The sequence below is a fragment of the Arthrobacter sp. YAF34 genome, assembly GCF_052113245.1.
Classification (GTDB): Bacteria; Actinomycetota; Actinomycetes; order Actinomycetales; family Micrococcaceae; genus Arthrobacter.
The window spans coordinates 113,409-170,271 of the sequence record NZ_JBFRCV010000010.1; the positions used below are offsets into that span (position 1 = coordinate 113,409).

General features: G+C 67.9%; 52 protein-coding genes, 1 tRNA gene and 2 riboswitches (2 of these 55 only partly in view). Of the genes, 27 read left to right on the forward strand and 26 right to left on the reverse strand.

Annotation, left to right across the window (positions count from 1 at the left end; all coding sequences use genetic code 11):
- From AB4Y72_RS13675 to pabB, 8 genes are all read left to right on the forward strand, one after another.
- Positions 1–70: the 3' end of a MarR family winged helix-turn-helix transcriptional regulator gene (locus AB4Y72_RS13675; RefSeq protein ID WP_441426702.1), read on the forward strand. Its footprint begins 461 nt before the window's first position; the window shows 70 of its 531 coding nt (coding positions 462–531); its start codon lies off the left edge, out of view; its stop codon occupies positions 68–70.
- A 37-nt stretch (positions 71–107) separates the two neighbouring features.
- The gene (locus AB4Y72_RS13680; RefSeq protein WP_441426703.1) at positions 108–923 is read left to right on the forward strand and encodes a methyltransferase domain-containing protein; all 816 of its coding nucleotides are present in this window, start codon (positions 108–110) and stop codon (positions 921–923) included.
- Positions 924–1,117: 194 nt separating this feature from the next.
- Positions 1,118–1,603 carry a hypothetical protein gene (locus AB4Y72_RS13685; RefSeq protein ID WP_441426704.1) on the forward strand — a complete coding sequence of 162 codons (486 nt, stop codon included), beginning with the start codon at positions 1,118–1,120 and terminating at the stop codon, positions 1,601–1,603.
- Positions 1,604–1,797: 194 nt separating this feature from the next.
- Complete coding sequence (locus tag AB4Y72_RS13690) at positions 1,798–2,349, forward strand: dihydrofolate reductase family protein (protein WP_441426705.1); 552 nt, start codon at positions 1,798–1,800, stop codon at positions 2,347–2,349.
- An 89-nt stretch (positions 2,350–2,438) separates the two neighbouring features.
- A complete protein-coding gene (locus AB4Y72_RS13695; protein ID WP_441426706.1) occupies positions 2,439–3,062 on the forward strand; it encodes a LysE family transporter in 624 nt (207 codons plus the stop codon).
- A 47-nt stretch (positions 3,063–3,109) separates the two neighbouring features.
- Entirely contained in the window at positions 3,110–3,652 is a 543-nt protein-coding gene (locus AB4Y72_RS13700) for an NUDIX domain-containing protein (protein WP_441426707.1), read from the forward strand.
- A 74-nt stretch (positions 3,653–3,726) separates the two neighbouring features.
- Complete coding sequence (locus tag AB4Y72_RS13705) at positions 3,727–4,299, forward strand: low molecular weight protein-tyrosine-phosphatase (protein ID WP_441426708.1); 573 nt, start codon at positions 3,727–3,729, stop codon at positions 4,297–4,299.
- Positions 4,296–6,398 (forward strand): aminodeoxychorismate synthase component I, encoded by a 2,103-nt coding sequence (gene pabB / locus AB4Y72_RS13710; protein ID WP_441426709.1) that lies wholly within the window; start codon positions 4,296–4,298, stop codon positions 6,396–6,398. Before AB4Y72_RS13705 ends, pabB begins: the two co-directional genes overlap by 4 nt.
- Before the next feature lie 61 nt (positions 6,399–6,459).
- On the opposite strand, the gene cls is transcribed toward pabB, so the two are convergent.
- Positions 6,460–7,887 carry a cardiolipin synthase gene (gene cls / locus AB4Y72_RS13715; RefSeq protein ID WP_441426773.1) on the reverse strand — a complete coding sequence of 476 codons (1,428 nt, stop codon included), beginning with the start codon at positions 7,885–7,887 and terminating at the stop codon, positions 6,460–6,462.
- 141 nt (positions 7,888–8,028) lie between these two features.
- Between cls and AB4Y72_RS13720 the strand changes: the two genes are divergently transcribed.
- Entirely contained in the window at positions 8,029–8,997 is a 969-nt protein-coding gene (locus AB4Y72_RS13720) for an aminodeoxychorismate lyase (RefSeq protein ID WP_441426710.1), read from the forward strand.
- 10 nt (positions 8,998–9,007) lie between these two features.
- On the opposite strand, the gene AB4Y72_RS13725 is transcribed toward AB4Y72_RS13720, so the two are convergent.
- On the reverse strand, positions 9,008–9,964 hold the full coding sequence (locus AB4Y72_RS13725) for a hypothetical protein (protein ID WP_441426711.1): 957 nt from the start codon (positions 9,962–9,964) through the stop codon (positions 9,008–9,010).
- A 332-nt stretch (positions 9,965–10,296) separates the two neighbouring features.
- Positions 10,297–10,411, forward strand: a riboswitch (SAM riboswitch).
- A gap of 108 nt (positions 10,412–10,519) precedes the next feature.
- Between AB4Y72_RS13725 and AB4Y72_RS13730 the strand changes: the two genes are divergently transcribed.
- The 3 genes from AB4Y72_RS13730 to AB4Y72_RS13740 are packed head-to-tail and all read left to right on the forward strand — an operon-like array spanning position 10,520 to position 12,393.
- Entirely contained in the window at positions 10,520–10,768 is a 249-nt protein-coding gene (locus tag AB4Y72_RS13730) for a DUF1737 domain-containing protein (RefSeq protein WP_441426774.1), read from the forward strand.
- Positions 10,765–11,184 (forward strand): rhodanese-like domain-containing protein, encoded by a 420-nt coding sequence (locus tag AB4Y72_RS13735; protein ID WP_441426712.1) that lies wholly within the window; start codon positions 10,765–10,767, stop codon positions 11,182–11,184. The genes AB4Y72_RS13730 and AB4Y72_RS13735 overlap by 4 nt, the downstream gene beginning before the upstream one ends.
- Positions 11,185–12,393 carry an O-succinylhomoserine sulfhydrylase gene (locus AB4Y72_RS13740; RefSeq protein WP_441426713.1) on the forward strand — a complete coding sequence of 403 codons (1,209 nt, stop codon included), beginning with the start codon at positions 11,185–11,187 and terminating at the stop codon, positions 12,391–12,393.
- 4 nt (positions 12,394–12,397) lie between these two features.
- Here the strand turns inward: AB4Y72_RS13740 and AB4Y72_RS13745 are convergent, their stop codons facing one another.
- The 9 genes from AB4Y72_RS13745 to AB4Y72_RS13785 all read right to left on the reverse strand — a co-directional run bounded on the left by AB4Y72_RS13745 (position 12,398) and on the right by AB4Y72_RS13785 (position 23,176).
- Positions 12,398–13,489: a hypothetical protein gene (locus AB4Y72_RS13745; protein ID WP_441426714.1), complete on the reverse strand. Its 1,092-nt coding sequence runs from the start codon at positions 13,487–13,489 to the stop codon at positions 12,398–12,400.
- Positions 13,486–14,781, reverse strand: a complete 1,296-nt coding sequence (locus AB4Y72_RS13750) for a glycosyltransferase (protein ID WP_441426715.1) — start codon at positions 14,779–14,781, stop codon at positions 13,486–13,488. The genes AB4Y72_RS13745 and AB4Y72_RS13750 overlap by 4 nt, the downstream gene beginning before the upstream one ends.
- Positions 14,768–15,712 carry an ATP-grasp domain-containing protein gene (locus AB4Y72_RS13755; protein WP_441426716.1) on the reverse strand — a complete coding sequence of 315 codons (945 nt, stop codon included), beginning with the start codon at positions 15,710–15,712 and terminating at the stop codon, positions 14,768–14,770. The genes AB4Y72_RS13750 and AB4Y72_RS13755 overlap by 14 nt, the downstream gene beginning before the upstream one ends.
- Positions 15,709–16,614, reverse strand: a complete 906-nt coding sequence (locus AB4Y72_RS13760) for a PIG-L deacetylase family protein (RefSeq protein WP_441426717.1) — start codon at positions 16,612–16,614, stop codon at positions 15,709–15,711. Before AB4Y72_RS13760 ends, AB4Y72_RS13755 begins: the two co-directional genes overlap by 4 nt.
- A 491-nt stretch (positions 16,615–17,105) precedes the next feature.
- Entirely contained in the window at positions 17,106–18,290 is a 1,185-nt protein-coding gene (locus AB4Y72_RS13765; protein WP_441426718.1) for a glutamate--cysteine ligase, read from the reverse strand.
- A 131-nt stretch (positions 18,291–18,421) separates the two neighbouring features.
- Positions 18,422–19,945 carry a UDP-N-acetylglucosamine 1-carboxyvinyltransferase gene (locus AB4Y72_RS13770; protein ID WP_441426719.1) on the reverse strand — a complete coding sequence of 508 codons (1,524 nt, stop codon included), beginning with the start codon at positions 19,943–19,945 and terminating at the stop codon, positions 18,422–18,424.
- A gap of 141 nt (positions 19,946–20,086) precedes the next feature.
- Positions 20,087–20,890 (reverse strand): energy-coupling factor transporter transmembrane component T family protein, encoded by an 804-nt coding sequence (locus AB4Y72_RS13775; protein WP_441426720.1) that lies wholly within the window; start codon positions 20,888–20,890, stop codon positions 20,087–20,089.
- Positions 20,887–22,488, reverse strand: a complete 1,602-nt coding sequence (locus AB4Y72_RS13780) for an ABC transporter ATP-binding protein (protein WP_441426721.1) — start codon at positions 22,486–22,488, stop codon at positions 20,887–20,889. Before AB4Y72_RS13780 ends, AB4Y72_RS13775 begins: the two co-directional genes overlap by 4 nt.
- Before the next feature lie 40 nt (positions 22,489–22,528).
- Positions 22,529–23,176 (reverse strand): ECF transporter S component, encoded by a 648-nt coding sequence (locus AB4Y72_RS13785; RefSeq protein ID WP_441426722.1) that lies wholly within the window; start codon positions 23,174–23,176, stop codon positions 22,529–22,531.
- A 63-nt stretch (positions 23,177–23,239) separates the two neighbouring features.
- Positions 23,240–23,383, reverse strand: a riboswitch (TPP riboswitch).
- A gap of 186 nt (positions 23,384–23,569) precedes the next feature.
- Here AB4Y72_RS13785 and AB4Y72_RS13790 point away from each other — a divergent pair.
- Complete coding sequence (locus AB4Y72_RS13790) at positions 23,570–24,115, forward strand: heme-degrading domain-containing protein (RefSeq protein ID WP_441426723.1); 546 nt, start codon at positions 23,570–23,572, stop codon at positions 24,113–24,115.
- On the opposite strand, the gene AB4Y72_RS13795 is transcribed toward AB4Y72_RS13790, so the two are convergent.
- Complete coding sequence (locus AB4Y72_RS13795; protein ID WP_441426724.1) at positions 24,099–24,458, reverse strand: hypothetical protein; 360 nt, start codon at positions 24,456–24,458, stop codon at positions 24,099–24,101. The genes AB4Y72_RS13790 and AB4Y72_RS13795 overlap by 17 nt on opposite strands.
- 94 nt (positions 24,459–24,552) lie before the next feature.
- Here AB4Y72_RS13795 and AB4Y72_RS13800 point away from each other — a divergent pair, with 94 nt between their 5' ends.
- The gene (locus AB4Y72_RS13800) at positions 24,553–24,816 is read left to right on the forward strand and encodes a DUF4235 domain-containing protein (protein ID WP_441426725.1); all 264 of its coding nucleotides are present in this window, start codon (positions 24,553–24,555) and stop codon (positions 24,814–24,816) included.
- Positions 24,817–24,836: 20 nt separating this feature from the next.
- On the opposite strand, the gene AB4Y72_RS13805 is transcribed toward AB4Y72_RS13800, so the two are convergent.
- The 7 genes from AB4Y72_RS13805 to AB4Y72_RS13835 are packed head-to-tail and all read right to left on the reverse strand — an operon-like array spanning position 24,837 to position 32,135.
- On the reverse strand, positions 24,837–25,616 hold the full coding sequence (locus AB4Y72_RS13805) for an ion transporter (RefSeq protein ID WP_441426726.1): 780 nt from the start codon (positions 25,614–25,616) through the stop codon (positions 24,837–24,839).
- A gap of 60 nt (positions 25,617–25,676) precedes the next feature.
- On the reverse strand, positions 25,677–26,072 hold the full coding sequence (gene mnhG / locus AB4Y72_RS13810) for a monovalent cation/H(+) antiporter subunit G (protein ID WP_441426727.1): 396 nt from the start codon (positions 26,070–26,072) through the stop codon (positions 25,677–25,679).
- Positions 26,062–26,340, reverse strand: coding sequence for a monovalent cation/H+ antiporter complex subunit F (locus AB4Y72_RS13815; protein ID WP_441426728.1), 279 nt, complete (start codon positions 26,338–26,340; stop codon positions 26,062–26,064). The genes mnhG and AB4Y72_RS13815 overlap by 11 nt, the downstream gene beginning before the upstream one ends.
- Entirely contained in the window at positions 26,337–26,882 is a 546-nt protein-coding gene (locus AB4Y72_RS13820; protein ID WP_441426729.1) for a Na+/H+ antiporter subunit E, read from the reverse strand. The genes AB4Y72_RS13815 and AB4Y72_RS13820 overlap by 4 nt, the downstream gene beginning before the upstream one ends.
- Positions 26,879–28,501, reverse strand: a complete 1,623-nt coding sequence (locus tag AB4Y72_RS13825) for a Na+/H+ antiporter subunit D (protein WP_441426730.1) — start codon at positions 28,499–28,501, stop codon at positions 26,879–26,881. The genes AB4Y72_RS13820 and AB4Y72_RS13825 overlap by 4 nt, the downstream gene beginning before the upstream one ends.
- Positions 28,498–29,064: a Na(+)/H(+) antiporter subunit C gene (locus AB4Y72_RS13830; RefSeq protein ID WP_441426731.1), complete on the reverse strand. Its 567-nt coding sequence runs from the start codon at positions 29,062–29,064 to the stop codon at positions 28,498–28,500. Before AB4Y72_RS13830 ends, AB4Y72_RS13825 begins: the two co-directional genes overlap by 4 nt.
- Positions 29,061–32,135, reverse strand: coding sequence for a Na+/H+ antiporter subunit A (locus tag AB4Y72_RS13835; protein ID WP_441426732.1), 3,075 nt, complete (start codon positions 32,133–32,135; stop codon positions 29,061–29,063). The genes AB4Y72_RS13830 and AB4Y72_RS13835 overlap by 4 nt, the downstream gene beginning before the upstream one ends.
- Before the next feature lie 262 nt (positions 32,136–32,397).
- On the opposite strand from AB4Y72_RS13835, the gene AB4Y72_RS13840 reads away from it, so the two are divergent.
- Genes AB4Y72_RS13840 through AB4Y72_RS13850 form a run of 3 tightly spaced genes read left to right on the forward strand, consistent with a single transcriptional unit; the run spans position 32,398 to position 35,525 of the window.
- Positions 32,398–33,801, forward strand: a complete 1,404-nt coding sequence (locus AB4Y72_RS13840) for an MFS transporter (RefSeq protein ID WP_441426733.1) — start codon at positions 32,398–32,400, stop codon at positions 33,799–33,801.
- A 39-nt stretch (positions 33,802–33,840) separates the two neighbouring features.
- A complete protein-coding gene (locus tag AB4Y72_RS13845) occupies positions 33,841–34,323 on the forward strand; it encodes a cation:proton antiporter regulatory subunit (RefSeq protein WP_441426734.1) in 483 nt (160 codons plus the stop codon).
- Positions 34,324–34,328: 5 nt separating this feature from the next.
- Positions 34,329–35,525: a cation:proton antiporter gene (locus tag AB4Y72_RS13850; protein ID WP_441426735.1), complete on the forward strand. Its 1,197-nt coding sequence runs from the start codon at positions 34,329–34,331 to the stop codon at positions 35,523–35,525.
- A gap of 68 nt (positions 35,526–35,593) precedes the next feature.
- Here the strand turns inward: AB4Y72_RS13850 and dcd are convergent, their stop codons facing one another.
- Together dcd and AB4Y72_RS13860 are read right to left on the reverse strand one after the other, a co-directional pair.
- Entirely contained in the window at positions 35,594–36,169 is a 576-nt protein-coding gene (gene dcd / locus AB4Y72_RS13855) for a dCTP deaminase (RefSeq protein ID WP_441426736.1), read from the reverse strand.
- A 122-nt stretch (positions 36,170–36,291) separates the two neighbouring features.
- On the reverse strand, positions 36,292–37,869 hold the full coding sequence (locus tag AB4Y72_RS13860; protein ID WP_441426737.1) for a sugar transferase: 1,578 nt from the start codon (positions 37,867–37,869) through the stop codon (positions 36,292–36,294).
- A 472-nt stretch (positions 37,870–38,341) separates the two neighbouring features.
- On the opposite strand from AB4Y72_RS13860, the gene AB4Y72_RS13865 reads away from it, so the two are divergent.
- The 3 genes from AB4Y72_RS13865 (at position 38,342) to AB4Y72_RS13875 (ending at position 39,832) form a co-directional block, all read left to right on the forward strand.
- A tRNA-Gly gene (locus AB4Y72_RS13865) sits at positions 38,342–38,415 on the forward strand.
- Between the two features lie 110 nt (positions 38,416–38,525).
- Positions 38,526–38,675, forward strand: coding sequence for a hypothetical protein (locus AB4Y72_RS13870; RefSeq protein ID WP_018774018.1), 150 nt, complete (start codon positions 38,526–38,528; stop codon positions 38,673–38,675).
- Positions 38,672–39,832 (forward strand): N(5)-(carboxyethyl)ornithine synthase, encoded by a 1,161-nt coding sequence (locus AB4Y72_RS13875; protein ID WP_441426738.1) that lies wholly within the window; start codon positions 38,672–38,674, stop codon positions 39,830–39,832. Before AB4Y72_RS13870 ends, AB4Y72_RS13875 begins: the two co-directional genes overlap by 4 nt.
- Positions 39,833–39,933: 101 nt before the next feature.
- Here the strand turns inward: AB4Y72_RS13875 and AB4Y72_RS13880 are convergent, their stop codons facing one another.
- The gene (locus AB4Y72_RS13880) at positions 39,934–41,307 is read right to left on the reverse strand and encodes an MFS transporter (RefSeq protein WP_441426739.1); all 1,374 of its coding nucleotides are present in this window, start codon (positions 41,305–41,307) and stop codon (positions 39,934–39,936) included.
- 141 nt (positions 41,308–41,448) lie between these two features.
- Between AB4Y72_RS13880 and AB4Y72_RS13885 the strand changes: the two genes are divergently transcribed.
- Both AB4Y72_RS13885 and AB4Y72_RS13890 read left to right on the forward strand, forming a co-directional pair.
- On the forward strand, positions 41,449–42,303 hold the full coding sequence (locus AB4Y72_RS13885; protein ID WP_441426740.1) for a LysR substrate-binding domain-containing protein: 855 nt from the start codon (positions 41,449–41,451) through the stop codon (positions 42,301–42,303).
- Positions 42,304–42,644: 341 nt separating this feature from the next.
- The gene (locus AB4Y72_RS13890; RefSeq protein ID WP_441426741.1) at positions 42,645–42,989 is read left to right on the forward strand and encodes a hypothetical protein; all 345 of its coding nucleotides are present in this window, start codon (positions 42,645–42,647) and stop codon (positions 42,987–42,989) included.
- A gap of 128 nt (positions 42,990–43,117) precedes the next feature.
- Here AB4Y72_RS13890 and AB4Y72_RS13895 read toward each other — a convergent pair whose 3' ends face one another.
- Together AB4Y72_RS13895 and AB4Y72_RS13900 are read right to left on the reverse strand one after the other, a co-directional pair.
- Positions 43,118–46,660, reverse strand: coding sequence for a bifunctional proline dehydrogenase/L-glutamate gamma-semialdehyde dehydrogenase (locus AB4Y72_RS13895; RefSeq protein WP_441426742.1), 3,543 nt, complete (start codon positions 46,658–46,660; stop codon positions 43,118–43,120).
- A gap of 409 nt (positions 46,661–47,069) precedes the next feature.
- Entirely contained in the window at positions 47,070–48,533 is a 1,464-nt protein-coding gene (locus AB4Y72_RS13900; protein ID WP_441426743.1) for an amino acid permease, read from the reverse strand.
- A 141-nt stretch (positions 48,534–48,674) separates the two neighbouring features.
- Between AB4Y72_RS13900 and AB4Y72_RS13905 the strand changes: the two genes are divergently transcribed.
- The 5 genes from AB4Y72_RS13905 to AB4Y72_RS13925 all read left to right on the forward strand — a co-directional run bounded on the left by AB4Y72_RS13905 (position 48,675) and on the right by AB4Y72_RS13925 (position 53,772).
- Positions 48,675–49,625, forward strand: coding sequence for a LysR family transcriptional regulator (locus AB4Y72_RS13905; protein WP_441426744.1), 951 nt, complete (start codon positions 48,675–48,677; stop codon positions 49,623–49,625).
- Positions 49,626–49,736: 111 nt separating this feature from the next.
- Entirely contained in the window at positions 49,737–50,165 is a 429-nt protein-coding gene (panD, locus tag AB4Y72_RS13910) for an aspartate 1-decarboxylase (RefSeq protein WP_175460584.1), read from the forward strand.
- A 162-nt stretch (positions 50,166–50,327) separates the two neighbouring features.
- Positions 50,328–51,254 carry an AEC family transporter gene (locus tag AB4Y72_RS13915; protein WP_441426745.1) on the forward strand — a complete coding sequence of 309 codons (927 nt, stop codon included), beginning with the start codon at positions 50,328–50,330 and terminating at the stop codon, positions 51,252–51,254.
- 67 nt (positions 51,255–51,321) lie between these two features.
- Positions 51,322–52,452, forward strand: a complete 1,131-nt coding sequence (locus tag AB4Y72_RS13920) for an FAD-dependent oxidoreductase (RefSeq protein ID WP_441426746.1) — start codon at positions 51,322–51,324, stop codon at positions 52,450–52,452.
- A 150-nt stretch (positions 52,453–52,602) separates the two neighbouring features.
- Positions 52,603–53,772 (forward strand): GmrSD restriction endonuclease domain-containing protein, encoded by a 1,170-nt coding sequence (locus tag AB4Y72_RS13925; RefSeq protein WP_441426747.1) that lies wholly within the window; start codon positions 52,603–52,605, stop codon positions 53,770–53,772.
- 67 nt (positions 53,773–53,839) lie between these two features.
- Here AB4Y72_RS13925 and AB4Y72_RS13930 read toward each other — a convergent pair whose 3' ends face one another.
- Positions 53,840–56,467, reverse strand: coding sequence for a trehalase-like domain-containing protein (locus AB4Y72_RS13930; RefSeq protein ID WP_441426748.1), 2,628 nt, complete (start codon positions 56,465–56,467; stop codon positions 53,840–53,842).
- 170 nt (positions 56,468–56,637) lie between these two features.
- Positions 56,638–56,863, reverse strand: the final stretch of a protein-coding gene (locus AB4Y72_RS13935; RefSeq protein WP_441426749.1) for a hypothetical protein. It continues 839 nt past the right edge of the window; only the last 226 of its 1,065 coding nucleotides appear in the window; the start codon falls outside the window, past its right edge; the stop codon is at positions 56,638–56,640.

The following is a 56,863-nucleotide window of genomic DNA, read 5'->3' on the forward strand; positions in this document are numbered from 1 at the left end:
GATCGACGCCACCGTCCGGGCCGGCGAGGAAGCTGCCCGCGGCCAGACTCCGGAGCCACTCCCCAACTAGCCGCCCATTTCCGGTCGCGGGAGGGTAGCGTTCCATTATGAGTGCGCAGCAGCCTGACGATGTGTACACCCACGGCCATCACGCGTCGGTGGTCCGCGCCCATGCCACCCGCACGGCGGAAAACTCGGCAGCGTTCGTGCTCCCGCATCTCACACCCGGGGTGTCCGTGCTCGACGTCGGCTGCGGGCCGGGCAGCATCACCTGCGACTTCGCGGAGCTGGTGGCCCCGGGCAGGGTCACGGGCCTGGACCGCTCCCCCGACGTCATCGCCCAGGCCGCAGCCCTCGCCGCCGAGCGCGGTGTGGACAACGTCGATTTTTCCAGCGGCAACGTCTACGACCTCGACTTCCCGGACGAGTCGTTCGACGTCGTCCACGCCCATCAGGTCCTGCAGCACCTCACGGACCCGGTCGCGGCCCTGCGGGAGATGCGCCGGGCGGCCAAGGCCGGCGGCATCGTGGCGGTGCGCGACGCCGACTTCCACGGCATGAGCTGGTACCCGGCCATCCCCGAGCTCGACGACTGGATGGAGCTGTACCAGCGGATCGCCCGCCGCAACGGTGCCGAACCCGACGCCGGCCGCCGGCTCGTGTCCTGGGCGCAGGCCGCCGGGTTCACGGACGTGGCGCCGTCGAGCAGCAACTGGCTCTACGCCACCGGACAGCAGCGGCGGTGGCAGGCCCGGGTCTGGGGCGAGCGGGTGCTGCACTCCTCCTTTGCCGACCAGGCACTCGAGTACGGCTTTGCCACCGAGGCGGACCTGGCCCGGATTTCCGCCGGCTGGCATCGCTGGGGCTCCACCGACGACGGCTGGTTCCTGATCCCCAACGGCGAGGTCATCGCCCGGGCCTAAGCGACGCCCGGCAGCTTTAGTAAGGGTGGCTGGGCTGGTTCGCGCACGTTGCAGGTGACTGGACGCGCCCGTCATGTACTCACAGCGCGGACACAGCGCTGCCAAAGTGCTGCCATACCTGCCGCGATGAGGCTGGGTGCAGGCCGAGTCCTCGGCCGGCCCGGTTTCCCGGGCCCCAGCAAAGGAGTTTCACCATGGCACAGATTAACAAGACCACGGCCGGCATCATGCTCGCCGCGGTGATCGGCGGCGGCACGATCGGCGCGATCGGCGCGGCGGCCATCCCCGCAATGGCCGCCGACGGCACCGGCACCTCCTCGTCAAGCACCGCGGCCCCGGACGGGTACGGCAACGGGTACGGAACGCCCGGCGGCGGCCAGGGCGGACCGCACCAGGCCAACGGCAAGACAGAGGTGGTCCTCACCGGCGACACCGCCACGAAGGTCGAGGCGGCAGTGAAGGCCGCCCAGCCCGGCGCGACGATCGAGCGGATGGAGACCGACGCCGACGGCGCCACCTACGAAGCGCACATCACCAAGGCGGACGGCACCCGCGCCACCGTCCTGCTGGATGCGAACTTCAAAGTGACCGGGACCCAGGCCGGTCCCGGCGGCGGCCATGGGGGCCCGAACGATGGGGATGCGGACGACGCCGCGGCCGGCGCCACCTCCAACGGCTAGAGCTCCCTGCACGTCCTGGGCCGGCGCTCCTGACGGGACATTCCATCCGGCAGCACCGCTCCGGACGCAAACCCTGCCCCGGACGGCGGCTCAGCTGCCGTCCGGGGTGGTCGCGGCCGGGTTCCTCTCAGCCATTCCCTGCTTCCCGATCTGCCGATAGGGTGCTCGAAAGAACCCGCGACGAAGGAGAACCCATGCGCAAAGTGACGGCCGGCCTCTTCTGCTCCGTGGACGGGGTGGTTGAAGATCCCTTCCTGTGGCAGTTCGACAGTTTCGACGCGGAACTGGGCGCCGGGATGGGCGAGATGATGGGCCGGATCGATATGGGGCTCCTGGGCCGGGTCGGCTACCAGCAGTGGGCCGACTACTGGCCGAACGCCGAAAGCGACGCCGACTTCGCCGGCTTCATCAACCGGCTGCCGAAGTACGTTGCATCCCGGACGCTGACCGGGGACCTCGAATGGCAGAATTCGCACCTGATCGAGGGTCCGCTGGAAGACTTCGTGGCGGGCTTGAAGAACAGCGACGGCGGCGACATTGGGGTCTTCAGCAGCATCTCGCTGGTCCGCCAATTGTTGTACGCGGGCCTGCTCGACACCCTGATGCTCATCGTCCATCCGGTGGTTGCGGGCAGCGGCCGGCGGCTCTTCAACGACGGCGATCCCCTCACCAGGCTGGTGCTGCAAGAGTCCCAGGAGACCAGCAAGGGGAACATGATTCTCAGCTACGGCCTCCGCGGCGACTGAATCCCCGGGCATCCAACGGGCCATAAGGTGAATGCAGCCGGCGCGTCATGCACTTCGGGCGGGCCCGTCCGGGACCGTAAGCTTGGCGGGTGCAACCCTCCCTTTGGCTGGCCTTGGCCGGCGCCGGCGTCCTGATCAGTTTCACCCCCGGCGCGGGCGCCATCAACACCATGAGCAACTCCCTGAACTCAGGATTCCGCCGCTCCATCTGGGGCATCCTGGGCCAGCAGGCCGCCCTCGTGGTGCACATCCTGATCGTTGCCCTCGGCGTCGGGGTCCTCGTGGCGAGCTCACCGGTCGCGTTCAACGTGATCCGCTATGCCGGGGCCGCCTACCTGGTCTATCTGGGCATCCGGCAGTTCCTGCACAAACCGGACCTGGACCAGGAGAAGGCCGCCGCCCTGCGCAACGAACCGGCGTTCTCCATGTTCCGCCGCGGCCTGTGGGTCAATCTGCTCAACCCCAAAGCCGTGGTCTTCTTCCTGGCCTTCATGCCCCAGTTCATCCGGCCGGAGCAGCCGCTGCTGCCGCAGTACGCGGTCCTGTCCGTCACCGTGATCGTGATCGACATCGCGGTCATGTGGTTCTTCTTCGCGGCGGCGGCCAGGTCCTTCCAGCGCTTCACCCATGACGCCCGCGGACAGAAAGCCCTGAACCGGACGTTCGGCGCGCTCTTCGTCGGCGTCGGCATCCTGCTCGCCTCGATCCACTAAGCGCCGGGGCCCGGGCTCCGGGACATACCCTTGGGGCAGGAGGAGTCATGACCGTTCGGAGCGCCGGCATTCTGCTGTACCGATTAAGCGGCACCCCCCGGCCCGCTGATACACCCCCGCCTGGCGGCACGCCGCAGCTGGAGGTCTGGATCGCCCACATGGGCGGACCGTTCTGGGCCCGCAAGGACGCCCGGGCCTGGTCCATCCCCAAAGGCGAATACCCCGCCGGAGAGGACCCGCTGTCGGCGGCGCACCGTGAATTCGCAGAGGAAATCGGCACGCCGGCACCTGCGGCCGCCTACCACCGGCTCGGCGACTTCCGGCAGCCCTCCGGAAAGATCATCACCGTCTTCACGGCCGAAGCGGACTTTCAGCCCGAACAAATCCAGAGCAACACCTTCGCCCTGGAATGGCCCAAGGGATCCGGCGCAATCCGCAGCTTCCCTGAGATCGACCATGCCGAATGGGCCACGGAGGAAGAAGCCCGCTTCAGGCTCGTGAAGGGCCAGCTGCCCATCCTGGACGCGCTGCTCGGGCACCTCGGGCGCGGCGGTGCACCCGACGCCCACTCCGGACATGACAAATCGTGACTTGAGTTTGACATTTTCTGTAACATTTCGGGACCTCCGCTAGCCAAGAGGCCTGAGATCGTCCATGCTTAGCTATGACCTCAATGCCGAGCCAGTACCGGATCATCGCGGTCTGCACCGGAAACATCTGCCGGTCTCCGATGGCCGAGCTCATGCTGGCGGAGGCATTCCGGACCGAACGCCTCGCCGGGGCCGTGGTCGATTCCGCCGGAACCACGGCGTATGAGGTCGGCCGCCCCATCGATCCCCGGGCCGCGCGCAAACTTACGTCCCAGAACATTTCCTCCAGCCGCCACGTGGCGCGCGAATGGCAGCCCGAATGGTTCGTCAGCCGCGAGCTGATCCTGGCCCTCGACGTCGACCACTACGGCTGGCTCCGTCAGGCGGCGCCAGACCGTGAGTCCCGGGCCAAGATCCGCATGCTCCGCAGCTTTGATCCCGCGGTGGCGGATAAGGACCCTCTGGAGCAGGGCATCGAGGACCCCTGGTACGGCGGCCACACCGACTTTGACACCACCTGGGACCTCATCCGGGCCTCCGTGCCGGGGATCGTGGAGCACGTGCGCAGCCACCTTCAGCGGCTCGACGGGCAGCGCCATGGCAGCGATCAACCCAACGCACAGCAACGGGTACGCTCTATTTCATGAGCCCCGCACCCGTCATCATCGCAATCGACGGGCGGTCCGGCTCCGGCAAGACCACCCTGGCCATCGAACTGGCGGCGCGGCTCCGGGAACACCACAAGGTCTCGCTCTTCCACCTGGAGGACATTTATCCCGGCTGGAACGGGCTGACGGCCGGGATCGAGCGTTACGCCACCACGGTGCTGTCGCCGCTGCGGCGCGGCGAGCCCGCGGAGTGGGTCAGCTGGGACTGGGAGCGGCACTACGACGGCGAAATCCGCACCACACGCCCGGCCGAAATCGTCCTGGTGGAGGGCGTCGGCGCCGCCGCAGAGGCGGCGCGCCCCCTGCTGGACGCCGTGATCTGGGCGGATTCCTCCGCTTCCGACCGCCGGGCCCGGGCGCTGTCGCGCGACGGCGAGACCTACGAACCCTTCTGGGACCAGTGGGCGGCCCAGGAAGCGCAATGGCTGGCGGCCGACGACGTCCCGGGCCGCGCCGATGTGCATGTACTCAACCGCGCGGACGGCACAGCCCCCGACGACGTCCTGCTGGCCCTCCAGTATCTTCCCGCCCTCGCCCCGGCCCTGTTGCCTGAACTCGCCGCCCGCGACGGCCTGCAGTTGCGGGCAGAGCGAATCGACGCCGAGCCGGAGGCGGCGCTGCTGTTTGAGACCCTCTTCGGCGGCTCGGCCCACGCCGTGTGGCTCGACTCCTCCCTGAACCCGGCGGGCCTCGCCCCCCAGTCCGCGGAACGGAGCCGCTTCAGCATCCTGGCCGACGACGGCGGCCGATTCGGGCAGGCGGTCCGGCACAGTTCCGGCCTGACCCGGGTGAGTGCCGGCCAGGCCACGGTGACCATCGACGGCCCCTTCTTCCGCTGGCTCGACGGCGTTTGGGGGCGCCCGGCGCTCCGGGCCCCGGAGGGCTTCCCTTGCGAGTTCACCCTGGGCTGGCTCGGGTACCTGGGCTACGAACTCAAGCGTGAAACCGGCGGCAATGACGTCCCGGCTCCCACCCCGGATGCCTGCCTGATCTTCGCCGGCCGCGCCGTGGTGCTCGACCATGCCGAGGGTGCGGCCTGGCTGCTCGCCCTGGACACGCCCGACGCCGGGGACTGGCTTCGTTCCGCCCGCGCGGCCGTCGCCGCCTCGGTGTCCAGTTCGGCCGCCGGTTCGGGGCCGGCCGCCGCGCCGGACGGACCCGCTGCAGACCGTTCGCCTATGCCGGGCTCCCCCGCATCCCGCGCCGCTGCGCCACACTTCACCGCCAGGGACGCCGAGGCCGTCTACAAGGCAAAAGTTTCCAAGGCCCAGCGTGAGATCGCTGAGGGCAACACCTACGAAGTCTGCCTGACCACCGCACTCACCGCCACCGCCACCGCGGGCACCTGCGGCACGGATCCGTGGCAGACCTACCTGCAGCTACGGGGCCGCAACCCGGCCCCGTTCGCCAGCTATCTGCGCTTCGGCGAGCTGACGGTGGCGAGCACGTCGCCGGAACGTTTCCTGCAGATTGGTGAAGACGGCCGGATGCGGGCCGAACCGATCAAGGGCACCCGCCGCCGGGATCCGGACCCAGGTGCGGACACGGCCCTGCGGCAGGAGCTGGAGTCTTCGGCCAAGGACCGCGCGGAAAACATCATGATCGTGGACCTGCTGCGCAATGATCTGAGCCATTTCGCCGTCCCCGGTTCGGTGGCCGTCAGCCGGCTGTGCGCGATCGAGAGCTACGCCACGGTGCACCAGATGGTCAGCACCATCGACGCCCGGCTGCGGCCCGGGATGCCGCGGGCCGAGGCGGTCGCGGCCTGCTTCCCCGCCGGCTCGATGACCGGCGCCCCGAAGGTCAGCACCATGGCCATTCTGGACCGGCTGGAGGCCGCGCCGCGGGGCGTGTACTCCGGGGCGATCGGCTATTTCTCCCTGAATGGGTCCGCCGACCTTGCCGTGGCGATCCGGACCCTGGTGACAACGGCCCCCGGTGACGGCACGGCGGAACTGAGCCTCGGCGTCGGCGGTGCCGTCACCGCCGACTCGACCCCGCAGGAGGAGTACGAGGAAATCCGGACCAAGGCGTTCGGGGTCCTCTCGGCGCTCGGCACTGCGTTTCCCGAAGGCTGAGTTTCCCGGGTATTTCCAGGAACACCACGGGCCGGGCCTGCAGTCCCAGACGCCGCCAGGGTTACTGCAGCACGGCCGACAGCCTCGCCACGTTGTCCACGTATTTGACCTTCATGGGCCGTTTCATCCAGTCGTCGAGCACCAGTTCGTGCGAGATGCTGCGGTAGGTGTCCTCCACGGCACGGATCCGCTGGACGATGTCCTCGCCGAGGAGCATCACGGACACCTCGAGGTTCAGCGAGAAGGAGCGCATGTCCATGTTGCTGGAGCCCAGCACCGCAACTTCGTTGTCAATCGTGAAGTGCTTGGCGTGCAGCACAAACGGGGCTTTGTAGAGGTAGATCCGCACGCCCGCCTCGAGCAGGGCCTCGTAGTAGGACTGCTGCGCGTGGTGGACGAGGAACTGGTCGCCCTTTTCCGAGACAAAGAGTTCCACTTCGACGCCGCGCTGCGCCGCCGTCGTCACCGCATACAGGAGCGAGTCGTCCGGGACGAAGTAGGGGCTGCACAGCGAGATTTTGTGCTGGGCCGAGTAGATGAGGGTGTTGAAGAGCCGCAGGTTGTTCTCGGTGATGAAGCCGGGGCCGCTGGGGACCACCTGTGCCGTGACGTTGCCGGGGTGAGGCTCCGGCCGGTGTTCCAGTTGCTCTTCCAGGGATTCGTTGGTCTCGCTGAGCCAGTCGGTCGCGAAGACCACGTTCAAGGTGGTGACAATCGGCCCGCGCAGGCAGGCCATGAGCTCCACCCATTCGCGGCCCACCTTGCGGTGCTTGGGATTGTTGTAGGACGGCTCGATGAGGTTTTGGGATCCGGTGAAGGCGATTTCGCCGTCGATTACCATGATCTTGCGGTGGTTGCGAAGATCCGGCCGGCGCCATTGGCCGTGCACCGGGCTCAGCGGCAGCATGGGCCGCCAGCGGATCTTGCTGGCGTTGAGCCGGTCCTTCAGGCGGCGGTAGCCCTTGATTCGGAGCGAGCCGAGGTGGTCAAAGAGGACGCGGACCTCGACGCCGCGCTCCGTGGCCTCCTCCATGGCAGTCAGCAAATCGTCCGTGACGTGATCCGAGCTCATGATGTAGAACTCGGCGTTGACAAACCATTTGGCGCCCCTGACGGCTTCGGTCATCGCCTTGATGGAGTCGGGGTAGCCAGGCAGCAGTTCGACGCTGTTGCCGTCCACCATCGGCAGCGACCCCAGCGTCTTGTTCAGTTCGGAGGCGGATGCCACCCATTCCGGTCCGGCGTAGCGGCTCTCGACGGCCTGCAGTTCCGACGTCCCCGCCCGGATCCTGGTGTTGACCGCTTCCTGCTGGGCGCGGCGGCGCCGGGACAGCCGGAAGTTGCCGAACAGCAGGAACAACAGCAGGCCTATGGTGGGCACAATGAAGATGCACAGTAGCCACGCCATCGCGGTGGTGGGCCGCCGGTTTCCGGGGATGATGCCCAAGACAAGCACCCGGATGGCGAAATCGATCAGGGTCAGGATCATAACGGCCCAGGACGGCAAGGTCTCCGCCATCGGAAATTGCCACAGCACAGGCGAACCCCTCACGCTTCAAGCCCGCGGAACAGTTCCGGAACGGGCAACGAGCAAATCCTATCCCGGGACCACCGGGACTAAGCTGTTGCCATGACCTCTCCTGCCGCTGTTCCTGCGCCCGCAACCGTGCTGGTCTTCCTGGACCCGGCGTTCGACGGCGGCCGCGTGGCGGACGCGTCGAAGCCGCAGCTCATGGCCACGGACCTGGGCGCCACCCGCGGCGACGGCGTTTTCGAATCGCTCCTGGCCGTGGGCGGCCGGCCCCGCAAGATCCAGGCGCACCTGACCCGGCTGGCCGGCTCGGCCCGCCTGCTGGAGCTGGACATCCCGGCCGAGGACGCGTGGCGGCGTGCCGTGGACACCGCCATCGGCGAGTACCGGCGCCAGGATCCGGCCCTGGCTGCCGGCGGCGACGCGGCAGGGGACGAGGTGGTGGTGAAGCTGCTCGTCACCCGCGGGCCGGAGGGCGCCGCAGCCCCCACCTGCTGGGTCCAGGCCTCCGCCCCCTCGGCGGCGGGGCGCCGCCAGCGCGAGACCGGAATCGACGTCATCCTGCTGGACCGCGGCTACGACAGCGAAGTCGGCGAGCGCGCCCCCTGGCTGCTGCTCGGCGCCAAGACCCTCTCCTACGCCGTGAACATGGCGGCGCTGCGTCACGCCCACCGGCACGGCGCGGACGACGTCATCTTCACGTCCGCGGACGGCCGGGTCCTGGAGGGGCCGACGTCGACCGTTCTGCTGGCGCATCTGGAAACGTCGGACGACGGCGCCGGCGGCGTGCGCACGATCCGGCGGCTCATCACCCCGCAGCTGGACAGCGGCATCCTGCCGGGCACCTCGCAGGGCGCCCTGTTCACCGCGGCCAAGGCTGCAGGCTGGGAACTGGGCTACGGACCGCTGGAGCCGAAGGACCTGCTGGACGCCGACGCCGTCTGGCTGATCTCCAGCATCCGGCTCCTGGCGCCGGTGAACCACATCGACGGCCAGGAAATCGGCACCGCGGAGCTCCGCAGGCAGCTCACGGCCGAACTCAACGCCCTGTTCGCCACCATCGAATAGCTAGGCCGGGTCACCCCAGCGCATCCGCGGGAACTGCCGGGCAGCGCCGGAAGGAGGCGGGATTGAAGGCCGGGAGCATGAAAGTTGCCAGCACGGCGTCGAGCAGTTCCGGTGCCCACGTACTGTTCTCCCCCAGCGTCGCGCAGACGCCCAGCACTACGGGGGTCCCGTCGGCGCGGCGCCGGATCTGGACCTGCACCGGCCCGGTCAGTCCGAGTGCGCGCACGGCCGCCAGGCCCAGCTTCCGCACGTCCCCGGCCTCGCCCGCCGGTACCCTGCGGCTGACCTCGTCGCTGCCCGCGCGCCCGTACGGGGTTTTCGTCTTCTCCAGGACCACTGCCAGCGGGGCCATCGCGTTGCGGGCCGGGGTGCCGAACACCAGGGCGACGTAGTCGGCACCCGGGATGAACTCCTGGACCAGCTGCCCGGGCGCCATATTCTTCCAGCTCACGGCGGCGGTCCCGGCCAGCAGGTGGACGGCGCGGGTGCCTTTGAAGATCCGCGGCTTGACCACGACGGGGCCGTTGAGGTCCGCCAGGGACGCCGGCGCGGCAGCCAGGTCCCCGGGGACCGCGAAGCGCGGAACCGGAATGCCGGCCGCCTGCAACGCCCATGCGGTCAACAGCCGGTCGTTGGCGAGGGCCACCGCGGCAGGGTCGCCGACGATGATCCGGACGTCCCGCCCGAATCCGGCGCGGGCCGCGGCCAGGACCGGCAGCTCCACGCTGAGGGTCGGAATGATGACGTTGATGGCTTCCCGGTCCACCAGCCGGCGCAGGTCCAGCACCATGTCCGGGTCCGTCGCCGGCAGGAGCCTGACCGCTGCCACCGCTGGGCCGTCCCCGGCTTGACGGGTATCGGCGCGGGCGTCGGAGCCGAGGCAGGGGACGCCGCGGGCGGCGAGCTGGGCCGCGACGGTCCGGCCGGCGGCGCTCGCTACACCGGTAACCAGTATGCGCGGACCCATGATTGCTCCATTCCGCCGTCACCTGCCGGGCCGCGGCTGCGGCTCCGGCGGTCTCCCGGCCCCTAGTTCCAGACAGTGTGGAATTGCTGACACGTTGCTTCGTGGCCGGGGCGTCGGTCCGGTCCCCACCAGTACACGGCGCATCGTCGGGCCGCGCACGAGTGGGTGGTACCCGAAAATGGGACCGGGCACTACTCGCCCCGTCCGGCGTCTGCGCCGCGCCGCGCCGCGCCGCCCCGGTTATTGGGCCTCGGGCCTTGGGCGTGATCCGGTTACGGAACATGACGACGGCGGCGGTGCGGGTCGGCGTCGTAAGTGTTACGTTTTTGGGGAGTAATGAGAACCGGTGCCAAGCCCTGACTGGCCGGTCGGCAACCCTCCCTTTCGCGGCGGGGTGCCTCAGGTGAAGACTCGGCAGAATCACCATTCGAACTGCAAGCGTGAAAGAGGAGATCCGTCGTGCCCGACACGTCCGCCCCCGTAGTACCCGAAAAGGCATCCCCAAACACAGCCCCCGGTGCGACGTCCGGAGCCGCATCCGCGGGGGAGCAAAAGCTGGCCTACCGGCTGTTCACCGGACCGGATGACCGCGATTTCTGTGAGCGCGTGTCGGCCGCCCTGGCCGAGGGCTATGTCCTGCACGGAAGTCCCGCCGCCACCTTCAACGGCAGCACGGTGATCGTGGCGCAGGCGCTGGTCCTGCCGGCGGCGATTGCCAGCGCGGACGCCGCCGTAGCCAACGCCGTTGATGAACTCGACGCTGACGAGTTTGGCGCGGATGAGGCCTTCGAGGGCCACGCATGAGCTACGCCGGAGACCTCAGCCCGCAGGCCGCGTGGGCCAAACTGGAGGCCGGAGCCGTCCTGGTGGACGTCCGGACCGAGGGCGAATGGGCTCACATCGGCGTCCCGGACACCACGTCCGCGGGCGAGACGCGCAATGATCCGCTCTTCATCCAATGGAACCTCGCCGGCGGCGCGCCCAACCCGCACTTCGTCGACCAGCTCCGGCGGCAGGCCCCGGAGGACACCGGCGTGGAACTGGTGTTCCTGTGCCGCTCCGGCGCCCGGTCGATTGCCGCCGCGAGGGCCGCAACAGCCGCCGGCTACACCTCGTACAACGTTCTCGAGGGCTTTGAGGGCGAGCCCGACCGCTCCGGCGAACGCACCGTCAACGGCTGGAAGAACCGCGGCCTCCCCACCAAGCTCGGAAAGATTTAAGTGACTTTCAATCCCGACGCCGCCGGCTGGTCGGCCGACACCCAGGCCGTCCGTGGCGGCCTTGACCGCACCGGCTTCCAGGAAACCGCCGAACCGATCTTCCTCAACTCCGGTTTCGTCTACGAGTCCGCGGCCGCCGCCGAGCGCGCCTTCACCGGCGAGGACGAGCGCTTCGTCTACTCCCGCTACGGCAACCCGTCGGTCGCGACCTTCCAAGAGAGGCTCCGGCTGCTGGAGGGAACCGAGGCGTGTTTTGCGACCGCGTCGGGCATGTCCGCCGTGTTCACCGCCCTGGGCGCGCTGCTGGGGGCCGGGGACCGGGTGGTCGCCGCCCGCTCGCTTTTCGGCTCGTGCTTTGTGATCCTCAATGAGATCCTGCCGCGCTGGGGCGTCGAGACGGTCTTTGTCGACGGCCCTGACCTGGAACAGTGGCAGTCCGCGCTGTCCCGGCCCACGACGGCGGTCTTCTTCGAGTCGCCGTCGAACCCGATGCAGGAAATCGTGGACATCGCCGCCGTGAGCGAGCTCGCCCATGCGGCGGGGGCCACGGTGGTGGTCGACAACGTCTTCGCCACCCCGCTCCTGCAGCGCTGCGGCGACCTCGGCGCGGACGTAATCGTCTACTCCGGCACGAAGCACATCGACGGCCAGGGACGCGTGCTGGGCGGGGCGATCCTAGGCACCAAGGAATTCATCGACGGACCCGTCAAGCAGCTCATGCGGCACACCGGACCGTCGCTCTCGGCCTTCAACGCCTGGGTCCTGACCAAGGGGCTGGAGACCATGGGCCTGCGCGTCAACCATTCCTCGGCCTCCGCCCTGCGGCTGGCCGGATGGCTTGAGGGACAGCCCGCCGTCAGTTGGGTGAAGTACCCGCTGCTCCCGTCCCACCCGCAGCACGATCTCGCGGTGAAGCAGATGAAGGCCGGCGGCACCGTGCTCACGCTGGAGCTTTCGCCCTCCCCCGGACGCACCGCCAAGGAAGCCGCCTTCGCGCTCCTGGACGCGCTGCGGATCATCGACATTTCCAACAACCTCGGCGATTCGAAGTCCCTGATCACCCACCCGGCCACCACGACGCATCGCGCCATGGGTCCGGAGGGCCGCGCGGCGATCGGACTCAGCGACGGCGTGGTGCGGCTGTCGGTGGGCCTGGAGGACGTCGAGGACCTGATCCGCGACCTCGGCCAGGCCCTCAAGCAGGTCTAGGCGCTCACGCCCAGGCCCTCTTGAGCGCCCGCCAGGCGTCGTCATCGAGCATGCTGGACGGCGTGACGGCGACGGCGGTCGCCCCGCCGGAGACAGACGCCTCCAGCCCGGCTGCCAGGTCAGCGGCCGAGATCCTCCCGTCCTTGGCCCACATCCCGACCGAGACAACGAACTTGCCGGACCGCTTCACCATGGCCCTGGCCAAGTCCGCGGAGTAGGAGGGAGCGGCGTCGTTGAGCCCGAAGTAGTCCCACAGGACCAGCCGGTCCGCGGCCGCGGCGAGCAGCCCGTAGTCATGGCCGCTCTCGGGCCGGTCACCGGCCGGGTCGTGCCACGGCGCCCGGACATCCATGTCGAGCGTGGCACCGTTGGCGTGCGCGGCTGCCGCCGCCTTGGCCACGACGGCTGCCAGCGACTTCGACCGCCAAGCCCCAAGCGTGGGATCTGCGACGTCGATGTCCCCGTTCGCGAGCCGCGGCCAGTCCGCCCGGCCGCTGGCCAGCCGGTACGAATCGCGGTCGTCGCCGCCGTAGGTGTTGTTGTCGAACATCAGTTCCGTCAAGGCCACGGCGTCCGGCCGGTAGCGCTTGGTCACCTCGGCCACGAAGTCGATGAGCCGCTCCCCGACCGGTCCCGTGGTGAGAGCGGTGACGCTGGCGAAGTCCTTGGACCGGGTCCCGTCGAAATTGATGCCCGCCAAGCCCGGGTTGGTGCTGATCCAGCCCGGAACCAGCAGGTCCACGGTCAAGGTGATCCTGCGCTTCCTGCCATCCCTGCCGGTCCCCAGCGCCTTGATCGCGTCGGCCACGTGGTCCCTGCCCGGGACAGCCTCAGTCTCGGGGTGGGCGGCCCAGGGGAACGCCGTCCAGTCCAGCCGGCCGACGCTGATGGTGACGCCGTTGGCGTTCACCTCGTCGAGCCGCCTGGCCAGTTCCGGCAGCGTGGAGGCGGCGTCGACCACCGTTTCGTAGCCGACGCCGACCGTGCGTTCCGCGGCGGGCGCCGTCGGTCCGCTGGGCCCCCCGCACCCCGTGGCTGCGAGTGCCAGTGCGGACAGGAGTGCCAGCGCGGGGAAGGCGGCCGGTCCGCGCCTCAAACGCTCACCTTCGCGCGCGGGTCGGGGGCGGTGACGCTGACCACTCCGGTCCGCGTCAGCTTGTTCCAGCGGGCCTCCTTGCCGCGGAGTTCCTGCACCAACGCGGCCACCATGGTCAGGCTCGTGAACACAGAATAGAGCGGGACGAGCGGGAGCGCCCAGACATGCCGCAGGTCTTTCCACGCCCTGTTCATGGCGAGGGCAAACACCGTGAGCAGCAGCGTGATGACCAGCCCCACCCAGCCAAGGATTGCCCAGACGTCCGCGCCGAACGGGCTGCGGCCCAGCGCCAGGAGGAAGACCAGATCCAGGAGCACGAAAATCTGGAACACCGGGAGGACCACCATAGTGATGGTGTTGAAGAGCAGGTACGCGCCGAACTGGCCGTGCCGGAGGTTGCCGATCATGCCTTTGTGCACGCCCATCGTCTGCAGCAGCCCGCGGGCCCAGCGGACGCGCTGGCGCCAGAGCGCCCGGACGGTCGACGGCGACTCGGCGTAGACCAGCGCCCGCGGGGCGAAGACCACCCGGTAGCCCGCCTTGTGCACTCGCCAGGTGAGTTCCAGGTCCTCGCCTACCGTGTCCTCGCGGAACGGTCCGACCTCTTCCAGGACCCGGCGGGGGAACGCCCCGATGTTGCCGGAGACGATCGGGAGGCAGCCGATCATGGTCAGGGCGCGCCGGACCATCCCGGTGCCGACATGGCTGATGAAGGCCAGCATCCGGGTCTGGACCCGGTTCAGGTTCACCGGCCGGTCATCGCCGCACACGGCCCCGGTGCGCTGATCGGTGAAACCCTGGAGCATCCGCTTGACCGTGTTCTGCGAGAAGATCCCGTCCGCGTCGACAAACATGAGGACCTCGCCGGTGGCCTTGCGGATGCCCAGGTTCAGGGCAGCTCCCTTGCCCGCATTGGCCTGGGTCAGGACCGTGATCCGGGGATCCGCAGCGGCGAGGCCGTGCATCAGCGCGGCCGTGTTGTCGGTGGAGCCGTCATCCACGAGCACCACCTCGTAGCGGTCGTACCGGGTGAGCTGGATCGAACGGACGCAGTTTTCGATCACGGTGGCCTCGTTGAAGGCCGGAACGATGATCGACACGCTGGGCCACTCGTCCAGCAGGGTTGGCGTTTCACGGCGGCGGCGGCGCGCCGCACGGAGTTCAAACACGACGGACAGCGGCAGCACGAGCAGTTTCACGAGCCCGAACACCAGGATCGGCAGGCCGATAACGAGCAGCAGAAACTCGGCCCCGGGGATGGCTGAGGCGGAGGCTGATTCAAACCAGGACATGGGCGTACGCTCCTGTGCTTTGGCGGAAGGACGCCGGGTTGAAGGCGGGCAGGGCGAAGGACGCCAGGACGGCGTCGAGCAATTCCGGGGCCTGCTCGCTGTTCGCGCCGAACCGGGCGTTCACTTCGAGGACCACCGGAGTCCCGTCGGCACGACGGCGGACGTCGACGTCGACGGGGCCGGTAAGGCCCAGCGAGCCGACGGCGGCCATCGCCACGTTGCCGACGTCGATGGCCTCGCCGGCTTCGGCGCGGCGGGTGGTCACTGCATTGCCCACGTTGCCGTGCGCCAGTTCGGTCTTCTCCACGACGACGACGAACGGTGCGGCGCCGTTGTGCGCCGGGGTGCCGAAGACCATGGGGCCGTATTCTGTGCCCGGGATGAACTCCTGGACAATCAGGCCTTCCGGCAGGCGATGCCAGTCCACCTGCTCGCTGCCGTCAATGACGATCACTCCGCGCCCGCCGCGGGAGACCCGCGGCTTGACGACCACGGGACCGCCGAGCGCGGCCATGGCGGCGCCGGCATCCGCGAAGTCCCTGGGCACGCCGAACCTCGGCACGGGGACCCCGGCCGCCTGCAGCTGCCAGGCCGTGAACAGCTTGTCGTTGGCGAGGGCCACCGGACCGGGGTCCCCGATGATGACGCGGACGTCGGCGCCGAAGGCGGCACGGAACGCCGCGATCTGCGGGAGTTCGTCACTCACGGTGGGGATGAGCAGGTTGATGCCCTCCTGAACCACGAGCCTGCGCAACGCCGAGACCATATCCGGGTCCGAGGCCGGCGGCACCGGAATGACAGTGAGGCCTGCCCCGGCGGGCAGCTCGCGGATATCCGTGCCCAACACGGGAACGCCGCGCGACTTCAACTGGGCCGCGACGGCGCGGCCCGCGGGGCCGCCGGCGCCGGTGACCAGCACGCGGGGCTTCACAGCTTCTCCATTTCCGTGCTCAAGAGGCGGACGGGTTCGTAGGCTTCGGCGACCCTGCGCCGCGCCTGCCCTCCGCGGAACGAGGCGATGCCGCGGACCCGCTCGGGCGTCATGTACGGCTTGGCGAGCTGGTCACTGTGCATCTTCACGGCCTGGACTTTGGCGTCGACGTAGTCGTCGATGTCGACGAAGACACTCGGGCTAAAGTCCCGCGTTGCCGACGGGCTCTCGTAGCAGAGGATCGAATGGTGCTGGCGGGCGGCACGCAGGGTGGCCACATGGACGGCCTGATGGTCCTGGTGCTGGTCGTGGTTGGAGTGCGTGAGGATGATGTCCGGGTTATACCGGGCTATGGCGGCTTCGATGACGCCGACCATTTCCTGGCTGTGCCGGAGCAGGTCCGTGTCGGTGAAGTTATGGTGGGTCATGCCGGTGAGGCCCATGAATGCGGCGCCGCGCTGCGCGTCGAGGGAGCGTTCCAGGGCGTCCCCGCCCCGGTGGCCATCGCTCATGACGAGCCCCTGCACCTCATGGCCGGAGTCGACGAACTTGGCCAGCGTCCCTCCGCAGGCAAGTTCAAGGTCGTCGGGGTGGGCGCCGATGGCCAGCACCCTCCGGGGCTGGCGGGCCGGTGCTGCTCCGTTGCGCAGGGCCGTCAAAGCAACGCCCAGGGACGCGAGGCCGCCAAGGGTGACCGTGAGGGTGGCGGTCCGCCACAACTCCGACGCCTCGAACAAGAAGCAGGCGAGATTTGCCGCCAGCAGCGCCGACGCCGCTATCAGGCACATCCTGCGGAGCAGTTCGGGGCGGCGCCAACGACGGTGAAACCAGGACCGGCCGAGGGCGGCCGCAACGACAAAAGTAATCAGGAAAACGATAAGCAATTCATCAATCGAGACCATGTAAGTTCAATTCCTATGTTGAAGTTCGGCACCCCAGTGTCGAGGAATAAAGGGTTTGATTTTCAGATCCGTCCGCATAATCGGGCCGGGCCTTGGGGCGTGAAATGGGCCATGCCCTGAATTGCCCGGAGGCGTTCCAAACAGGGCGTTTGCCGGCGAAACGCGAAAGGTGCAGCCGCGATGGACTGTGTGGCGTTACGGGTCGTTGACCAGCGCCTATGCGGCGCAGCACAACCGCCCCCCGGCGAGTTAAGTGACATTTGTGAGACCTTCTAGAAAGCTTGGGTTAGCTCTTCCAGTAAAGGCGAGAGGGCTATCACTCCACCCGAGTAGGAACTACCTGAACACTGAACAATCTGCATTATGGCCGGTGCGGGTAATACTTATGTTCCGTGCTTCGACTACTTGGAAGAGGGTTTTTCGCGGTCCCAACGCGGGTGAGCCGAACTGTCCGGAGCAGTTAGCTGGACGGCAGCGCCGCCGGCTTCCGTTCAGCCCCGGCGCACCGGGCCCAGCGACAAGCCCTCGCTCCGCCCTTCGGCGACGGACCCCTCGGTGGTCACTTCGACTGCCCGTTCGACGACGGCGGCCAAGCCGCCTTCCCGGAACGGCTCCCGCTGCAACTGCGAACCGGTGCCCTCCGCCAGGATCCTCTCGACGCCCTCGCGCGCCAGGTCCAGCTCGCCCTGCTCTTCCAGCACGGGGGCCAGAAAATCCACGAGTGCCCTGACGACGTCCGCGGCCGGGGCAGGGGTGAAGGTTCCAAAGTCCAGGAGCTGCCCCCGCAGACCGCAGTTGCTGGCCTGCCACGCGGCCATCCGCAGCAGCAGGGTCGGCACCGGGGCGGGTTCGACGCCGTCGTTCCATTCCCGCGACGCCGATTCCACCAGAGCGCGCACCAGCACGGCGATCAGCGCCGCGTCCTCGGCCCGCAGGCAGACATCGGCGACCCTGACCTCAACAGTGGGATGGAGCCGGGCCAGCCGGGCATCGAAATAGATCATCCCCTCATCCATCAGGACATTACTTTCCACCAGCCGGGTCACCAGCCGCCGGTAGACGGGCAGGCTGCCGAAGATCATGGTGGGGCCGGAGCCGGGCCAGCGGTTCCAGGCCTGGGTGCGGTAGCTTTCAAATCCTGTCTCCGCGCCGTTCCAGTACGGGGAATTCGCGCTGAGGGCGATCAGGACGGCAAGCTTGTCGCGGATCCGGTCCATCACGGCCACACCCTCCTCCGGCGATTCCACAAAGGTGTGGACGTGGAGGCCGCAGGTGAGCTGGTTCCTCACCGTCAGACCGAAGCGTTCCTGCATGGTCATATACCGCTGATTCGGCGTGAGGTGCGTGGCGGCGCCTTGGGGCGAGGTGGCCAGGGCTGCGACGCGGCCGCCGTGCGCCCGGGCAGCGCGGTCCGCCAAGGCCCGGCCCTGCCTGAGCTGCCGGAGAAGTTCCGCATACTCCCCGCACGGCCGGGTCTGGGTTTCAATCTGTTCGAGCTTGAGCTCGTAGCTGAAGTCGGCGCCGCCGTCGTGGACCGGTTGCTGCCCCGGAAGAACCTGGGCGGCGTCCTGTTTCGGCGGGAGCAGGCTGGGCAGCATGAGGTCGGCGAGGGCAAGCAGTCTCCCGGATTCGGGATCCACTATCAGCAGTTCTTCCTCCACGCCGAAGGTGCGCATGAATCTATTGTGCGTCAGGATCCGCCGAAACGCCCCCACCAACGCTTCGGTCACTCCGCGCCCATCCCGCGCTCCCGGACGGGCGCAGAGTGACCCCGCGTTGCTTCGGATCGGAGCGGGATCAGTCTGGGTCAGTCTTGGAAATACTCGATCTTCGCGCCGATGGTGTTGAGCCGCTCGGCCAGGTCCTCGTAGCCGCGCTCAATGACGTAGATGTTCCGCAGTTCCGAGACGCCGCGGGCTGCGAGCATGGCCAGCAGCAGGCAGGCGGCGGGACGGAGGGCCGGCGGGCAGCCCACCTCCGCGGCACGCCACTTAGTGGGCCCGTTGACGTAGATCCGGTGCGGATCGAGCAGCTGCACCTGGGCGCCGAGCTTGTTGAGCTCCGTCAGGTAAATGGCCCGGTTCTCGTAGACCCAGTCATGGATCATCGTCTGGCCGTGGGCATTCGCGGCAATCACCGCGAAGAAGGGCAGGTTGTCGATATTCAGGCCCGGGAAGGGCATGGGGTGGATCTTGTCCTCCGGCGCCTGCAGCTCCGAGGGCTTGGTGGTGACGTCCACCAGTCGGGTGCGGCCGTTGCGGGCAAAGTATTCCCCGGAGACCTCGAGCCGCTGGCCCATCTGCTCCAGGGTGGCGAGTTCGATTTCCATGAACTCGATCGGGACGCGTCGGATGGTGACTTCCGAGTTCGTCACGATGCCGGCCGTGATGAGGCTCATCGCCTCGATCGGGTCCTCGGACGGGAAGTATTCGATGTCGGCGTCGATCGACGGGCGGCCGGTGATCTTCAGCGTGGTGGTGCCCACGCCCTCGATGTCCACGCCGAGCATCTGCAGGTAGAAGCAGAGGTCCTGCACCATGTAGTTGGGGCTGGCGTTGCGGATGACGGTGGTGCCGCGGCGGTGGGCAGCGGCCATGATGGCGTTTTCGGTGACGGTGTCGCCGCGTTCGCTCAGCACGAAGGAGCGGTCGAGGCCGTCCGACGGCGGCGCCTGGACGGCGTAGAAACCGGACTTCGCCTCCACGCTGAGGCCGAACTGGCGCAGCGCCTGCATGTGCGGCTGCACGGTGCGGGTGCCGAGGTCGCAGCCGCCGGCGTAGGGCAGCCGGTAGGTTTCGGCCTCGTCCAGCAGCGGGCCCAGGAGCATGATGACGCTGCGGGTTCGCCGGGCCGCCTCGACGTCCATGGAGGCCAGGTCCAGGACCGCGGGGCGGCGGATCTGGAGGTCGTTGGCGTTGAGCCACGTGCATTCGACGCCGATGCTGGTCAGCACCTCCACGATCCGGTTGACTTCCTCGATCCGGGCCAGACGGCGCAGGGTGGTGGTGCCGCGGTTGATGAGGCTGGCGCACAGCAGCGCGACTCCGGCATTCTTGCTGCTGTTGACATCCACCGCACCTGAGAGGGTGCGGCCGCCCTCGACGCGGAGGTGCGTCATCTGGGGCCGGCCCACTTTGACGATGCTGCGTCCGACTATCGCCTCGAGCCGCTGGATCATCTTAAGGCTCAAATTCTGCTTGCCTTGTTCCATCCGGGCGATGGCACTCTGGCTGGTGCCCAGCTCGGCGGCGAGTTGGCCCTGGGTCCAGCCTTTCGCCCCGCGGGCTTCGCGGAGCAGGAGGCCTACGTGTTCAGCGGTCTGTTGAGTCATGTCCCGAAAATATCACGGATGATTTATTTACCCGCGCTATTCCCGCCGGAATGCCGTCAATCTCACAGCGCTACCCGCATCATGCGATAAACGCGGGCCGCGGCGGCACGGACATGGTCACGGCGGCGCCTCAGCCGGCCGCTACTGGCGTGCGAAGAACACGAGGTTCCAGGTCCCCGCCGCGAGAGCGGCGGCGACGGCGGCCGCCGCGATGCCGAGCCCGCCCAGCAGCACCCAGGCATCGAGTCCGCTGAACGTGGACGGCCTGGCCCAGGTCCGCGTCGCGCCGCCGAACCCGCGGGCCTCCATGGTCACCGCGAGCCGGGACGCGCTCCGGATAGCCTGCACCAGCAGCCCGAAGCTTTGGCCCAAGGTGGCGCGGAAGCGCTGGTACGGATTGCCGCTCGAGCCCACGCCGCGGGCCCGCCGGGCCATCCCGATCGTCTGCCATTGCTCGGCCATGATCCCGACCAGCCGCATGGCCGCCAGGGTGCCCAGCACGAATCGGTGCGGAAGTTTTGCGTTCTGGGCCAGGGCATCGGCCAGGTCTGTGGGGTCGGTGCAGCTCATCAGCAGCACCGCCGGCAGCGCGATCGCGAGTCCCCGGAGCATGAAGCCGAGTCCCAGCTGCAGCGAACCGGTGCTGATGGTCCAGATCCCGGCGTCGAACAGAACTGAACCGGCCTCGGGCGCAAGGATGGCGGTGCTCCAGCCACCGAGGGCCGCCGCGAGGATCAACGGCCAGCCGCGCTGCCACAGCAGGGCCAGGGTCAGTCCGGCCAACGGCAGAAGCAGCAGTTCGAAGGCCAGCGCCACCGATGCGGAGACCCAGTCAATGGACAGGGCCAGCACCAGGGTGATCAGCGTGACCGCGGTGAACTTGGCGAGCGGGTTGGCCCGGGCCAGCAGCGCATGGTTGCCGCGGAGGCTCAGCGCATCCCTCATGGCGCGGCCCCCTCTGGAAGCCCAGGATCCCGGGCCGGGACGCCCGCGGCGGCCGTGTTGAGCGTGGGGAGGCGCAGTTCGGTGCCGCCAAGGACGGCGCTGAATTCGGCGTCGTGCGTTACGGAGACCACCGCGGTGCCGGCGTCGAGGAGTTCGGAGAGGAACGAGGCGAGTTCGGCCCAGGTGTTGGCGTCCTGGCCGAAGGTGGGTTCGTCCAGGACCAGCACCTGCGGGTGCGCGGCCAGCACGGTGGCCACCGAGAGGCGCCGCTTCTCGCCGCCGGAGAGCGTGTACGGGTTGGCATCCACGAGCCCGGTGAGCCGCAGCCGCTCCAGGAGCTCGTCCACACGGTCTTCGCCGTAGCCGAGGTGCCGGGGCCCGAACATGAGCTCGTCGAGGACCTTGCCGGTGACGAACTGGTGCTCGGGTTCCTGGAACACGGTGCCGATCCTGGCGATCAGCTGCTGGGCTTTCCACCGGTACGGATCGGTTCCGGTGCCATCGCCTACGCGACTATTCAGCTCGGTCGGGGCGCAGACCGTCCCCGCGACGGGGCGCAGGAGACCGGCCAGCGTCAGTGCCAGGGTCGACTTCCCCGAGCCGTTCTGCCCGGTGATGGTCAGGGCCTCGCCGGCGCGGACCTGTGTGGCGATGCCCGACTGCACGGCACGCGGGGCAATGGTGCGGAAACCCTCGCGCAGCCCGGCCCGCCGCGGCCGCTCGCGGGACACCGCGAGTCCTTCCGCCGCGAGCAGGAGCTGCCCGGATGCCGGGGCGGACCGGGTCCGCGTCCCCGGAACATAGCCGGGAACCCAGACGCCCGCACCGATGAGCATGTCCCGCGCCTCGGCCAGAACCTGGTCCGGCGGCCCGTCAATGAGTACGGCGGAGTCCGTGGCAGACCCGGGCTGCAGCACCACGATCCGGTCCACGAGGTCTTTCCAGACGGCCACCCGGTGCTCCACGACCACCAGGGTGGCGCCCGTCTTGTCCAGGCAGCGGCCCACGGCGTCCCGGACCTCCAGGACGCCGGCGGGGTCGAGGTTGGCGGTCGGCTCGTCGAGCAGCAGCACCCCCGGCCGCATCGCCAGGATCCCGGCGAGCGCCAGCCGCTGCTTTTGGCCCCCGGAGAGCGCCGACGTCGGGTGGTCCAGCGGCAGCCGGCCCAGCCCGACGTCGTCGAGCGCCTCACGCACCCGTGGCCAGATCTCGGCCGCGGGGACGGAAAGGTTCTCCGCGCCGAAGGCGACGTCGTCGCCGAGGCGGGAGAGCACCACCTGGGTCTCCGGATCCTGCTGCACCAGCCCGGCGCGGCCGCGCTGCGCCCGCGGCGGGGCGCCGTCGATCAGGAGGCTTCCGGTCTCGTCTGAGTCGTCGGAGTCGCCGGCCGGCCCGGACGCGCCGTCTCCGAGCACACCAGCCAGGGCGTGGAGCAGGGTCGACTTGCCGGCGCCGGAGGGGCCCAGCAGGAGCACGCGCTCCCCGGGCCGGATGTCCAGGTCAAGGCCGTTGACGGCCGGCTTGGACCGGCCGGCGTGCCGCCAGCCCCAGCCGCGTGCCGTTACGGCGGCCGGCCGGACGCCCGTTGGGGATGTCATGAATCGTCTACACCGTTTCAGAGGGGTTTGGAGGTGCGGTTCAGGAGAAGACGGGCTCCGTGGCGGCCTTGCGCGAGGCAAAGGAGGCAAGCACGCCCGTCTTGGCCAGGCCGCGGGTGGCCAGCCACGCCAGTCCGCCGGCAATCACGGCGCCCGAGATGGTGGTGAAGACGATGTAGGCGAGTTTGTCCCCGGCTTCGTAGGCGATGTTCCAGCCCCACGGCAGGAACGAGTCGTTCAGGCCGCAGAAGAGGCCCGCGCCGGCACCGGCCAGCACCGATACCGGCAGGTTGAACTTCTTGTAGAGGAAGGCCGCGAAGACCAGTTCCGCGCCGAGGCCCTGCAGGACGCCGGAGATCAGGACCGTGGTGCCGTATTGCGAGCCCATGATGAGCTCGCCCGTGGCCGCCACGGTTTCGCAGAAGAGGGCAGCGCCGGGCTTGCGGATGATGAGCATGCCCAGCACCGCGGGGATCATCCATCCGCCGGCGTAGAGTCCGCTGAGCGGCGGGTAGAGCGCGCTGAGGGGGGTTGAAATCAGGTTGGCGCCCTGATCCCAGGCCCAGAAGATGACGCCGCCGGCCACGGCAATCAAGGCGGCCACCACAATGTCCACTACCCGCCAGGCGTAGTTGTGCCGGGCGGATGAGCGGCTGGCCGAACCAGGCTGTGCTGAAATATCTGTCATGTCGTCCTCCTGAGGAACAGGAGGGGAGGGTGCGGCCGGCCGCGGCTTCCGCCGCCCTCCGGGCACCCTGAGAACTCGACTCCCTTGCGCCGGTACTAACCGGATCAGGTTCGAGGGTCTGCGGCTGTCCGCACTCTCAGCGCCCACCGATGTTCTCCCCGGATTCTTCCGGCGATGCCCGACGGCGGCGCTCCCCTGTCGTGATTATTTCGCCCTTGTGGGCTGGCTCAGTTTACACCCGGACGGCCGGGTTTTCAGCGGCGTTCCGTCACAATCCGGGCCGGACAGCGACGGTCCCGGCGGGCGGGAACGCCGTGGTTGGTAGAGTCGTCGTGTCGGACACCCGGACCCGCCAGCGGGCGGCCTCGCCCCCACCGGAAAGCTGGAAATATTTTGACGCACATACCGGCCACGCACGGTCCCTCCCGGGAATACGACCCCGACTCGAACGAGCCGCAGCCGCACGGATCCCTGGCGGCCCTCATCGGCCGCGTGCTGGCCGAGATGGATGCGCTCCAGTTCGCATCCTTCAGCAAGGACGACGCCCTGGACCTCGGGCTCCTCCTGGTCGAGTTGGGCAGGCAACGCTCGCTGCCCATCGCCGTCGACATCACCAAAGGCGAACAGGTGCTCTTCCACGCCGCGCTGGACGGCGCCACACCGGACAATGAGCGCTGGATCAACGCCAAGAAGCGCACGGCCCAGCGGTACGAGGTCCCTTCCTTGCTGGTGGGCCTCCGGGCCCGCGCGGCCGGAGGAAGGATCGAGGACAACGCGTGGTTCGATCAGACGGAGTTCGCCGCCCACGGCGGCGCGTTCCCGATTTACCTGCGCGGCACAGGGGCCGTGGCGGTCGTCACCGTCTCCGGGCTGCCCCAGAAGGCGGACCACGACCTCGTCGTCGAGGCGCTGCGGACGGTCCTCACACCGGGATCCTAGGCGGCGCCAGTGCCGGCGTCCTCCGGGACAGCCGGATCAAGGCAATTCCCACCGCCGTGAACCAGGCCCACATCAGGATGCCGTACACCAGGTAGATCTCTGGAACGGCGAACCGGAGTGCCTCCGCCGCGGTGGCATAGCGGAGCTGCATGTCGGACCCGACAGGGCCCGGCGCGAGCGTGCCGGCCGCGTTCGCGTAGCTGTCACTGAGATCGACCAGGATCAGCGATCCGCGGCTCGCGACCGGTACGGCCAGGAACAGTGCCCACGGCAGGGCTCCGATCACCGCGGCCAGAAGGGCCACGCTCTTGTTGAGCGGGGCGAGCGCCACAAAGAGGGTCACAACCGGACAGGGGCGTTGGCCCCTGTCCCGGCCGCCGGGCAAGGAACGCTAGGCTAGGGGCGGCCCTGTTTCCTCCCGCAAGGAGTTACCCAGAATGAACCTCGTCATCAAACTGCTCGGCACCGGCGTCAGCCTGCTTGCCGGCTATGTCGGCACCAAGGTCGTTGACACCGTCTGGGAGAAGTCCACGGGCAACAAGCCGCCCAAGGACCACGACGACGACGCTCCCACGACGCTGCGCTCGGCATTGACGTTCGCATTGATCTCCGCCTCCGTCAGCGCCGCCATCCAGGTCCTCGCCAACCGCGGCACCCAGCGCGCCATCACCCGCTTCGCCAAGACCCAGGACGTCGTCTAACCGGATCCGTTCCAGGACGTTCACGAGGTTGGCTCGGCGAGCAGCTTTCTGATCTCGGCGAGCTTCGCTTCGGACTCTTCGAGGCGCAAGCGGAGCCCTTCAACCGCCGCAGTGCTCGTGTCGCCCGCATCCGCGGGCAGTGCGGGCTCTTTCTGCTTGGGCGACAGGAAGAAGTTGGCCAGGTATCCGGTGAAGGTGCCGAAGATGCCGACACCGACGACGATGATGCCTGACCCGAGGATTCGGCCGGCGCCGGTGACCGGATATTGGTCACCGTAGCCAACTGTCGAGATCGTGACGATCGTGTACCAGATGGCGTCCGAGGCGGTTCTGATGTTGGCCCCCGGGGCGTACTGCTCGATGCGGAGCATCGAAAGGCTCCCGAATTCCAGCACGAAAATGCCCATGAGCAGCAGGATGTACAGGGAGCTGCCGGCCCGGTCCTTGCTCAGCGCGCGGCCGACCGTGCGGATGCCGACGTCGCGGAGCAGCCGGTACACCCGGACCAGCCTGAAGACGCGCAGGACCTTGAATTGCGCCAACGGCACGCTGGCCAGCAGGTCAGCCCAGCCGAAGTGTCTGAAGAAATAGGCGCCGGCCGATGGTGCGGTGAAGATCCGGTAGAGGAAGTCGGCAACGAAGATCCCGCTGAAAATGGCGTTCATCACCTCGAGCACGGTGGCGAGCGACTGCTCCTGCACAACAAACAGGAGCCCGAGATTGACGATCGACAGGATCGACAGGATACCGATGAAGATCTCGTATCCGATGCCCTTCAGTTCACTGCGTACCTTGGTCATGTGAGGATTCTGGCACGTCAGCAGCTGCGTAGCCGACACTATTTTCGTATCGGTCTACCCTCAACGGTCGGGGCCGTCGTCCGCCCGGCGCTTGGCCGCCGCCTTCTGGGCTGCCGTCTGGACTACGGCCTCGAGCTCATCGACGCTCAGCAATTCCGGGTGCAGGTGCTTAGTCCGGTAGCCGGCCCGGCCCACCATATGGGCCGACACGGGGACGGTGAGCAGCTGGAACAGCCACGCCACCACCAGGACCGGCCACACCCACCAGGTGCGCATCTGCAGGCCAAGGGCCGCCAGGAGCAGGAACAGGCCGAGGACCTGCGGCTTGGTGGCGGCGTGCATCCTGCTCATGAGGTCCGGGAAGCGCATGAGCCCGACGGCGGCGGCGAGGGACATCAGCGCGCCGGTCACCATGAACACCGCGGAGACGGCGTCGATCACTGTTTCAGGATTCACGGACGTTGTCCCTCCGGTCGGCGACGAACCGGGCCACGGTGACGGAGCCGACGAACCCGATAAGGGAAATCGCGACCAGCAGCATCAGGTTGTTGAGGTGCCGGTTGACGGCCATGTCGATGCACAGGGCCGCGCCGAAGATGGCCAGCAGCACGTCGGCGGCGAGCACCCGGTCCAGCAGCGATGGTCCCCGCGCGATCCGGACGATCGCCCCCGCGGCGGCCAGCGAGAGTACGACGGCGGATACCGTCAGGACGATCTGCATCATGCGGCGCTCTCCTGTGTAAGGGCGGACAGTTCCTCTTTGGTCCCCATGATCCTGATCAGCCCGGCCTCGGTGTCCCGGACCTCGTTGCGCAGCTTGGCCGCGTCATCGGCGTTGCGGACGTTAATGCCGTGGATGTAGAGGGTGGACGTGGATCTGTCCACCTCCACCACGAGGGATCCCGGGATCAGCGAGATCACATGCCCGGTGGCCGTCACGAGGAGGTCCGAATGGCTCCGCAGCGGCACAGCGACGATTGCGCTGACCACGCGTGGCCCGCGGGCCACGGCGAGGTACAGGACCTGGAAGCTCGCCGCCACGACTTTTCCGAGGAAGATGATGGCGAAGGGGACGGCGCGGAGCACGTTGAAGCGGCCGCCGAGCTCCACCGGGGGCAGATAGAACACACGTGCCACCAGCACGGCGATGAGGGCGCCGAAGAGGAGATTGCCGGGGCTGAAGTTTTGCCACAGGGCTCCCCAGACGAACACGAGCCACACCAGCAGCGGCAGTTCCTGGCGCAGGGAGATCCTTTTTCGGTTCATTTCCCGCCGCCTTGCTGGGCCGGCCGGGCCGCCTGGGGCACCGGTGGTACCGGCGTGTCCTCGCCCAGCACCGCCTGGATGTACGAGGACCTGTTCAGCATCTCTTGGGCGGATTCATCGGCCACCCTGAACAACGGCCCGGCGAAGACCGTCAAGGCCACACCAAAGACCACCAGGCCCAGGGTGGAGCCCACCATGGTGCGCGGCAGCAGGGTCACGTTCGTCTTCCCCGCCCGGTCACCGGTGGCGGAGTCCTCCGGTGCCGCCAGGAGCACCGGGTCGGGGTGCTCGGCATCCTCGGGTTTACGCCAGAACGCCCGGTTCCAGACCCTCGCGATCGCCAGCAGGGTCAGCAGGCTCGTCAGGACTCCGCCGACCACCAGGGCATAGGCCAGCGGCGTGCCGAGTTCGACGCCCGCCTGGAGGAGTCCCAGTTTGCCCAGAAATCCGGAGAACGGCGGGATGCCGGCGAGGTTCATGGCGGGGATGAAGAAGAGCACCCCCAGAACCGGAGAGAGCTTGGCCAGCCCGGCCACGCGGTCCATGGACGAACTGCCGCCCCGGCGTTCAATCAGGCCGGTGACCAGGAACAGGCTGGTCTGGATGGTGATGTGGTGGACCACGTAAAAGACCGCGGCGCCCAGCCCGGCCACCGAGGACATGGCCAGGCCAAACACCATGTAGCCGATGTGGCTGACCAGGGTGAAGGACAAGAGGCGCTTGATATCGCTTTGGGCCAGCGCGCCGAGGATCCCCACCACCATGGTCAGCAGCGCCGCCACCATGAGCGGGGAGTTGAGCGCATCCCCGGGGAAGAGCAACGTCTCCGTGCGGACCATGGCGTAGACGCCCACCTTGGTCAGCAGCCCGGCAAACACCGCGGTGACCGGGGCCGGTGCGGTGGGGTACGAGTCCGGGAGCCAGAAGGACAGCGGGAAGACGGCGGCCTTGATGCCGAAGGCCACCAGCAGCATGACGTGCAGCAGCGTCCGGGTGCCTTGGTCCAGGCCCCCCAGCTTGATGGCGAGGTCGGCCATGTTGATGGTTCCGGTGGCGCCGTAGATCATGGCTATCGCGATCAGGAACAGCACCGAGGAGACCACCGAGACCACCACGTACGTCACTCCGGCCCGGATGCGCGGGCCCGTCCCGCCGAGGGTGATCAGCACGTAACTGGCGGTCAGCAGGATCTCAAACCCGACGTAGAGGTTGAAGAGATCCCCGGTGAGGAATGCGTTGGACACCCCGGCCACGAGGATCAGGTAGGTGGGGTGGAAGATCGAGACCGGCGCGTCGCGGTCCCCGTCGGCCATGCCTTGGCCGGTGGCGTAGATCAGCACGGCGAGGCTCACGGCCGAGGACACCACGAGCATCAGCGAGGAGAACTGGTCCACCACCAGCACGATGCCCCAGGGCGGCAGCCAGCCGCCGATGTTCACCGCGGCCGTCCCGCCCTCCCAGACCGAGGCCAGCAGCCAGCATTCCAGCAGCAGGGTCAGCGTCAGGACGGCGATGCTGACCGCCCGCTGGGCCCGGGGGTTACGGATCAGCAGGAAGGTCAGGGCGGCGCCCAGGATGGGGAGTACGACGGCGAGCGGGGCAAAGCTGGCGATGTTCACTGTCCGCCTCCTTCCTTGCTGGTGTCGACGTTCAGGGAACCGGGCTGTTCTTCGGAAGCGGCGTTTTCGGCCCGCACGGCCCGGTCGCCGGACATCACCGCGGACGCGCCGCCGTCCCCGCCGGAGACGGCGCCGCTGCCGAGCATGGCCAGCGGGAACTCCGAGGTCTCGACCGGAATCACGGAGTCGTCCTCGGCATCGAAGCTGGGCGTTTCCGCGACGCGGCGGTCCTCGGCGTCGTCCTGGATTTCATCTTGGCGGGCCAGCACCCAGGTCCGGTAGATGATGCCCAGCATGAACGCCGTCACGGCGAAGGAGATCACGATCGAGGTCAGTATCAGGGCCTGCGGCAAGGGATCGTTGTAGTCCCCCGCCGGGGTGTCCTTGTCGAAGATGGGCGCCAGCCCGGCGTACCCGCCGGTGGCGAGGATCAGCAGGTTGGTGGCGTTGGCCAGCAGCATGAGGCCCAGCAGGACCCGGGTGAGGCTGCGCTCAAGGATCAGGTAGATGCCGCAGGCGTACAGGGCTCCCATGATCGTCAGCAGGGTCAGGTTGACGCTCATGCTGTCCCCTTTGCAGTGGTTTCCGCGTCGGCGGCCTGGGCAGAGACGCCGTCGGCCTCCCCGACTCTGGACAGCTCGTCGTCGGACGGTTCGTCGGACGGCCCGCCGTCGGAGAGTCCGGGCTGTTCCTCAAAGTGCTCGTCGATTTCCGCGCCCAGGCTGCGCAGCACGTCCAGGGCCAGGCCGACCACCACGACGTAAACACCGATGTCGAAGATGGTCGAGGTCACGAACTTGATGTCACCGAAGACGGGCAGCCACAGCTCCACGATGGCGCTCTGGAACACCTGGCCACCCAGCAGCAGCGGCGTCATCCCGGCGGCCGCAGCCGTGGCCAGGCCGATTCCCAGCAGCGTGCCTGCGCCGACCGGTGTGGCCTCGCGAAGTTCGAAGCGGCCGCCGGCGAGGTAGCGGATGGTCAGGGCGAGGCCGGCGGTGAGGCCTCCGGCGAAGCCGCCCCCGGGCAGGTTGTGCCCCGCCAGCAGGAGATAGAGGGAGAACACGATCATCGAGTGGAAGAGCAGGCGGGTGACCACCTCGAAGATGATGGAGCGGCGTTCCGGGGCCAGGGTCCGGCCGGCCACCAGCCATGCGTCGCGGGTGGCGGCGGCGAACCGCCGGTTCATCGCGAGTGCGGCGTCGTCACGGGTACTGCCCCTGGCCCCGGTCCGCCGCCCGACGGTTCCCTCCGCGACATTCGCGGACGTCCGGATGCGGTCGCCGCGGCCCCGGACGAAGATGAGGCTGGCCACGCCCGTGGCGGCCAGCGCGAGGACGGAAATCTCGCCGAAGGTGTCCCAGGCGCGGATATCGACCAGGGTCACGTTGACCACGTTGAGACCGCCGCCGCCTTTGTAGGCCAGTTGCGGGAACTGCAGGGACACCGGCGGTGCCACGCGGGCGCCGAGGGCATAGATGGCCACGAAAATCATGGTGAGGCCGAATGACAAGCCGATCACCACCCGGATGACCCGGTATTTCCCGCCGGTCCTGTCCCGCAGCCCCGCGGGAAGGCTCCGCATGGCCAGCACGAACGCGACCAGGATGATGGTTTCGACCAGCATTTGGGTCAGGGCGAGGTCCGGGGCGCCCTGCAGGGCGAACAGCAGGGCAATCCCGTAGCCGGTGACGGACACCATGAGGACGGCCAGGAACCGTTTGTTGGCGCGGACCGCGGCCAGCGCGCCGATAACGATCCCGGCGCCCGCCACCATCTGCAGCGGCGAGCCGGGATCGATGACATACAGGCCGGCCGGCAGCGGCTTGTTGGCCAGGACCAGCGCCGTCAGCGGCAGGACGAACGCCACGGTCAGGATGACGGAGAGGTAGAAGAACAGCGAACCCCGCTGGGTCCGGCCCGTAACCCAGACGGCGGTGTCGTCCAGCGCGCCGATCGTTCGCTGGTAGGCGCGGTCCGCGTCGATCCAGCCCGGCACGCGTGCCTGCAGCCGGGCCACGGCGTTGCGGGCGTAGTACATGGCAAGGCCCAGCGCGAACGTCACAGCGGTCAGCCCCAGCGCCGGGGTGAGGCCGTGCCAGAGAGCCAGGTGGCCGGGCGAGGAGGTGCCGGACCCGCCGTCGGAAGCGGAACCGTCCACGAAGAGCGCCGCGTACGGCTGGATCCAGCCATCAACGGGGGCCGGCCACAGCCCGTAGACGACCGTCAGGAGGCTGAGGACCGCCGGCGCGGCAAGGAAGGCCGGTTTGATCGGTTTGAAGGCTGTGGGCTCCACGCCGGGTTTCACGGCGAACGCGCCCCACATGAACCGGGCGCTGTAGGCGAAGGTCAGGACGGAGCCCAGGACCACACCGGCCAGGAGCCAAGGCCCGGCCCCGGACTCGGAGCTGTACTGGATGAAGGCCTCGAACACTGATTCCTTGGCCACGAAACCGGCCAGCGGGGGAATGCCCGCCATCGAGGCCGCGCCGATCGCCGCTACGATCGCCAGGGCCCGGGCGGAGCCGTAGACGCCGGAGAGCTTGCGGATGTCCCGGGTCCCGGCCTGGTGATCGATGATGCCGACCACCAGGAACAGCGTGGCCTTGAACAGCCCGTGCGCCAGGAGCAGGGCGAGCCCGGCGAGCGCCGCGTCGGGGGTGCCGAGGCCCACCACCATGATCAGGAAGCCGAGCTGGCTCACGGTGCCGTAGGCGAGGATGAGCTTGACGTCGGTTTGCCGGAGGGCCCGGTAGCCGCCGACCAGCATGGTGGCCAGGCCCAGGCCAAGGACCATCGGCAGCCACGGCGGGGCCGCCGCGAACCCGGGCGCCAGACGAGCCACCAGGTACACCCCGGCCTTGACCATGGCCGCGGCGTGCAGGTAGGCGCTCACCGGCGTGGGGGCGGCCATCGCGCCGGGAAGCCAGAAGTGGAACGGCACCAGGGCGGACTTGGTGATCGCGCCGATCAGGATGAGAACGACGGCGGCGCCCACGGCTCCGCCCGCGGGCCCGGTGACCAGCGCTGGGCCCTGGTCCAGGATGGCCTGGATCCTGTAGGTCCCGGCGGTTGAGCCGAGGATGATGAGCCCCACGAGCATGGCCAGCCCGCCGGCCGTGGTCACCATGAGCGCCTGCAGCGCCGAGCGCCGTGCGGACAGCCGGGTGCGGGCATAGCCGATCAGCAGGTAGGACAGCACGGTGGTCAGTTCCCAGAAGACGAACATCAGCAGGAGGTCATCCGCGGTGACGAGCCCAAACATCGCCCCGGCGAACGCGAGGAGCTGCGCCCCGAACCCGCCGAGGTGGTCGTCCTTGTTCTCGAAGTACCGGGCGCAATAGACCAGCACCAGCGCACCCACCCCCAACACCAGCAGGGACATGATCCAGGCCAGTGCATCCATCCGGAAGGCGAGCTCGAGATGCAGCCCGGGGACCCATGGGATCACTTCGGCGATCGCCCCGGGCGAATTGCCGGCGTCCGAATAGATAGCTTCGTGTTGCAGGAGTAGCCAGACAAATGAGGCCGCGGGGACCGCGGCCAGGGCGTAGAACGAATTCCTGCCAAACTTCCGGAACAGCAGCGGTGCCACAGCAGCCACCGCGAAGTGCAGGGCAAGGACTGTGATCACTGGTATCTCCGCAACGTCAGAAATTCGATGGTCGGCAAGTTGGAGCAGGCGGGTCATTGGTTAGGTTCGGTGCCGACAGTTTACCAAGCGTCTACAAATTCTTTTTTGGCGGGGAGGCCGCCCGCTGAACAATTCGTAGCAAATGTCGCGCCGCCGGAAACGCCGCCGGAAACCGCCGCCGCAAAATACTGCATGGCAACACCGCGCCGGGACTCTCCGCAGAGACCCTTAACGCCCCTATTGGGCCGCTACCATTCAGGCTATGAACACTGCCGCCGCCGCCAAGGCCACGCGACCGTCGTCCGAACTGGAATCGGGAAGTACCGTCTCGCACAAAGGCCGGATCCTGGCGTGGGCGGCGTGGGACTGGGGCTCGGCAGCCTTCAACGCCGTCATGACAACGTTCGTTTTCACCGTCTACCTGACCTCCAAGGAATTCGGCGGCGAGGACCAGGCCTCTGCGGTCCTGGGCGCCGCGCTGGCCGTCGGCGGTCTGGCCGTCGCTCTCCTGGCCCCCGTCACCGGGCAGCGGTCCGACACCGGCGGAAGGCGCAAGCTGTGGCTGGGGGTCAACACGGCCGCCGTCGCGCTTCTGACCGGGCTGTGTTTCTTTGTCTTCCCGCGGCCGGACTTCCTCATCCTCGGCGTCACGCTGATTGCGTTGGCCAATGTCTTTTTCGAATTTGCCGGGGTCAACTACAACGCCATGCTCGCCCAGATTTCCACCCCGCGGAACATTGGCAAAGTCAGCGGTTTCGGCTGGGGAATGGGGTACCTCGGCGGCATCGTGGCGCTGCTGATTGTGCTCCAGCTCTTTGTCCAGCCCAGCGTCGACTGGTTTGGCGCCTCCACGGCGGACAGCCTCAACATTCGCCTGGTGGCAGTGTTTTCGGCGCTGTGGTTCTCGGTCTTCGCCCTTCCCGTGCTCTTCGCCGTTCCGGAACTGCCGCGCGCAGAGGGCCGCGCCCGGTTGGGTTTCTTCGCCTCCTACGGCCTGCTCGTCCGGCGGATCAAGGCGATTTACCGGACCAGCCCGCACACCATCTACTTCCTGCTCGCGAGCGCCATCTTCCGGGACGGGCTGGCCGCGGTATTCACCTTTGGCGGCGTGATCGCGGCCGGAACGTTTGGCTTCGCGCTCAAGGACGTCATCTTTTTCGCGATCTTCGGTAACGTCGTGGCGGCCGTGGGCGCCATTCTGGGCGGCTTTTTCGATGACAGGATCGGGCCCAAGGCTGTCATTATCGCGTCGCTTGCCGGGCTGCTGCTCGCCGGCACTGCGATCCTGGTGCTTGGCGACGGGACCTACGAGTTCCTCGGCGGCAGCTGGGCCGGGACCAGCACCTTCTGGACCTTCGGTCTGTTGCTCTGCCTCTTCGTGGGGCCGGCCCAGTCCTCCTCCCGCGCGTACCTCGCCCGGCTCGCCCCGCACGGCGAATCCGGAGAACTCTTCGGCCTCTACGCCACCACCGGCCGGGCCGTGAGCTTCCTCGCCCCGGCCCTGTTCACCCTTTGCATCACCGTCGCCACCCCCTTCGTGGCTACCGGCGAGGCCCAGCGGTGGGGCATCCTGGGCATCATGGTGGTCCTCCTGGCGGGCCTGCTCGTCCTCCTGCCGGTCAAGGCCCCGGACCGGACCCTGATCGCGGTTGTCCCTGCGGCGTGAGGCCGTCCGAAAATCCTCGTCCCGCACTAGGCTGAAGGTATGAACGTGGATGAAACGGACCTCCCCGGCCTCGGCCGGCGCAAGGACTTCATGACTGCCTCGGGACGACGGATCGGCGTGGTCGAATACCGGGAAGGCCAGACCGAACTCATCGTCTCGACCTGGGACGATCCTGACACCTGCCAGGCCTCGGTCCCGCTGACCGCGGATGAGGCTGCGGCCCTGGGGAACCTGCTGGGCGGCCAGCGGCTGGCCATGCAACTCTCCGAAGCCCATCGGGAAGTCCCCGGCATCGTGACCCGCCAGTTTTCGATCAGCGCCGAATCCCCCTTCCAGAACCAGCCGATGGGCAAGGCGTGCATCCGGACCCGCAGCGGGGTCTCAATCGTGGCCATCATGCGCGAAGGCGAGGTCCTGCCCTCGCCGGCGCCCGACGTCGTCCTCCACCCCGGTGATCTCCTCATCGCGGTGGGGACCCAAGAAGGCCTGGACACGGCGGCCAGCATCCTTCGCAACGGATAAGCCGCATGGATCCGCTCGCCCTGACCCTGATCGAGCTGGGGGCCGTCGTCTTCTGCCTCGGCCTGCTGGCCAGATTGGCCGGGCGGATCGGGATGTCCCCAATTCCTCTCTACCTCGTGGGCGGCCTGTTCTTCGGGGCCGGCGGCCTCGTCAAACTCGAAGGCATGCACGAGTTCGCACACCTTTCCGGGGAGATCGGCGTCATCCTCCTGCTACTTATGCTTGGTCTGGAATATACGGCGGCCGAGCTAGTCACGGGGCTCCGGCGTTCCTGGCAGGCCGGCGTCCTGGACCTGGTGCTCAATTTCCTGCCCGGTGCGGGCCTCGCGCTGATGCTGGGGTGGGGCGTCGTGGGGGCCATGGTGATGGGCGGAGTCACGTATATTTCGTCGTCCGGCATCGCGGCGAAAGTGATTACCGATCTCGGCCGGATCGGCAACCGGGAAACCCCGGTGGTCCTGTCCATCCTGGTCTTCGAGGACCTCGCCATGGCCATCTACCTGCCGGTCCTGACCGCCACGCTGGCCGGGGTCAGCTTCGTGCTGGGCCTGCAGACCGTGGGCATTTCCCTGGCCGTCGTCAGCCTGGTCCTGGTGGTGGCGCTGCGGCACGGCCACCACGTGTCCAAGGCCGTGCACAGCGAAAACTCCGAGGTCTTCCTGCTCAATCTGCTCGGCGCGGCCCTTCTTGTCGCCGGGCTCGCGGCCGCCATGCAGGTTTCCGCGGCCGTGGGCGCGTTCATGCTCGGCATCGCAATTTCCGGGGCCACGGCCCACAGCGCCACCCGCATCCTCGAGCCGCTCCGGGACCTTTTCGCCGCGATCTTCTTTGTTGTGTTTGGCCTCAATACCGACCCCCGGTCCATCCCGCCGGTCCTGGGCTGGGCGCTGTTGCTGGCCCTGGTGACCGCAGCCACCAAACTGGTCACCGGATTTTGGGCGGCCAAACGGGCCGGGATCGGGATTCCCGGCCGTTTCCGCGCGGGGGCCGCGTTGATTGCCCGCGGCGAGTTTTCCATCGTCATCGCCGGCCTGGCCGTTGCCTCCGGCGTGGTGCCGCAGGAACTGGCGGCCCTCGCCACCGCCTATGTACTGATCATGGCGATCGTGGGGCCGCTGGCCGCGCGTTTCGTGGAACCGCTCGTGCGGCTCTTCCGGCGTCCGGTCAGGCGGCCGGCCTTCCGGACCTCCGGTCCGGCATAGGGCCGCCTGGAACGGCGCCGGCTTCCAAGCGCCGCGCCGGCGCGCGACGGCCCGGCCGAACCGTCGCCCTAGATCTCGGTGCGGTGGAAATTCAGGTGGCTGCGGCTGGCGGTGGGGCCGCGCTGGCCCTGATAGCGGTTGCCGTACTCCCCGGACCCGTAGGGGTGCTCCGCGGCTGAGGAAAGCCGGAAGAAACACAGCTGGCCGATCTTCATGCCCGGCCACAGCTTGATAGGCAGCGTGGCCATGTTGGACAGCTCCAGCGTGACGTGGCCGGAGAACCCCGGATCGATGAAGCCCGCCGTCGAGTGCGTCAGTAGGCCGAGCCGGCCGAGCGAGGACTTGCCCTCGAGTCGCGCCGCAATGTCATCGGGCAGCGTCACGGTCTCGTACGTGGAGCCGAGGACGAACTCGCCCGGGTGCAGAATGAACGGTTCGCCGGACTCAACCTCCACGAGCCGGGTCAGTTCGGGCTGGTCCTCGGCCGGGTCGATGTGGGCGTATTTATGGTTGTCGAACAGTCGGAAGAACTTATCGATCCTGACGTCCACCGAGGACGGCTGGATCATGGCGGAGTCGAACGGTTCAAGGACAATCCGCTGGGAGTCGAGTTCGGTTCGAATGTCGCGGTCAGAGATCAGCACAGGTTCAAAAATACCGCACTCCCTGCCGGGCGGGCCGCACAGCTTCGCATTGCCGTCACGGAACCGGGTTCGGCACGCCGACGGCCGACTTTGTAGAGGGCATCTCCTTCAGCACGCGTCGTTCAGTACGCGCCGACCGGGGTGCGCATGGCCCTGAATGTCCTCCACATGATGAGGAGGTCGCCGGTGAGCGACCAGTTCTCCACGTAGTAGAGGTCCAGCCGGATGCTCTCGTCCCAGGGGAGGCTGGAACGGCCATTGATCTGCCACAATCCCGTTATTCCAGGCTTAATGAGCAGCCGGCGATTGGTGAACTTCTCGTAACCTTCGACTTCCGTGGGCAGCGGCGGGCGCGGTCCGACCAGGCTCATTTCGCCGGTCAGGACATTCCAGAATTGCGGGAGCTCGTCCAGGGAGTACTTACGCATCCAGCGTCCGCACCGGGTGACACGCGGATCATTCCGGATTTTGAAAAGCAGACCCGAACCTTCATTGAGATCACGCAGGGCGTCCAGATCAGTTTCGGCAGTCTGAACCATCGACCTGAACTTCAGCATGTGAAAGGGGATGCCATTTCTGCCCGCCCGGAGCTGGCGGAAGATGATGGGACCCTCGCTGTCCCGTTTCACGATGATGGCGAGAACCAGCAGGAGCGGAGCCAACACCAACAGCGCGAGACTGGCGGCGGCGATATCCACCGCACGTTTCAGAACATGCTTGCCGCCTGCGTACTGCGGAAGCTCAACGTGTACGAGCGGCAATCCATCGACCGGACGCCAGTGAATTCGCGGACCGGCAACGTTAGTGAGTCCCGAGGCCAGGACGAGTTCCGTCGCTGTCTCTTCAAGCTTCCATCCCAGTTCCCGGATGTAGGTGCTGCCGCCGGGGACGGGCCCCGCGACGATGACGGCATCGGCGCCGGCCACTTCGACCATCCGCGAGACGTCGGCCAGGGTGGACAGCACCGGGATGCGGTACCACGGAGGCCTGAGTTCCATGGATTTCTCTAACGTCGGAAGCGCAACACCGGATACCTGGTAGCCGGCTGCCGGGTTCCTGTGGATCTGGTTGATGACGTACTCGACGTCGGTGGACTCTCCGATCACAATGACTCGTGAAAGGTAGGTGCCCCGGGTCCGCTGCCGGTTCAGCCACCGGCGCCAAAGCCAGCGATTTCCCGTGAGCAGCAGCAATCCCAGGGGAAGGGCAATGGCGAAGTAGCCTCGCACCACATCAAAGTGGACGAAAACCATCGCCATGGCAAGGGCGCCGAACAGCTTGAGCGTGGCTTGCGCCACTCGCTTGTATTCGGCCGCGCCAACACCGAGGGTCCGGCTGTCGCGGGTACGGTAAATCTCCAGGACAGCGATCCAAGCCACAAGGAGCAGCGTCGAGACCACGAGATATTTTGTTTCAAAGTCAGACTCAGGAGCAGCCATCCCGTCTGAGCCGAACCGGACCAGATAGGCCGAAGCGACTGAAACGGCAATCACCGCAGCGTCCGTGATGCGAAGACGATTGGCGAAGCTCCTCCATCGCACATTGGCGGCGATCCTGGGCGACGCGGGGGTGGTCCGGGACTCGTCGTCCCACACCGAATGCTGGGGCTCCGCTGAAATTCGAGTTCGTTGCGGAACGCGGACCGTACCAGCAGCCAGGAGCGGGGCATGAATTCGCTTGCGCTGCTTGAGCTCACTCATGCCCGCCGCCTCGCAGTCCTGGCACGCTTTGCAGCCCGCTGGGAGGCGGGGGCGATGCGTCAGGAGCGGCACCTGGCCGGCAACGTCCTTCCGTCGATAACCTGGGATTGGGCACCATCAACTTCAGATCAATCATGGCGGGACCTTCTAGCGACGGGGTTGGCTGCGGTCTCCCCCAAGTAAAATAGAAGACTTTAGGGGGCGCACGAGTGGGCCCTACCCCTCTTTGATTTGCTGGCCACTGGCCACCACTTGCTCGAATTACCCGGATCTGAGACGGGGCTACCCGTCTGTCGGCGCGCTTTGCCCCCGAAATCTGCTGGCGGCCGAAGAAAACACCGCCAGCGTCGGACGGGCACGGCGGCAAAAATCCGGGCTGCCCGCGGGTCCAATGTTCAACCTCGCCGCCAGACTGGGGTAATGTAAACCTCGTTGTTCGGGACTATCGACTGGAATTCAGGACAGTCCCACTGCGGCTGTAGCTCAATGGTAGAGCGCTAGCTTCCCAAGCTTGATACGCGGGTTCGATTCCCGTCAGCCGCTCCACTCGTCGGCTCCGCAGCCTGCGCTGCGCCGCCCCGCTCCGGCCTCCTATTAGGTTCCTACCTGTATCGTCAGAAGTCAGGAACCTCTTCGGTTCCGCTACAGGAGCAATCATGGCTGACAAGTCCCCCCGTCAAGCAGCATCCAAGAAATCCGGCAAATCCATCAAGGAAAAGCGCGCTGACAAGAGGGCCGCCTCAGCGCCGGCCAGCTCCCTCGACAAAGTGACCGCCGCCAAGACGGCGAGCCCCAAAAAGAAGTGACCGGATCCGCGAACCGCCTCACCCTCGGCATCCTCGCCAGCACACGAAAACCCGATGAGCGACGCCTCCCCATCCACCCCCTGCACCTGGACCGCATCGCGCCGGAAATCCGGGAGCGGCTGATCCTTGAGGAAGGCTACGGCGAGCGCTTCGGCGTGTCGGACGAGCACCTCGCGTCCCTCGTGGGGCGCATCGCCCCGCGCCGGCAGCTGCTGGCGGACGCCGACGTCGTCCTCCTGCCCAAGCCGCAGCCCGAAGACCTTGCCGAACTCCGCGACGGTCAGGTCCTCTGGGGCTGGCCGCACTGCGTCCAGGACCGGGCCATCACCCAGCTGGCGATCGATAAGAAACTCACGCTCATCGCCTTCGAGGCCATGAACCACTGGGCTAGCGACGGGGGCTTCGGCCTGCATGTCTTCCACAAGAACAACGAGCTCGCCGGCTACTGCTCCGTGCTGCATTCCCTGGCGCTGACCGGATCCACCGGGGACTACGGCCGCCGGCTGAGCGCCGTCGTGATCGGCTTCGGCGCAACGGCCCGCGGCGCGGTAACCGCACTGAACGCCCACGGCGTCCACGACGTGCAGGTGCTGACCAACCGCGGTGTTGCCGCGGTGGGCTCGCCCATCCACTCCGTCCGGATCGCGCAGTTCGACCACGACAGCAACGCGCCGTACCTCAGCGAGGTCATCACCGAGCGCGGGCGCGTGCCGCTGGCACCGTTCCTCGCCGAGAGCGACATCGTGGTCAACTGCACCCTGCAGGACCCCAACGCGCCGCTGACCTACCTGCGCACCGAGGACTTGGCCGCTTTCCGGCCCGGCAGCCTGATCGTGGACGTGTCCTGCGACGAGGGCATGGGGTTCAGCTGGGCGAAAACCACCTCCTTCGCCGAGCCGACGTTCAAGGTCGGGGACCACATCGACTACTACGCGGTGGACCACAGCCCGTCCTACCTCTGGGATTCCTCCAGCTGGGAGATCAGCGAGGCCCTGCTGCCGTTCCTCGGGACCGTGATCACCGGCCCCGAGGCCTGGACCGCGAACGAGACCATCCGCCGTGCGATCGAAATCCGCGACGGCGTCGTCCAGAACCCGGATGTCCTGCAGTTCCAGCACCGGGAGCCGGACTACCCGCACGTGCCGCTGGCCGGATAGCGGCACCGCACGGTTTCAGCACCGTTCCCGGGTTTCCGCGACGAAACAGGACAGCCGCGGCGTGGATCCACGCCGCGGCTGTCCGATATCGGCGCGGAAAGCTAGGACGCGGCGGCTGCCTGCCGCCGGCTTTGGCTCGGCACGATCCGCAGCAGCCGGCGGCGGTCCTTCAGATCCACCTTCAGCATGAGCTGCCCGCGCCGCGCCAGGACGACGGCGACGGTCGCGGCGGCCAGCAGTGGCACGCCGCCGGAAACAAGGACAGCGGTGTGCGGGTCCGCGTGCTCGGCCAGCCAGCCGATCATCGGCCCGCCAATCGCCTGCCCGCCGATCAGCACCATGATGTACAGGCTCATGACGCGTCCACGGATGGCGAGGTTGGCGCTGACTTGGACCAACTGGTTGGCGGCTGTGAGGAACATCAGGCACCAGAAGCCGGCCAGCACCAGGGCCGCGCCGAACCAGGCCATGGACGTCGCCAGCGACGCCAGGCACAGCATGAGCCCGTACATCCCGGCGCCCAGGACCACCGAGCGCAGCCGCAGTTCGCGCCGCCGGGCCGAGGTGATGGCGCCGGCCAGCGCCCCGAGGGCCACGAGGGTGTTGAGCAGGCCGTAGCCGCCGGCACCGGCGTCGTACACATGGTCGGCGAACGCGGCCAGCAGCACCGGCAGGCTCATGGCGAAGACAGCGACGAATCCGGCCATCAGCCAGGGCCAGTAGATCGTCGGCTTGCTTAGGGCGTAATCGAGCCCCTCCCGCAGCATGCCGCGCCGCTTGGCGACCGGGCTGCTGACATGCAGCTGGTCCTTCCGCAGGCTCAGCAGCATGGACACGGTGAAGCAGCAGGCCACCGCGTTGGCGGCAAAAGCCCAGCCGGCACCGACGGCGGTCAGCAACAGCCCGGCGATGGCAGGACCGATCAAGCCCCCAAGCTGGAAGATCGTGGAGTTCACGCTGATCGCGTTGCGCAGGTAGCCGGGGCCGACGAGTTCGTTGACAAACACCTGCCGGGCCGGCTGATCCAGCACGGTCACAAGGCCCAGGATTAGCGCGATCGCATAGACGTGCCCCACCTCGATCCGCTGGCTCAGGGCCAGCACGGCGAGGACCGCGGCCAGGACGGCGGCCACCGACTGGCACAGCATCAGGATCTTCCGCTTCGCGAACCGGTCCGCCATCATGCCGGCCCACGGGCCGAGGAACAGGGACGGCAGGAACTGCAAGGCCACGGTGACGCCGACGGCGGTGACGGAACCGGAGAGCTGGAGCACCAGCCAGTCCTGGGCGATCCGCTGCATCCAGAGCGCAATCACGGCGACGAAGTGCCCGATCGCGAAGATGCGGAAGTTGCGGACCTTCAGCGAAATGAAGGTGTGGCGCCAGGGCAGGCGCTCCTTGACGACGGCGAGTGGTTGGGTGATGGTGTCCGGCAGGGAAGCTGCGGTCGCCTCGAGCGGCGGAGGGGGTGCCACGGGAAAGTCCTCAAAAGAGCGGGTGAGCGGGATGCACTTAACGCTAGGCTGGCCCCAAAAGATTATGGAAGCCTATTCGACGCATAACTCGCATTACAAAATGCAATGCAGGGGTTTTGCGGCGTCCGATCCGGGAGACCCATGTTCGAACCCGCCCAGCTCCGCTCGTTCCTGGCCGTGGCCGAAACCCTGAGTTTCACCAAGGCCGCGGAACGCCTCGGCCTGGCCCAGCCCACTGTCAGCCAGCACGTCCGCAAGCTGGAATCCGCCGCCAAGCGGGTGCTGGTTGCCCGGGATACCCGGGACGTGCGGCTGACCGACAACGGCGATGCCATGGCCGGGTTCGCCCGGAACATCCTCGCCGCGCACGACGCCGCCGCCCGGTATTTCTCCGGATCCGCCATGCGCGGGCGCCTGCGCTTCGGCACGGCCGATGACCTCGCCATCACCGGGCTGCCCCGGATCCTCCGGGAGTTCCGGCAGATATATCCGCAGATCAATCTCGAGCTGACGGTGGGCCAGAGCGACCAGCTCTACAAGCGCCTCAACGCCGGCCAGCTGGACCTCGTCTTCGTGAAATGGGTGGCCGGGGCCAAAGACGGCACCGTGGTCCAGCAGGACGCCTTCGCCTGGGTGGGCCTGGAACAGACCGTGCTGGCTCCGGCGGATCCCGTCCCGCTGATCGCCTACCCCTCCCCCAGCCTGAGCCGGAAGCTCGCGATCGACGCCCTCGAGGCCACGGGCCGGACCTGGCGGATCACCTGCACCACACGGCAGATCAGCGGCGTACTGGCCGCCGTCAGGGCCGGGATCGGGGTCGCCGTCATGCCGTCCTCGCTGGTGCCGGAGGACCTGAAGATCATCACCCGCCGCTTCGATCTGCCGCCTGTGGGCGACGTCGATTTCACCCTCATCCGCAATCCGTTGGCCAACACCGAGGTGATCGATGCCCTCACCCAGGCAATCGTCGGCCGGACCCTGAAACGTCCGGCCTGAGGCGGGCGGGAGGCTCATCAGGGCCGGAGCCCTCGCGGCGGCACGCGCTTCGGCCCCCGGTAATTCCCCGGTACTTACGCGAACTATTGCCGAGGAGTACTTACTTGACCATTGAACGATGCAGGTACTTCATCTATCCTGACACTACTCAAGATCAACTGTTCGAGGTCAAGCAGAGGCCCACGACAACGCTTCGAAAAAACGAACGCTGTCGGTCGCTGATGCCTTATGGCTGGCGCCGAGGCGTTCGAGATAGGCCGACAATGATGCCAGCCATAAACCACTCACGTTTGTCCGCACCGGCCGCGCCACACGCATCAAAGGCCGCGCGACCGGTCACAATGCCCGCCCGCCCCGGAGCCACCGGACTGGCGCAACCCCCCGCGGCAATGCACCACCCGGGCAGTACGCTGCAGCACGCCGGAGCCGCTCAGCATGCCAGCCAGGACCGCCGCGGAATCCGCCCGACCACCCTGGCGGAGTCCGAATATGTAGCCAGTCCATACTGCGAACGCTGCGGCACCGACGAGTTCATCTACCTTGAGACCTTCGTCCCGGCCACGCACCGCAGGGACGGCTCCGTCAGCAAGCTCGGCGAGGTCACCTACTTTTGCTCCGGTTGCGACGACTTCTCTGCCCATGCGGTCCCGGCCTCATGGGTTCCGCCCGGATGGTACTTCGGCTAGGACGCACGCGCTAGCCGCCGGCGCGGCTTACCGCCGTTAACGCCGACGCCGCCGCGCTGCACCTGACGGTGCACCACGGCGGCGCTGGCGATTTAGCACGCCCGGGCTAGAGTTCTAGCATCCCCGGGCTAGATCACGGCGTCCGAGATGTGGTTCGGCGTGCCGAAGCGGTGCGCCGTGATGCTGATGGCCTGCTCGTGCAGGAACGGCAGCAGTTCCACGCGTCCGGCCTCGGTGACCGGGTGGAAGTAGACCGCCACGTCCGGCCGGCCGCCCGTGGCCTCGGCCAGCGCCTTGGCGTCCCCGCCGATCAGCCGGATCCGGGCGCCGGAAAGCTTGCCCGCCGCCGCGAGCGTGCCGGCGGCGGCCAGCCAGTCGGCGTCGTTCTCAACGGTGGCGGCAATGCCGAGCCCGGACAGCACCGCGCGCAACTGGGCGGGCAGTTCGACGGCGGTGGAGACCGTCAGGGCCGACCCGGCGAGGACACCGGCGGCGACGGTCCGGACCAAGCCGCCCAACGTCCCGCCTTCGGCGAGGCGGACCGTGACGGGCAGCGCACGGTAGCGGAAGACGTTGCGCTCGGCGCTCAGGCCGGAGACGTCTTTCGCGGTGCCGAACTCTTCGGCCCAGGCGCGGGCGTCGGAGGCCAGCGCGCGCTGCAGGGGTGCGAGTTCATCAGCGGTCAGGAAGCCCTTGGCCGCGTCCTCGATCCGGCGGACACCCGAGTGGGCGGGAGCTGCACCCGGCGCTTCGGCGGCGGTGCTGGGCTTGCTGACCCATTCGCCGAGGCCGACGAGGTAGTTCGGGCCGCCGGCTTTGGTGCCGGCGCCGACGGCGGATTTCTTCCAGCCGCCGAACGGCTGGCGCTGGACGATCGCGCCGGTGATGCCGCGGTTGACGTAGAGGTTGCCGGCCTGGATGGTGTCCAGCCAGGTCCCCAGTTCCTCGCTGTTGAGCGAGTGCAGGCCAGCGGTGAGGCCGTAGTCGATCTGGTTCTGGATCGCGATGGCCTCTTCCAGCGTTTCCGCGGTCATGACGCCGAGGACCGGTCCGAAGAACTCGGTGAGGTGGAAGTAGGATCCGCGGCGGACGCCGGAGCGCACGCCCGGGCTCCAGAGCTTGCCGGTTTCATCCAGTTTCCGCGGTTCCACGGCCCAGGTCTCGCCCGCGCCGAGGGTGGTGAGGGCGTTGAGGAGCTTGCCGTTGGCGGGCTCGATGATCGGGCCCATCTGGCTCGTCGGGTCCTCCGGGTAGCCGACCTTCAGCGAGGTGACGGCGTCGATCAGCTGGTTGTGGAAGCGCTTGGACTTGGCCACCGAGCCCACGAGGATCACCAGCGACGCGGCGGAGCACTTCTGGCCGGCGTGGCCGAACGCGGAGTACGCCACGTCCTTGGCCGCGAGGTCCAGATCCGCGCTGGGGGTGACGATGATGGCGTTCTTGCCGCTGGTTTCGGCCAGAAGCGGCAGGTCCTGGCGGAAGGAACGGAACAGCTCGGCGGTCTCGTAGCCGCCGGTCAGGATGACGCGGTCCACGGCCGGGTGGGAGATCAGCTGCGCACCGAGTTCGCGCTCGCCCAGCTGGACCATGGTGAGGACGTCGCGCGGGACGCCGGCCTCCCAGAGGGCCTCGATCATGACGGCACCGCTGCGGCGGGCCTGCTTGGCGGGCTTGATCACGACGGCGGAGCCGGCCGCGAGGGCGGCCAGGGTGGAGCCGGCCGGGATGGCGACCGGGAAGTTCCACGGCGGCGTCACCACGGTGAGCTTGGACGGGACGAAGGTGGCGCCGTCGACGTCGTCGAGCTTGCGGGCCGATTCGGCGTAGTAGTGCGCAAAGTCGACGGCCTCACTGACCTCCGGATCACCCTGGTCGATGGTCTTGCCGGTCTCGCTGGCCATGACCTCGAGGAGGTCGGCGCGGCGGGCCTCGAGGACGTCGCCGGCGCGGTGCAGGATCTCGGCGCGCTCGGCACCGGAGAGTGCACCCCAGGCCCTGCCCCTCTCGACGGCGGTCTCGATGACCGAATTCAGGGTCGCCGCATCGTTGATCGTGGCGGCCTCGACGGCGGCGTCGCCCAGCGTGGAGGTTCCCACGCGGCCCAGGATGGCGCGGCCCCAGTCGCGGTTCGCGGGCAGCGAAGGATCGGTGTCCGGGGTGTTCTCGAACGAATCGTGCGGCAGCGGCGCGGCCGGGAGGGCACGGTTCTGCCGGCGGTTCGGCGGCGGGACCTCGTCGTCGAGCTTGGCGAGCGAGGCTAGGAAGCGCTGCTTCTCACGCTCGAAGAGGGATTCGTTCTCGCTGAGTTCGAAGACGGCGGACATGAAGTTGTCCTGGCTGGCGCCCTCTTCGAGGCGGCGGATCAGGTAGGCGATCGCGACGTCGAACTCGGCGGGGTGGACCACCGGGGTGTAGAGCAGGAGGGAGCCGACGTCTTTCTTGACGGCTTCGGCCTGGCCCTGGGCCATGCCGAGCAGCATCTCGAATTCGATGCTCTGCTCTGCGGTATCCGCGATGCCGCGCTGCTTGGCCAGCAGCCAGGCGAACGCGATGTCGAAGAGGTTGTGGCCGGCGACGCCGATCCGGATGTTGCGGATCCGGTCCGGGTGCAGCGAGTAGTTGATGACGCGCTTGTAATTGGTGTCCGAGTCCTGCTTGGTGTTCCAGGTGGCGAGCGGCCAGTCGTGCAGGGAGGCCTCCACCTGTTCCATCGGCAGGTTGGCGCCCTTGACCACGCGGACCTTGATCGCGGCGCCGCCGTCAGCGCGGCGGGCGGCGGCCCAGTCCTGCAGGCGGATCATGGCGGCAAGGGCGTCCGGCAGGTAGGCCTGGAGCACGATGCCGGCCTCGAGGTTCTTGAACTCGGGCTTGTCCAGGATCCGGGTGAAGACCGCGATGGTCATGTCCAGGTCCTTGTATTCCTCCATGTCCAGGTTGATGAACTTGGCCTTGGGGAACGACGCGGCACGGGTGAACAGCGGGGTGAGCTTCTCCACGACGTGCTCCACGGCCTCGTCGAAAGCCCATGCGGAGTGCGGCGCCACCGTCGAGGAGACCTTGATGGAGACGTAGTCCACGTCCGGACGGGACAGCAGGGTGTGCGTGCCCTCGAGCCGGCGGGAGGCCTCGTGCTCGCCGAGGACGGCCTCGCCGAGCAGGTTGACGTTGAGCTTGATGCCGTCCTTGCGGATTTTGGCGATGGCCGGGCCCAGCTTGGCGTCGGTGGCGTCGACAATGAGGTGGCCGACCATTTCACGCAGCACGCGGCGGGCGACCGGGATGACCACCTGCGGCAGGACAGGCGCCATGGTTCCGCCGAGGCGGACCGCGCTGCGCATGTACCAGGGCAGGAACGCCGGGACTTTGGGGGCCAGGGCGGCGAGGTTGCGGGCCGCGACCTGCAAGTCCTCGGGACGGACGACGCCGTCGACGAACCCGACCGTGAAGTCCAGGCCGTTGGGGTCCTTCAGGACCCCGGCGAGCTGCTCGGCCGAGGCGTCGACGGGCACCTTGGCGGCTTCGGTGAGCCAGTGGCGCACCAGCGCGATGGTGTCCTCGGCCAGGGCCGCGGCCTCAAGGACCGTCGACCCTTCCGAGACGGCGGCGTGCGTGGCTTCGTTGCCTGCGGCGTTGCCGGTGGTTGCGCCGGATTCCGTGAAGATGTTGGTCATGGATGGAACTCGTTCTTTCTCAAAATGTGGACCTCTTACGAATCAGTATGCAACCGGATTTTCATAAGATAAAGCGATGTTTTCTGAGCAATACCAGTCAGTAAAACCAATGCTTCACGATCCCGACCGAACGTTCGAAAACCACCTCCGACCCTCCCGCACTTCCGGCACCTTTTCAGGCGCCCCTCCCGCACTTCCGGCACCTTTTCAGGCGCCCCTCCCGCACTTCCGGCAGCCTTTCAGACAACTCTCCCGCACGTCGGGCAGCCTTTCAGACAACTCTCCCTCCCATGACGTGAGAGAGAGTTCGTCAATATTGGCCCGGACCTGCGGGAGCGTCCGGTTGATTGCCGCCGGACCTGCGGGAGCGACCGATTGATTGCCGCCGGAACTGAGGGAGCGTCGGGGGTTAGGTCAGGGGGCGGTGCATCTCCACGATCTCTTCGTGCCGCGGGCTGTCCGGGTTCATCAGCGAGTTCTTGCGGCCGTAGGTGAAGTAGATGATCAGGCCGACCACGAGCCAGACGCCGAACCGCAGCCAGGTCTCCCAGTGCAGCTGGAACATCAGGAACAGCGAGGCGAACACGCCGAACGCGGGAACGAGGGGCATCAGCGGCAGCCGGAAGGTCCGCGGGGCCTCAGGCTTCCTGTAGCGGAACACGATCACCGATGTGCAGACGACGACGAACGCGGCCAGGATGCCGATGTTGGTCAGGTCCGCCACGGCCTTGATCGGGAGGACGCCGGCCAGGATGGCGGAGGCGACGCCGGCGATCCAGGTCACGCGCTGCGGCGTGCCGTTCCGGTCAGTCTTGGAGAACCAGCCCGGCAGCAGGCCGTCGCGGCTCATCGAGAACCAGACGCGGGTGACGCCGAGGAGGAAGGTCAGCATCACCGTGAGGATGGACAGGACCGCGAACACGGAGATGATCGTCGCGATCACGGGGAGCCCCACGCTGTTGAACGCGGACGCGAAGCCGGCCTTGGGGTCAATCTCGGTGTAGTGCTGCATGCCGGTGAGCACCAGGGTGGCGGCCACGTAGAGCAGCATGGCGATGATCAGCGAGTAGATGATCGCCTTCGGCATGTTCTTCTTGCCGTCTTTCGCCTCCTCCGCCGCGGTACTCATGGCGTCGTAGCCAAACACGGCAAAGAACACCGTGGCGGAGCCGGCCACCACGGGACCGAAGCCGCTGGGCATGAAGGGGTCGTAGTTCTTGGTGTTGATGTAGAAGATGCCCAGGCCGATGATGAACAGGATCAGGACCACCTTGATGGCGACAGCGATCAGTTCGAAGCGGCCAAAGGTTTTCGTGCCGCGGGAGAGGATCCAGGTCACCAGCAGGCAGACGAGGATGGCGGGCACGTTGATGATGCCGCCCGTGCCCTCATCCGGCGTCGCGGTCATCCACGCGGGCATATGGATGCCGATGCCGGCGAGGAAGGCATCGAAGTAGCCCGAGATACCGATGGCCACCACGGCCACGATGGCGATGTATTCCAGCAGCAGGTCCCAGCCGATGAACCAGCCGATCACCTCGCCGAGGGCAACATAGCCATACGTGTAGGCCGAGCCTGCCCGCGGGATCATGCCGGCAAATTCGGCGTAGGATAGCGCCGCCGCCGCGGAGGCCAGGCCCGCGATCAGGAACGAGACCAGGACGGCCGGCCCGACGCCGGGTTCGCTCGCACTGCCGTGCGCCACCAGGCCCGCCAGCGAGAAGATGCCGACGCCGATAATGCCGCCGACGCCGATGGCCGTCAGCTGCCAGAGCCCCAGGCTCTTGTGCAGTCCGCTGTGTTTGTTTTCTTCTTCGATGTCATCGATGGGCTTGCGCCGCATGATCGACCGCGCCAGATCCGATGTAGCCATCAGGGCCTCCTCTGTAGATGTGATGCCCATCAATCCGCCCTGTGATGGGGGTTACCGAGTGAGAATAGTATGCAAGCCCGATTGCGTTAGATAAAGTGAATTCTCTTAACCAATAACCGTTAGATTCACAAAGGAATAGTGATGCTCGACGTCCGGCGTTTGCGGCTGCTGCGCGAACTGAAGATCCGGGGCACCCTGGCCGAGGTGGCCGAAGCGCTCCAGTACAGCCCGTCGTCGGTCTCGCAGCAACTGGCCCTGCTCGAAAAGGAGGCCGGGGTGGAGCTCCTCCGCAAGACCGGCCGCCGGGTGCAGCTGACCCCGCAGGCCGAAGTCCTCGTGGCGCACACAACGCACCTTCTGGAGACCCTGGAGCAGGCAGAGGCGGACCTGGCCGCCTCTCTGACCACGGTCACGGGCACAGTGCGGATCGCGGTATTCCAGTCCGCCGCCCTGGCGCTCATGCCAGGCACCCTGACCCGGATGTCCGCCAGCTATCCCGAAGTCCGTGTGGAAATGACCCAGCGGGAACCGGAAACGGCCCTCCACGAGACCTGGGCCCGGGACTTCGACCTCGTGATTGCCGAGCAGTACCCCGGGCACGCCGCGCCGCACTATTCCGAGCTTGACCGCGTGGCCCTGACCAGCGACGCCATCCGGCTCGCCGTTCCGCCGTCCGCATCGGAGCGCGCCGCCATCAGAACCCTGGCGGACACCGCGGGGCTGCCCTGGGTGATGGAGCCCCGCGGCGCAGCCAGCCGGCACTGGGCCGAGCAGGCCTGCCGGAGCGCAGGGTTCGAGCCCGACGTCCGCTTTGAAACCGCCGACCTGCAGGCCCAGATCCGGCTGATCGAATCCGGGAATGCGGTGGCCCTGATGCCCGACCTCGTGTGGACCGGCCGCGGCACCAGCGCGCAGCTCCTGGACCTCCCCGGAGATCCGCACCGGACGGTCTTCACCTCGGTGCGGCGGTCCAGTGCCAAGCGGCCGGCGCTCCTGGCGGCCCGGGAAATCCTGGCGGCCACGGCGGCGTCCCTCGTTCCGGCGACGGCGGCCGGCGCGCTTGATCCGGCCCCCGCGGACCGGCCGGTGTGACGGGCGCGCCAGACGGGTCCGCCCCGCTACCCGGCGGCCCGGCAGACCGGCCCGCCCAGTGTGCGGTGGGCCACAGCGCCCGCCGTAGCCCCGCGTTAGACTGATGAAGTTATGAATCGCACAATATTCAAATCCAAGATCCACCGCGCGACGGTCACGCACGCGGACCTTCACTATGTCGGCTCCGTGACCGTGGACCTGGATCTGCTCGAGGCCGCCGACATCCTCCCCGGGGAGCTCGTGGCGATCGTCGACGTCACCAACGGCGCCCGGCTGGAGACCTACACGATTGCCGGCGAGCGCGGTTCCGGCGTGATCGGCATCAACGGCGCCGCCGCCCACCTGATGCACGAGAACGACATCGTCATCCTCATCACCTACGCCCAGATGACCACGGACGAGGCGAAGGCGTATAACCCCAAGGTGGTCCATGTGGATCAGGACAACAAGATTGTCCAGATCGGCAACGACCCCGCGGAGGGAATGACGCCGGGTCTCCTGCGTCCGCCGCACTCGCTGAACAACGCCGCGCTCAACTAGCCCCGGCAGCCCCCGCCTGCCGTGCGGCGGATGTCCTGACGTGCGCGCATGACACGCACCCGCACGCCGTCGGGCGTAATAGGGCAGCCTGTGGAATAAAGCTGATTACTCTGTAACGGTGACCTTTGCCCGCCGCCCTCCCGCCGCACCGCGGAGAGCCGCGTGCTAGGGGTACTGGCCGGCTTTTTCGTCGTCTGGTCCATCATCCTGGTGGGCATGTTCGTGGGCCGGCGCAACATCCTGGGCGAGAACGCCCGCAACGTCCTCAGCGCCCTGACGTTCTTCGTCGCGAGCCCGGCCCTGCTGTTCGAGACACTCAGCAAGGCGAAACTGCACGACGTCTTTGCCGCGCCGCTGCTCGTGACGGCGGTCGGAGCCCTGACGACGGCGGCGTTGTTCTTTGGCATCGTGCGCTTCGTGCTCAAGCGCCCGGTCCCGGAAGCCCTCATCTCATCCATGAGCGCGTCCCTGGCCAACTCGGCCAACCTGGGCATCCCCATCGCCGTCTTCGTGCTCGGCGATGCGAGCTACGTGGCGCCCCTGCTCATCTTCCAGCTGGCCTTCTTCACCCCCCTGTTCCTCATGGCGTTGGACTCGACCACCAGTTCGCACCGCACTACGCCCCTGAGCTTCGTGCTGATGATCCTGCGCAACCCGATGATCGTGGGCTCCGCGCTGGGGCTCGTGGTGGCGGGGACCGGCTTTCAGGTGCCGCCGCTGCTGTTGGAACCCATTCATTTGATCGGCGGGGCCGCCATCCCGGCCATGCTGATCGCGTTCGGCATGAGCCTGAACGGCTCCAAACCGTTGCAGGCAGCCGCCGGACGCCGGGCGGACACCCTGCTGGCGAGCTTCTTCAAGCTCGTCGTCCACCCGCTGCTGGCGTACCTGTTTGCCCGCTTTGCCCTCGGCATGCAGGAACAGGCGCTGTTCGCTGCCGTCGTCACGGCTGCGCTGCCCACCGCCCAAAACGTGTTTGTCGCGGCCAGCCGTTACCGCACGGGCGTCACAGTAGCCAAGGACACCGTCCTGATCACTACGGTGGTGGCTGTGCCGGCCATGATCGGCGTGGCCCTGCTGCTGGCCTGACCCTGCTGACCTGACCCTGCTGACCTGACCCTGCTGGGCGGCCCGGCACCAACCCGGAGGAGGACCCTTGACGACAAGCCTGGACACGGTGGTCATCGGCGGCGGCGCGATGGGTTCCGCCACGGCGTGGGCGCTGGCCCGGCGCGGGCGGGACGTGACCCTGCTGGAGCAGTTCGGGCGCGGCCACCGCAACGGCGCCTCCCACGGCACCACCAGGAACTTCAACCCCGGCTACGCGGATCCGGACTACGTCGCCATGCTGGCCGAGTCCGCGCGGGCGTGGAACCGGCTCGAAGCGGACAGCGGCGAGCTCCTGCTGGCCCGCACCGGCGTCGTGAACCACGGCGCCGACCCGCGGCTGCCCGAGATCCGGAGCGCACTGCTTGCCGCCGGGCTCCGCGCGGAGTTCCTCTCTGTCGAAGAAGCGGCGGAGCGCTGGCGGGGCATCCGGTTCGAGACGCGCGTCCTGCACATGGCGGACGGCGGCCAGTTGAATCCGGACGCCGCGTTGCCGGCGATGCAGCGCCTCGCCGCCGGCCTCGGCGCCGAGATCCGCCATCAGGCCAGGGTCCTGGAGCTGCACGTCCTCGACGACGGCGTCCGGCTGACGGTCGAATCCGGCGGACGGACCGAGGTGCTCTCCGCGCGGCAGGCCGTGGTCACCGCCGGGGGCTGGACCACGAAGCTGCTCGCCAAGGTCGCTCCCCTGCCCCGGCTGACGGTCACCGAGGAACAGCCCGCGCACTTCGACATCATGGACGACGGCGCCCGCTGGCCGGGTTTCAACCACATGCCCGGCCGCGGGGACGCGTACGGCTACTGGCGTTCCCCGGTTTACGGCATGCACACCCCGGGCGAGGGAATCAAGGCCGGATGGCACGGGGCCGGCCCGGTGGTGGACCCGGACCGGCGGACCTTCGCTCCGGAGCCTGGACAGCGGGCAGCCCTGCAGCGCTACGCCCGTGAATGGCTGCCCGGGGTCGACGCCGACTCCCTCACCGATATCAGCTGCACCTACACCACCACCGCGGATGAGAACTTCATCCTGGACCGGATCGGCCCGGTGGTGATCGGCGCCGGCTTCTCCGGGCACGGATTCAAGTTCACGCCGGCCGTGGGCAGAATCCTGGCCGACCTCGCCACCGGCGACGGCGGTGCACCGGCCATCTTCTCCGCATCCCGCCCTGGACTCCGCTGAGTTCCGGAGCAACGCGGGGTCAGATCGCGCCCATCCCGGGCCGCGGCATGGGCGCGATGTGACCCCGCGTTGGGGTGTGCGCCGGTAGGCTGGGACCGGTCTTAAGCCGCCCCGCGGATACCCGGGGCAACAGCATGAAGCGGGGAAGAATTGCTCAGCGTCAAAACAAGCAGCGACAAAACAAGCAGCGTCAAAACAAGCAGCGCAAAATCAGGCAACGCCCAACCGGCCGGCGTCCAGGCTCAGGGCGCCCGCCGCCGGAAGATCGGTGCGGTCGACTGGATCGTCCGCGGCATGGCCGGGGTGCTGCTGGTGGCGACGTCGGCGTGCGGCAGCCCCGGGTCCGTCACCCCGGCGGCCGGGACGGGCGTCGTCCGCCAAGGCACGGCGGCGGCCGCCGCTCCCTCGGCCAGCCCGCACGCCGCTACGCCGCGGCCCGCGGCCACCCCCGGCGTCGGCAGCACCGGAGCCCCGCACCAGCAGCCAGCCCTCGCCGGCAAAGCGCTCCAGCTGCTGGCGACCCTGCCAGTCAAGGGCCGTGCACCGAAGACCGGCTATTCGCGCCTGCAGTTCGGCCCGGCCTGGGCCGACGTCGACCACAATGGCTGCGATACCCGCAATGACGTGCTCCGCCGCGACCTCAAGTCCCTTGCGCTCAAGCCGGGGACCAGGAACTGCGTGGTGCTCTCCGGAGTCCTGAACGACCCCTACACGGCCGTCACCATCCATTTCCTGCGCGGCCAGAACACCAGCACCGCGGTCCAGATCGACCACGTCGTGGCCCTCAGCGACGCCTGGCAGAAGGGCGCACAGCAGCTCAGCCCTGCGCGGCGGCTGTCCCTTGCCAACGATCCCCTGAACCTGCTGGCGGTGGACGGTCCGTCCAACCAAAGCAAGAGCGACGGCGACGCCGCCACCTGGCTGCCGCCGAACAAGGCCTACCGCTGCAATTACGTTGCCCGGCAAATTTCGGTGAAATCCAGCTACGGGCTCTGGGTGACCCAGGCCGAGCACGACGCCATGGCCCGGGTCCTCTCGGACTGCCCGGGCGCCCTGGCACCCACCAACCAGCCGGCCGCGGCGCAGCCGGCACCAGCGCGGCCGGCCCCAGCACGGCCGGCCCCTGCGGCCGCGCCCGCAGCGGTGCCCGCGCCTGCACCGGTCCACGTGGCGCCCGCGCCCGCGCCGGTGCCTCCGGCTGCGGTCTACTACGCAAACTGCGCCGCGGTCCGCGCCGCAGGCGCGGCGCCCATCCACGCCGGCCAGCCGGGATACAGCAGCAAGCTGGACCGGGACGGGGACGGCGTCGGCTGCGAGTAGCACCTCTCCCTACCCGTTCCTGAAACGGCACGGTCAGGGTGCCGCCGGTCAGTGGATGCGTCGCTGGTCAGTTCTTCTGGTGCTCATCCAGGAGCCGGGCGCACCGGATGAAGCCGAGGTGGGAATACGCCTGCGGATGGTTGCCCAGGTGGGTCTCCGTACCGGGATCGTATTCCTCCGGGAGCAGCCCCGTGGGCCCGAACAGGTTGACCAGCTGGTCGAAGAGGTCCCACGCCTCCTCGATCCGGCCCACGGCGATATAGGCCTCGATCAGCCACGTGGTGCAGATGTGGAAGCCGCCCTCCAAGCCCGGCAGCCCGTCGTCGTACCGGTAGCGGAACACGGTGGGCCCCACCCGCAGTTCCCGCTCCACCGCCGTGACGGTGGACAGGAAGCGTGGGTCGTCGACGTCCAGCAGGCCGGAGAGACCGATGTGCAGCACGGCGGCGTCCAGGTCCGGGCTGTCGTACGCCACCGTATAGGAGGACGCCGTCTCGTCCCAGCCTTCGCGCAGGACTTCCTCCCGGATCATGGCCGCCGTGGATTCCCAGGCCGGCAGCGGTTCCCGTCCGTGCCGGGCCGCCGTGCGCAGCGCCCGGTCAAGCGCCACCCAGCACATCACCTTCGTATAGACGTGGTGCCGCGGCGCCCGCCTGGCCTCCCAGATCCCGTGGTCCGCCTCATGCCATCGGGCCAGCACGGCCGCGGCCATCTGGACCATCAGCTCCCAGTGCGCATCGGAGAGCACCCCCAGCCGGGCGCTGAGGGCGTCGATCAGCTCGGCAATCGGGCCAAAGACGTCCAGCTGCACCTGGTGGTCGGCGGCATTGCCGATCCGGACCGGCCGCGATCCCGCGTAGCCGGGCAGGCTCTCGATGATGGCCTCGGTGGACAGCGGCGCCCCGGTGACCGAGTACAGCGGATGGAGCCACTCCGGGCCAGGGGCGTGGGCCAGGATCCGGGTCAGCCAGGCCAGGAACCCCTCGGCCTCCGCGGTGGAGCCAAGATCCACAAGGGCGTTGACGGTCATTGACCCGTCCCGCAGCCAGCAGTACCGGTAGTCCCAGTTCCGGGTCCCGCCGATTCCCTCCGGCAGCGAGGTGGTGGGCGCGGCCAGCACGGCGCCGGTGGGTTCGTGGACCAGGGCCCGCAGCACCAGCGCGGACCGGCGGACCAGCGACGGCTTGACGCCCGGCATTTGCAGCTCATGGACCCAGCGCCGGGAATGATGGGCGACGGCGGAGCGGCGCCCGGTTTCGTCGTCGGGCACCGCGGGCTGGGATTCCGTGTCGCCGCAGCGCAGGTTGAGGACCACGGGCCCCTCCCGCAGGTCGACCTCGCCGGCAGCGGTGCCGTGCCGGCCGTCCGAGGTGATCGAGAAGGTCACGCCGGGCGCTAGCAGGATGATCGGATCCGCGGTTCCCACCACGTGCAGCTCCGCTCCCCGGGCTTCCATGCTGAACGGCGCATTCGCGTAGTCCGGACGCGGAGCGAACACGATCCGGGCCCTGCCGGTCCCCGAAAGCACCCGGACCAGGCTGGTGATGCCCTCCGGGGCCGGCTCCAGATAATCCGTGACGGTGACGTCTGCCCATCGGGTCTCGACGATCATGGTGCTGTCCACGTAGCGCTGGCCCAGGACCTGCGAGGAGTTCACCGGTTCCACGGAGAAGTGGCCGGCCGCGTCGCCGCCCAGCAGATGGGCGAACAGCGACCCGGAGTCCGGCAACGGGTGGCTCATCCAGCAGATCTTCGCGTCCGGGGTGATCAGGGCAGTGGACGAGCCGTTGCCGATCATCGAGTGCCGCTCCAGGCCCACGGCGTCCTCGCCGAACAGCCACGCCCGCCGCAGTTCGAACAGGATCGCCAGGACCCGGGCGAAGGATTCCGGGTCGCGGAGCCGATGGCTGGCCAGGGTGGGGCCCTCCCCCACACGCAACGCCATGTCCGGACCGCGCAGCGTCGCCATGGCCAGCTCATCGCTGGACGCGTCACCGGCGTAAAGAGCGGCACTGGCGCCAAGCACGGACCGCAGATGCTCCATGGCCGTCGCCTTGGACGGTTCGACGACGGAAAGGTCCAGCACCGAACCGTCCACGATGAAGTGCAGCCCGATCTCCTCGGCAATGTGCGATGCCTGCCGGGTGGCCAGGGCAATGATGTCCGGCGCGGCCGACCGTGTGTGGACTGAGACGGCGACGGGCTTGCGCTCGATGCTGATGCCCCGGTACGCCCCGACCGTTTCGACGAGGGCCTGGTGGGCCTGCTGGAGCACGGATTCGGTGGCCAGCGAGAGGCTGTGGGCATAGCCCATGTCGAACTCGGCTCCGTGCGAGCCCACCAGATGCACCTCGGCGGGCAGGCGTGAGACCGCGGCGAGGTCGCGCAGGGACCGACCGGAAATGACGGCGGCGTGGGTGTTGGGCAGGGCGGCCAGGGCACGCAGGGCGATCGCGGCGCTGGCGAGCGGCAGGGTCTCGGTCGAGATTCCTTCCGCAGCGCACAGGGTGCCACCGTAATTGCACGCCACTAGCAGCCCGGGGGTGCGGGCCAGGATCTTGAGCTCGGCCAGCAACTGCGGGGTCAGCCCGTCGTCGGCGGCGTCCGTCTGCACAAACGCCCGGAGCAGGCCCAGCGGCAATGATTTGGTCAGCAGTGCGGAGTCAGCGAGGGACTGGTTGAGCGGAGTGGGCACGGGCGCCATCCTTCGGATCTTCCCCAATGCCTGCATGAAAATCGTCCGCTAGGGACGTACCTCCAGTATCCTCGGGGCCGATTTCGCAGGGGTGTCCCGGCTGTTGCAACTATGTAACGTCTGTTTGCCGTAACGTCTGTTTGCCGCCCGGGACACCCCGGATAAGGGTGCTAGCTGCGGTCGGCGCGGTAGAAGTACATTTCCCTGGACCCGGAGGGGGCGTCCCAGCCCTGGGCAAACGTCCAGCGTCCGCCGAACGTGAGCAGCCCGCCCCACGCCAGCGATCCGCCCTGGTTGACCGCTTTCTGGGTGAAGGGCTGGCTGATGTCATAGAGCGCCTGCGCCGCGGCGAAATCGCCGTTGGCATCGGCATAGAAGAAGTCCAGAACCAGTTCG

Bases quoted from the DNA above. Each gene is read 5' to 3' on its own strand.
- AB4Y72_RS13680 (WP_441426703.1), top strand. From the start codon at position 108: ATGAGTGCGCAGCAGCCTGACGATGTGTACACCCACGGCCATCACGCG.
- AB4Y72_RS13685 (WP_441426704.1), top strand. From the start codon at position 1,118: ATGGCACAGATTAACAAGACCACGGCCGGCATCATGCTCGCCGCGGTG.
- AB4Y72_RS13690 (WP_441426705.1), top strand. From the start codon at position 1,798: ATGCGCAAAGTGACGGCCGGCCTCTTCTGCTCCGTGGACGGGGTGGTT.
- AB4Y72_RS13700 (WP_441426707.1), top strand. From the start codon at position 3,110: ATGACCGTTCGGAGCGCCGGCATTCTGCTGTACCGATTAAGCGGCACC.
- AB4Y72_RS13705 (WP_441426708.1), top strand. From the start codon at position 3,727: ATGACCTCAATGCCGAGCCAGTACCGGATCATCGCGGTCTGCACCGGA.
- pabB (WP_441426709.1), top strand. From the start codon at position 4,296: ATGAGCCCCGCACCCGTCATCATCGCAATCGACGGGCGGTCCGGCTCC.
- cls (WP_441426773.1), bottom strand. From the start codon at position 7,887: ATGATCCTGACCCTGATCGATTTCGCCATCCGGGTGCTTGTCTTGGGC.
- AB4Y72_RS13720 (WP_441426710.1), top strand. From the start codon at position 8,029: ATGACCTCTCCTGCCGCTGTTCCTGCGCCCGCAACCGTGCTGGTCTTC.
- AB4Y72_RS13725 (WP_441426711.1), bottom strand. From the start codon at position 9,964: ATGGGTCCGCGCATACTGGTTACCGGTGTAGCGAGCGCCGCCGGCCGG.
- AB4Y72_RS13735 (WP_441426712.1), top strand. From the start codon at position 10,765: ATGAGCTACGCCGGAGACCTCAGCCCGCAGGCCGCGTGGGCCAAACTG.
- AB4Y72_RS13750 (WP_441426715.1), bottom strand. From the start codon at position 14,781: ATGTCCTGGTTTGAATCAGCCTCCGCCTCAGCCATCCCCGGGGCCGAG.
- AB4Y72_RS13760 (WP_441426717.1), bottom strand. From the start codon at position 16,614: ATGGTCTCGATTGATGAATTGCTTATCGTTTTCCTGATTACTTTTGTC.
- AB4Y72_RS13765 (WP_441426718.1), bottom strand. From the start codon at position 18,290: ATGCGCACCTTCGGCGTGGAGGAAGAACTGCTGATAGTGGATCCCGAA.
- AB4Y72_RS13770 (WP_441426719.1), bottom strand. From the start codon at position 19,945: ATGACTCAACAGACCGCTGAACACGTAGGCCTCCTGCTCCGCGAAGCC.
- AB4Y72_RS13775 (WP_441426720.1), bottom strand. From the start codon at position 20,890: ATGAGGGATGCGCTGAGCCTCCGCGGCAACCATGCGCTGCTGGCCCGG.
- AB4Y72_RS13780 (WP_441426721.1), bottom strand. From the start codon at position 22,488: ATGACATCCCCAACGGGCGTCCGGCCGGCCGCCGTAACGGCACGCGGC.
- AB4Y72_RS13785 (WP_441426722.1), bottom strand. From the start codon at position 23,176: ATGACAGATATTTCAGCACAGCCTGGTTCGGCCAGCCGCTCATCCGCC.
- AB4Y72_RS13800 (WP_441426725.1), top strand. From the start codon at position 24,553: ATGAACCTCGTCATCAAACTGCTCGGCACCGGCGTCAGCCTGCTTGCC.
- AB4Y72_RS13805 (WP_441426726.1), bottom strand. From the start codon at position 25,616: ATGACCAAGGTACGCAGTGAACTGAAGGGCATCGGATACGAGATCTTC.
- AB4Y72_RS13815 (WP_441426728.1), bottom strand. From the start codon at position 26,340: ATGATGCAGATCGTCCTGACGGTATCCGCCGTCGTACTCTCGCTGGCC.
- AB4Y72_RS13820 (WP_441426729.1), bottom strand. From the start codon at position 26,882: ATGAACCGAAAAAGGATCTCCCTGCGCCAGGAACTGCCGCTGCTGGTG.
- AB4Y72_RS13830 (WP_441426731.1), bottom strand. From the start codon at position 29,064: ATGAGCGTCAACCTGACCCTGCTGACGATCATGGGAGCCCTGTACGCC.
- AB4Y72_RS13840 (WP_441426733.1), top strand. From the start codon at position 32,398: ATGAACACTGCCGCCGCCGCCAAGGCCACGCGACCGTCGTCCGAACTG.
- AB4Y72_RS13845 (WP_441426734.1), top strand. From the start codon at position 33,841: ATGAACGTGGATGAAACGGACCTCCCCGGCCTCGGCCGGCGCAAGGAC.
- AB4Y72_RS13850 (WP_441426735.1), top strand. From the start codon at position 34,329: ATGGATCCGCTCGCCCTGACCCTGATCGAGCTGGGGGCCGTCGTCTTC.
- AB4Y72_RS13860 (WP_441426737.1), bottom strand. From the start codon at position 37,869: ATGAGTGAGCTCAAGCAGCGCAAGCGAATTCATGCCCCGCTCCTGGCT.
- AB4Y72_RS13870 (WP_018774018.1), top strand. From the start codon at position 38,526: ATGGCTGACAAGTCCCCCCGTCAAGCAGCATCCAAGAAATCCGGCAAA.
- AB4Y72_RS13885 (WP_441426740.1), top strand. From the start codon at position 41,449: ATGTTCGAACCCGCCCAGCTCCGCTCGTTCCTGGCCGTGGCCGAAACC.
- AB4Y72_RS13890 (WP_441426741.1), top strand. From the start codon at position 42,645: ATGCCCGCCCGCCCCGGAGCCACCGGACTGGCGCAACCCCCCGCGGCA.
- AB4Y72_RS13895 (WP_441426742.1), bottom strand. From the start codon at position 46,660: ATGACCAACATCTTCACGGAATCCGGCGCAACCACCGGCAACGCCGCA.
- AB4Y72_RS13900 (WP_441426743.1), bottom strand. From the start codon at position 48,533: ATGGCTACATCGGATCTGGCGCGGTCGATCATGCGGCGCAAGCCCATC.
- AB4Y72_RS13905 (WP_441426744.1), top strand. From the start codon at position 48,675: ATGCTCGACGTCCGGCGTTTGCGGCTGCTGCGCGAACTGAAGATCCGG.
- panD (WP_175460584.1), top strand. From the start codon at position 49,737: ATGAATCGCACAATATTCAAATCCAAGATCCACCGCGCGACGGTCACG.